This window comes from Lysinibacillus contaminans (assembly GCF_001278945.1).
Taxonomy (GTDB): domain Bacteria; phylum Bacillota; class Bacilli; order Bacillales_A; family Planococcaceae; genus Lysinibacillus; species Lysinibacillus contaminans.
This window is the reverse complement of record NZ_LGRV01000002.1, coordinates 4,515-60,836: the sequence shown is the minus strand read 5'-3', so window position 1 is coordinate 60,836 and position 56,322 is coordinate 4,515. Positions and strand designations below refer to the sequence as shown.

Genomic DNA, 56,322 nt, shown 5'->3' with positions numbered 1-56,322 from the left:
CACATGAAACAGTCAACTATATGTTGGCTGTTTTTTTGCATTATAAGATAATAGATGTACTACAAAAAGATGATGTAGTTGTTGTCCATAAAGATAAATAACAATTGCTCGTACTCGTACTCGTACTTGTAAATTATTGTTCAAATAGTTTTAGTGAAGAAGAACAGGGTTTGATGACAAAGTGCCAATTGTAGGAGTATTTCTGGACACTAATATAAGCTACCGCATACATCAGATACAATGGATTGGAGAAATGTCGAGTATAATGCGTATCTTGTTGTTAATGAGCCAAAAGTGAGTGAAGTACAGCACATGCTCTTGCATATTGAAATCGGAGTAGAAAGTCAGCGCTATCGTGCGTTTGAAATGGGCTTTCAGATGATAAAAATGAACAGGATATTTGGCAAGTTGCTTTTATGCTAATTCAATTTTGTATTAGCTATCCTATTTTATAGGATAGCTTTTTAATCTTGTGATAATCCCTTATAATTAAAGGAGAATATAACGGAAATGGGTGTTTTGTTTTGCAAAAGAAAAAGCCGATTGTGGAAAGTTTAGAGCATTTTCGACAACAACAAAATGTATCTTTTCATGTGCCAGGCCATAAATACGGGGAGCTATCACATTTACCGCAAGCTTTTAAAGATGTGATGCGTTATGATGTGACGGAGCTTTCAGGTCTAGATGATTTTCATCATCCAGAGGAAATGATTTTAGAGGCAGAAAATTTACTGGCCGACACATATGGAACAATGAAAAGTTTCTTTCTAGTAAATGGTTCGACGGTCGGCAATTTAGCGATGATCTATGCAACTTGTAAAAAAGGCGATACGATTATTGTACAACGTAATGCCCATAAATCTATTTTCCATGCGATTGAGCTTGTTGGAGTTAAACCTGTATATGTATCGCCAATGTGGGATGAACGGACATTAACGGCTACTTATATAGCGTACGAACATCTAAAAGAAGCAGTTAACCAATACCCAGAAGCTAAGGCAGTTGTGTTAACGTATCCTACTTATTACGGTATGGCATCTAAAGAAATACAGCAGCAAATTGCGTATTGTCATGAAAAAAATATTCCTGTCTTAGTAGATGAAGCACACGGTGCTCATTTTAGCGCCTGTACATTATTTCAGCCTTCTGCATTAATATTCGGAGCAGATGTAGTTGTGCAATCGGCTCATAAAACATTACCAGCGATGACTATGGCTTCTTTTATGCATGTGAATTCAGAATTAGTGTCTATTGATAAAGTGAATCATTATTTACGTATGTTACAGTCTAGTAGCCCATCATATGTATTGTTAGCATCTTTAGACGATGCACGTTACTATGTACAGACATATATGGAGAGTGACGGCGCATATATAATAGAGAAAAAAGCACAATGGGTGGAAGCATTACGGGCGATTGGATCGCTTGAAGTTATAGAAGTAGATGACCCATTAAAATTACTGCTACGTGTTAATGGTTATAGTGGATTTCAATTACAAGAGGTACTAGAGGCACAAAATATATACGCAGAATTAGCGGATGCACATCAAGTATTGTTTGTATTACCACTTTTAAAACAGGGTCATACGTACCCATTTGCAGATATACGGGTTCGTATTAAGGATGCTGTAACGGACTTATTGGGTACAGAAAAATGTAATATAGTGACTGCTATGCATACTACGTATAACTTTACAGCAGTCACTAAGCCTGAGTTAACATTTGAAGAAATAGAGAGAAAAGATAAGGAATGGCTACCATATATGCGTGCAATGGGACGTATTGCAGCAAGTATGATTATCCCATATCCACCTGGTATTCCTTTACTCGTACCAGGTGAAAAGATTACAGTTGCAAAGCTAAGTCAGCTAGAGGAATTACTAGCAACTCGTGCATCATTCCAAGGAAATCACCGTTTAGAAGAAAAAATGATTGAGGTCATTAAATAGTTGGAGGCAATTACAGTATGAAACGCAATTTATTTATTACATTTGAAGGTCCAGAGGGAGCAGGAAAGACGACAGTTATCCAAAAAATTGCCGAGAGATTGGCGCAAGAAAATATAGATGTATTACCAACTCGAGAACCTGGAGGTATAGAAATTGCGGAAAAAATTCGGGCAGTCATTTTAGATCCAGCGCATACAGCAATGGATGAACGTACAGAAGCTCTATTATATGCGGCAGCTAGAAGTCAGCATTATTTCGAAAAAGTACGACCAGCGCTAGATGCGGGGAAAATGGTGATTTGTGACCGCTTTATCGATTCCTCACTTGCTTATCAAGGGTATGCACGTGGTATAGGTGTTGATGAAGTTCTAGCTATTAATGAATTCGCGATTGGGAAGAAGCTACCGGATGTGACGATTTTATTTGATTTGGCGCCTGAGGTTGGTTTGGCAAGAATTTATGCGCATGGTAATCGAGAAGTGAACCGTCTAGATGTTGAGAGTTTAGCATTCCATGAAAAAGTGCGTGAAGGATATTTACAGCTTGTTGAACGTTACCCAACGCGCATAAAAGTTGTGAATGCAGATCAAAACGTTGAGCAAGTAATAGAAGATGTATGGTCCTTACTTTGTGATACAATGCAGTAAAAGCATGAAGTTGTTTAGTATATTGTGATATAATGGTAACACCTATTTGAATAAAGGGGTGAGTGCGGATGAAGTTAGTCGTAGCTGTGGTTCAAGACCAAGATAGCAGCCGTTTATCGAATGCTTTAACGAAAAATGAGTTTCGCGCAACAAAATTGGCGAGTACAGGAGGGTTTTTACGCTCTGGTAACACGACGTTTCTTATTGGAACGGAGGACTCCCTCATACCCAAAGTTTTAGATATTATCCGTGAGAATTGTCGAGCACGTGAACAAATGGTCGCACCAATATCGCCATTAGGGGGAAATGCAGATTCGTATATTCCTTACCCAGTGGAAGTAGAAGTAGGCGGTGCTACAGTGTTTGTTTTACCAATCGAACAATTTCATCATTTTTAATAGTATTCATTAGGAGTCTCCGTTTTTTCTAAAAGTAGTGAGATGAAAACAACTATTATATTTTATACAGCGAGGTACAAGTGGCGGCTGTATAATATTAAAGTCTCCGGCATATGTCGTGGATTTTGTAAAATAAGGAGGAATTACCCTACGCATGATACAAAATCTGGACGCATTGTTTTTCTGTGCGAAAGCGAAGCGTCAGCAACAGACGTTTTTGGTACCGAAAGCGTTAGCGACAGGTACAATTACGCGGAGGCGTAATTGATCGAAGTGGAGGCGAATACAACTTGAAAATCAATCAAGATATACGTGTCGGATTAAATGCAAATCGCAAAGAGTCACTACAAAATAATAATCAAAACAACCGATTTGGTGATATGGTAGTGAAGCAAGGGTCAAAAATGCAAACAGAACAGCTTACAAGGCTATTAGGGGACATTTCTTCTGCTGGAGACCGTGTTGCAAGATCTCGTAACTTGAGAGAGCTAGCTCGCTTTAAGATGTTAGTAAAAAGATTTTTACAAGAAACCATTGATCATGGTATGGAATTAAAACAGTCTCATACATGGAATCGTTTTGGTGAAGGTAGACGTTTAAAAATTATTGAAACAATTGATGAGCGACTTGTAGAATTGGCACAAGATATTTTAAGTGAAGAGAAGGAAGCTATAGACCTTCTCGATAAAATTGGTGAAATTAAAGGCTTATTAATTAATTTATATATGTAAAACCCGTGTCTTGTTCACTTGTAGGCGCGGGGTTTTTTCAAACAGGAAGGAAATTAAGGGGAAGCCCTTACTTAAAGGTGATTCAGTATGGCCAGGAATGTTGAAGAGCTACTCACACTACAACCAGTCGTAATGAAGCAGCTTCAAACAATTATAAATAAAAATAGATTAGCGCATGCGTATATCTTTGATGGAGAAAAAGGCACTGGAAAAGTGGATATTATGCAGTATTTTGTAAAATTAATGCTGTGCGAAAATCCCAATCAAAATGTTCCATGTGAAACATGTCGAAATTGCAGACGTGTTGATTCGGGGAATCACCCGAATATTCATCAAATCTATCCAGATGGTCAATTTATTAAGATTGATCAAATTCGGGAGCTAGTAGCAGAAATGAAGATGATGGGGATTGAAGAGGGACGTAAAATTTACGTACTACATCATGCAGACCGTCTTAATATAGCTTCTGCTAATATGCTATTGAAGTTTTTAGAAGAGCCAGACGGAGACGTGATGGCCATTCTATTAACAGAGCAAATGCAGTCAATGTTACCGACGATTCGCTCACGCTGCCAGCATATTAAATTTCAAAAAATACCGCACTCGATTTTGTTACAACATTTACAGGAAAATAATGTTTCTTACGCGATGGCTTCAACGGTGAGTATGCTGACGAATGAGCTCGAAACAGCTATTTTTTTAGCAAATGATGAGCAGTTTGCACAGGCTAGAAAAACAGTGTTAAAATTAGTAGAGGCCATTCGAAAAAATGTACATGAAGCAATGCTTGTGGTACACGAAGAATGGTTGCCATTGTTTAAAGAAAAAAGTGAGATGGAGCAAGCATTGGATTTACTGCTATTTGCGTATCGTGATATAGTGGCAATAAAGGCTAATCCCGAAGCAGCTTGTACTTACCCAGACATGTTACTAACATTTAAAGAAGCTGCATTACATTCGACTTACGAGCGCCTTTCTAGTCAAATGCAAGCAATACTACAGGCACGCGTGTCTTTGCAGCGTAACATGAACAGGACGTTAATGATGGAGCAGCTAATGCTAAATCTGCAGGAGGGATATACATTTGTATAATGTAGTGGGAGTCCGCTTTAAAAAGGCGGGTAAAATATATTATTTTGATCCAGCAACATTTCTACTAGAAGACAATCAATATGTCATAGTAGAAACGGCTCGCGGAGTGGAATACGGTAAAGTTGTTGTCCCTCAAAAAGTAGTAGGGGAAAATGATGTTGTATTGCCATTAAAGCAAGTGCTGCGACCTGCGGATGAACGTGACCGCATACAGGTCGAAGAAAATGCAATAGAATCAAAACGTGCATTTGACTTAGCTAGTACAAAAATCATCGAGCATAAGTTAGAGATGAAGCTCGTTGATGTTGAATATACATTTGATCGTAATAAAATTATTTTTTACTTTACAGCAGAGGGCCGTGTAGATTTCCGTGACCTTGTAAAAGACTTAGCCTCTGTTTTTCGTACACGTATTGAGCTCCGCCAAATTGGTGTGCGCGACGAGGCCAAGCTATTGGGTGGTATTGGTCCATGTGGTCGTATGCTTTGCTGTTCTACATTTTTAGGTGATTTTGAACCAGTTTCTATTAAAATGGCAAAAGATCAAAATTTGTCGTTAAATCCTTCGAAAATTTCAGGCCTTTGTGGTCGTTTAATGTGCTGCTTGAAGTACGAAAATGATGAGTATGAAGAAGCAAAAGAAGGCATGCCAGACATTGGTGAAATTACGATGACACCAGATGGGCGAGGGAAAGTGGTCGCTTTAAATGTGTTAGAACGACTAATTCAAGTATATTTGCAAGAGCAAGAACGCACTGTTGAATATACATTAGAAGAACTATTGGCAGGCGAAAAAAATCTTATATAAGATAGAGAATTTAACGAGGTGGCTTGGGTGAAGGACCGTAATTTCTTAGATACTGTTATAGGGTTCGAACAACAGCTAGAATCAATGCAGGAGCAGTTTGGTGCATTGAAACAATTTGTTGCACTGATGATGGAAGAACATAAGGCGCTTGAAACGGAAAATCAACACCTTCGTATCCGTCTAGAAGAATTACTTTCTAAGGAAAGCATTGCGCAAGTAGCTGGCGAAAAGAAAGATAATCCAATAGATATAGGTGAGGGATATGATAATTTAGCACGTCTTTATCAGGAAGGCTTCCATGTTTGTCACGTACATTTTGGAAGCTCACGCAAAGGTGAAGATTGTCTATTTTGTCTATCGTTTTTAAATAAACAAAATGTGTAATAGAAGACTGATTCCCACTCTTTTAGTGGTTGTCAGTCTTTTGTTTTGTATGTGTAGGAGGAAAGACTATGGAAGCTTGGTTGAAGGATGATGAAAGGCTGGATTATTTATTAGCAGAAGATTTACGAATTATTCAAAGTCCGTCTGTCTTTTCATTTTCATTAGACGCTGTACTGTTATCGAAATTTGTTAGTGTACCTCATCATAAAGGGGAAATAGTAGATTTATGCTCCGGCAATGGAGTTATTCCACTTTTTTTAAGTGCGCGTACAAAGGGCAACATTACAGGTGTGGAGTTGCAGCCACGACTTTTTGATATGGCAGAGCGTAGCATTCGCTATAATAAGCTAGAAGAACAAATTCACATGATGCTTGGAGATGTAAAGGAAATTCCAGCGCAATTAGGAATTGAAAAATACGATGTGGTAACATGCAATCCACCATATTTTTTAGCACATGAAGCAAGTGAAAAAAATTTAAGTGAACATCATGCTATTGCACGCCACGAATTATATTTAACATTAGAGGAAGCGGTGCAATCAGCAAGTAAGTTATTAAAGCAGGGCGGAAAGGCTGCATTTGTACATCGACCGGGTCGTCTTTTAGATATTGTCACAGCAATGCGTGCAAATCGCTTAGAGCCAAAACGGTTGCAATTCATTTACCCAAAAGAGGGTAAAGAAGCCAACACCTTATTAATAGAAGGAATTAAAGATGGAAAGCCAGATTTGAAAATACTGCCACCACTTTATGTATACGATGAGAAAAATGAGTATACGCCGCAAGTGAGAGAAATGCTTTATGGAAAAGAACAGTAATCATTTCTTTTATGTGTTGGAATGTGCTGATCATTCGTATTATGCTGGCTATACAAATGATTTAGACAAGCGCGTGGCAACGCATAATGCAGGTAAGGGGGCAAAATATACAAGAGCAAGAGGCCCTGTAAAATGTATTTACGCTGAAACATTTGAGACAAAACAAGAAGCAATGCGCGCAGAGTACGCGTTTAAACAATTAAACAGAGGACAAAAATCGAAGTATATAGGGAGAGATCGGTCGTGAAATCACAAAAAAGTACGATGCACGAACACGGGAGTTGTTTATATTTAGTAGCAACGCCTATTGGCAATCTAGAAGATATGAGTGTGCGTGCACTACGTATTTTAAAAGAAGCGGACGTCATTGCGGCAGAAGATACACGCAATACAAAAAAACTATGCAATTATTTCGAAATTGATACACCATTAGTGAGCTACCATGAGCATAATTTAGAGTATGGTGGTGAGAAACTTCTTGGCTATTTACGTGAGGGGAAGACTGTAGCATTAGTGAGTGATGCGGGGTTACCTTGTATTTCAGATCCAGGTGCAGATATTGTTGTAAAAGCAATTGAAGAAAACTTTGCGGTTGTACCTGTGCCAGGTGCGAATGCCGCCCTTTCAGCGTTAATAGCTTCTGGATTAACACCGCAGCCATTTTTCTTTTATGGTTTTTTAACACGCAATAAAAAAGAACGCCGTCAGCAATTGGAGTTACTAAAGAAACGAGAAGAGACGATTTTGTTTTACGAGGCACCGCATCGATTAAAAGAGACGTTAAAGGATATGGAATTAGTATTGGGTGATCGCCGTATCGTTTTGGCACGGGAGCTTACAAAAAAATTCGAGGAATTTTTGCGTGGCACGCTAACGGAAGCGGTCGAATGGTCACAAACTGAAGAAATTCGTGGAGAGTTTTGTATCGTACTAGAAGGAAATTTGAATGTCGTTGAGGAAGAAGAAGAGGAAACCTACTGGGCAGCTATGTCTGTAGTGGAGCATGTCGATTATGTTATCGCAAATACAACTATGACTTCTAAAGAAGCTATAAAAGAAGTAGCAAAATTGCGCCAAGTCGCAAAGCGTGATGTTTACAACGAGTATCATAGCGAGTAAGAACAGAATAGCGTAATTCTTTGAAAAATACATTTATACAATATAAGAAATCACCTAATCTAGAAGAGAAGGTGATTTTTTTGTTGGAAAAGGTAATTTAATGGAATGTTTAAATTGATTATAATTGTAAAAAAGAGTAATGTTAAATAAATGAAGTCTGACCTATTTAATAGTTAGGGGAATTTTAAAAAGAAAATATTTAATTTAAAGTATAAAATCTCTTATTAAAGGACATTTTAGATTAATACGAAAAAACACCTGAAATCGCTGTTCTCGATTCAGGTGTAAAAATGTGATTATTTTTTTAAGTTCGTTTCAATTTCATTCATTAACATTTCTGCGCCTTCTGGACTTAAAATTAATTTTCCTCCAACAAGACGGAAGTTATCATCTGAAACTTCTCCTGTAACTGCACATGTCATATTAGGCATATATTTTTTTAAGATGATTTTATCGTCATCCACATAAATTTCTAATGCGTCTTTTTCAGCTATGCCTAGTGTACGGCGAAGTTCGATTGGAATTACTACACGACCTAATTCATCGACTTTACGAACGATACCTGTTGATTTCATGATATAGTTCCTCCTAAATTGTTATATTAATAATTCGTCAAATTTCGACATAAATTCTTTGTCTGATAGTTATCATACCAAGTAATGCCATATACGTCAATTAATTAGTACTTCACTAAAATTAATTATACAAAATTATATGAGAAAAATACAGTTTTTTCTCATATTTTATAAGTTTTTTACTATGAAAATTAATATACAGTCCTTAAGGTATAGTTAAAAGTAATTATATGGGTTGTGTATAATTCGACAATTTTCGCATTTAAGAAACTTTCATTGAAACGAATTTCGTACTTCTATAGAATAGATAATATATTGTGAAACAATGGAGGCCGTACTTGTGAACGAACAAAACAAAACATTCTATATAACAACCCCGATTTACTATCCAAGTGGAAAATTTCATATCGGTACAGCGTATACAACTGTAGCATCTGATACGATTGCGCGATATAAGCGTTTACGTGGCTACGATGTACGCTTTTTAACAGGTATGGACGAGCATGGACAAAAAATTCAAGAGAAAGCAGCAGAGTCTGGCAAACATCCACAAGAATATGTAAATGAGATAGCAGATGCTGCGAAAAAATTATGGTCATTAATGGATATTTCATATGACGATTTTATCCAGACGACAGAAAAGCGCCATAAAGCAACTGTTGAAAAGATTTTTCAGAAATTTTTAGATAACGGTGATATTTATAAAGGTGAGTATGAAGGCTGGTATTGTACACCTTGTGAGTCATTCTTTACAGAAACACAATTAGTAGATGGGAACTGTCCAGACTGCGGTCGTCCTGTACACAAAGTAAAAGAAGAGTCGTACTTCTTTAATATGAAGAAATACGCAGATCGTCTATTAGCTTATTATGAAGAGCATCCAGAATTCATCGAACCTGAATCGCGTAAAAACGAAATGATTAATAACTTCATTAAACCGGGGCTCGAAGACTTATCTGTCTCACGTACTTCATTTGATTGGGGCATTAAAGTACCTGGAGATGCAAGACACGTCATTTATGTGTGGGTGGATGCATTAACGAACTATATTACGTCTTTAGGTTATCTTTCAGACGATGAAACGTCATTCAATAAATTCTGGCCAGCAGATGTACAAGTTGTCGGAAAAGATATTGTTCGCTTCCATACAATTTACTGGCCGATCTTCTTAATGGCACTTGATTTACCGTTACCGAAAAAAGTCTTTGCTCATGGCTTTATAATGATGAAAGACGGTAAAATGTCTAAATCTAAAGGTAATGTTGTCTATCCAGAGATGTTAATCGAGCGTTATGGCTTAGATGCGACACGATATTTCTTATTACGAGAACTTCCATTTGGCTCTGACGGCGTATTTTCACCAGAATCATTTGTAGAGCGTACAAACTTCGATTTAGCTAATGATTTAGGGAACTTATTAAATCGTTCAATTTCTATGATTAACAAATATTTCGACGGTATTATTCCTGCTGAAAATCTTCAAGCTACAGAATTCGATGCAGCTTTAAAAGTACAAGCAGAATCTGTGCGTATTAAATATGAAGAAAGTATGGAAAAAATGCAATTTAGTGTCGTATTAGCAGAGCTATGGACATTAGTTTCTCGTACAAATAAATACATTGATGAGACACAACCTTGGGTACTTGCGAAAGATGAAGCTGACAAACCTAAATTAGCCTCTGTTATGCGAAATTTAGCAGAAAGTTTACATCAGATTGCAGTTATGTTACAACCATTTATGACAGTAACACCCAAACGAATTATTGAGCAACTAGGGCTAGATGAGAGATTTTTAGCATGGGAAACAATTGAAACATTCGGAAATACTATTCCACTAAATACGAAAGTGGTAGAAAAAGGTACGCCTATTTTCCCTCGTTTGGATAGCGAAATTGAAATTTCTTATATCCGTGATGAAATGCGTGGCTCAGTAAAAACTTCTCAAGAAGAAGAATTGAAAGAAGAACAAGCGGTTGTTGAAATTCCAAATACACCAGAAATTTCAATTGATGATTTTATGAAAGTTGACCTGCGTGTTGCAACGGTTACAGCATGCGAAGCAATGCCGAAAGCAGACAAATTATTAAAGTTGCAAGTGGACCTTGGATATGAACAGCGCCAAGTAGTTTCAGGTATTGCAAAGTTCTATTCTGCGGAAGAATTAGTAGGCCAAAAAGTTATCGTTGTAACAAACCTAAAACCAGTCAAACTTCGTGGTGAGTTATCACAAGGAATGATTTTAGCTGGTGAAAAAGATGGTATTTTAAAGTTAGCTTCTGTGGATCAGCAACTTGAAAATGGCGCAAAAGTTAAGTAAGAAAAAATAGAGAGAGGCCTGTTGAACATAAAAAGTTCAGCAGGCTTTTCAACTTCTATTGAAAATGAATACAAAATTATATCAATATAATTAATGTGGCAAATTTTTAAGGGTTTTTTAGGTATATTGTACCTGAAAAGTTCATTTTAACTGAGCTTATTCTCACGATGGGAATTTTTTTGTAATGAAAATGTAACATTTACGAAAGATATGTAATAATAATTTCTAATACAATCGACGATAGGGGAATGACTATGTTCATAGATACACACGTACATTTAAATGCAGACCAGTATGAAGAGGATCTACAAGAAGTTATTGATAGAGCACTTCAAGCAAAAGTAGAAACAATGGTAGTTGTAGGATTTGACCGTAAAACAATTGTGAGAACAATGGAGTTAATCGAGGAATATGACTTTATTTATGGTGTTATCGGCTGGCATCCAGTAGATGCAATTGATTGTACGGAAGAAGATTTGAAGTGGATAGAGGGATTAACAGTACATCCGAAAATAGTAGGGATCGGAGAAACTGGACTCGATTATTATTGGGATAAGTCGCCAAAAGATGTTCAGCAGGAGCTATTTCGCAAACAAATTCATTTAGCGCAAAAGGTGAACTTGCCAATAATTATTCATAATCGAGATGCAACAGCTGATGTCGTGCGAATTTTACGTGAAGAAAATGCGGCGACAGTAGGTGGTGTGATGCATTGCTATAGTGGCAGTGTTGAGACAGCACGTGAATGTATTGAGATGAATTTCATGATTAGTTTAGGTGGCCCCGTGACATTTAAAAATGCACGTATGCCGAAAGAGGTTGCCAAGCAGATTCCTTTAGAGCACCTGATGATTGAAACAGATGCCCCATACCTAGCGCCACATCCACATCGAGGAAAGCGGAATGAACCAGGATTAGTGCCATTAGTGGCAGAAGAAATTGCACGTCTAAAAGGACTTTCAACTGAGGAAGTTGCACACGCAACAACAACCAATGCAAAAACTTTTTTTGGGATTGACTTTTAGCTAGTTAAGATGCCTCTAATACTGGGTTTAGGGGAACTTAAAAAAGCTCAGTTAATTTTCCAAAGGATACATTCCGGTTGACAGTGCCAAAACTAGTCCGTATAATCCAACCTTGTATTAAGGAGGCGTTTTTTCATGTCAAATAATTCCATGAAAAACTTGTTCTTAGAATCATTGAGGAGTAAGCAAACGGTGATAAGAATTATTTCACTTGTCCTGTTTGTTTCAGTAATTTCATTCGTTCTTTTTGAAGGAACCAAAAAGACCGTCACGCTTGAGGCGAACGGTGAAGTAACAGAAATATCAACACATGCCAAAACTGTAGAAGAACTTCTAATAGATCATAATATAGACGTAGCAGAGCATGACGTATTAACACCCTCTCTGAGTACCAAAATTGCTAATGGAACAGCAATTACATGGGAACAGGCAAAAGAAGTAACCATTTCAGTTGACGAAAATCAGTCAAAAGTATGGACAACTGAAAATCTAGTGAAGGACATTTTGAAAGAGGCCAATATTGAAGTATCTGAGCATGATAAAGTAGTGCAAAGCTTAGATGCAAAAATAGGAGCCGATAACAAAATCGATATTCAAAAAGCGTTTCAGGTAACGCTTGTCGATGGTAAAGAAAAGAGACAAGTTTGGTCCACTTCGACTACGGTCGCTAACTTTTTAAAACAACAGGGAATTCAATTAAATGAATTTGATCGTGTCGAGAATAACCTGGAGGAAGTTATCACTCCAGAGAGTAAAATCGCAGTCGTTCGCGTAGAAAAGGTTATCGATGTAGTGGAAGAATCGTTAGATTTCGCAATTGAAAAGAAACAAGATTCTTCTTTGCTAAAAGGAAAAGAAAAAGTTATAACAGCGGGCAGCAAGGGTGCTATTTCTCGTACGTATGAAGTCGTAAAAGAAAACGGTGAGATTGTGGCGAAAAATCTACAATCTGAAAAAGTGATTAAAGAGCCTACGAAGCAAGTTGTTGCAGTTGGCACAAAATCTGTCGTTGCGAGTGCACCGACTGTATCACGTGGTTCAGAGCCGACTAGTGGTAAGGAGTTTTATGTAACTGCGACAGCCTACACACCATATTGTGATGGTTGTTCGGGAACTTCAGCTACTGGTATCGATTTGCGTGCAAATTCGGGGCTAAAAGTTATTGCTGTTGATCCATCTGTTATTAAGCTAGGCTCAAAAGTGTGGGTCGAAGGTTATGGCACAGCAATTGCTGGAGATACTGGCGGCGCAATAAAAGGTAATAAAATTGATATACTTGTACAATCAGATGCCCAAGCACGTAATTGGGGTAGAAAAAAAGTGCGCATTAAAGTATTAAATTGAAATTAATGTTAAATATAAACATGCGTTTGTTGTATGTTTATTAATATTGAAGTGTGACTAAACAATTCTTTGCTTTCCCGTATTGACTTGCGGGAAAGCTTTTTCTTGTTAAATAACCAAAGTCAAAAATGCAAGCCGCTTAGTATTTCTGTATAATCATAAATGACAGTTGTAAAATGGTCAGAAGATAGGGAAGAAAAGAGGAGCCTCTTTGCAAATAAAAGAAGTTATCGTGGTTGAAGGAAAAGATGATACAACAGCCATTAAAAGAGCTGTTCATGCAGATACAATTGAAACAAATGGATCAGCCATTTCTGAAGAAACTTTACGCCGAATACAACATGCACAAGATAAAAGAGGCGTTATTGTTTTTACAGATCCTGATTATCCAGGGCGTCGTATTCGTGCAATTATTGAACAACGTATTCAGGGTGTGAAGCATGCATTTTTACCGAAGGAGAAAACTATTGCAAAAAACGGCAAAGGTTTAGGTATTGAGCATGCAGCTGATGAAGATATTCGTGAAGCACTCCGCCAAGTCTATACGCCAAATGAAGCAAAACCAATTGAAGATGACATTACACTAGAAGATTTAATGACAGCACGTTTAATTGGTTATCCACAGTCAAAAGTACGGCGCGATCAGCTAGGCGAGATTTTGAATATTGGTGCTACAAACGGCAAACAGCTTCATAAGAGATTGAAAATGTTTCAAATAACAGAACAGCAATTTGGAGAGGCTGTTGCATTGTTAGATCAGGAGGAAAAGAATGTATAAAGATATAGCAACACCTATTCGTACACAGGAAATCTTAAAGAAGTATGGCTTTTCGTTCAAAAAGAGCTTAGGACAAAACTTTTTAATCGATCCAAATATTTTACGTAATATTGTGAGTCACGCGAACTTAACAGAAAACAGTGGGGCAATTGAGGTTGGTCCAGGGATTGGTGCGTTGACAGAACATTTAGCACGTGGCGCTAAAAAGGTCGTATCATTTGAAATTGACCAACGTTTATTACCAGTGTTAGAGGATACACTAAGTCCATATGATAATGTGAAAGTTGTGCATTCAGATATTTTAAAAGCAGATGTAGAAAAGGTAATCAAAGAAGAAATGCCGGGTATCGAAGATATTATGGTTGTAGCAAACCTCCCATATTATGTAACGACACCGATTTTAATGAAATTATTAAATGATCGGCTCCCAATTCGTGGATTTGTAGTAATGATGCAAAAAGAAGTAGCAGATCGTATTACAGCGAAACCAGGGACAAAGGCATACGGTTCATTATCAATTGCCATTCAATATTATGTAAAGGCTGACATAGCCATGGTTGTCCCGAAAACGGTTTTTATGCCACAACCAAATGTAGATTCGGCAGTGATTCGTCTTATTAAGCACGATGAACCACCAGTGAAGGTCATTGATGAAGATTTCCTATTTGTTGTGACGCGCGCTTCATTTGCTCAGCGTCGTAAAACAATTTTAAATAATTTGCAAACAGGTTTACAAAATGGCAAAGCAAATAAAGATAAAATTTTGGAAGCACTAGAGATGGCTAATATTGAACCGACACGTCGAGGAGAGACCCTTTCTATTCAGGAGTTTGGAAAATTGGCAGATGCCTTACATCCAACCTTCTCAAAGTAACAATTACGTAACTTTAAAAAAAAAAATATTTTTTATGCGAAATAAGTTGACAATATTTATTGTTGGCTGATAAAATATTATATTTTGTTGACTTTTTTGGTCGTGTAGTTTATACTGATATATAGTGAGGTGTAAGCGAAAATGCCAAAAACGTTAGCGGACATTAAAAAGTCGTTGGATTGTCATTTGGGCAAACGTTTGCAGTTAAAAGCAAACGGTGGTCGAAAGAAAACGATTGAGTGTGCAGGGACATTGCGTGAAACATATCGTGCGATATTCGTTGTTGAGCTCGATCAGGAAGATGATACGTGCAAGCGGGTATCATACAGCTACACAGATATTTTAACTGAAGCAGTAGAGATTACTTTTTTAGATGAAGTGCAAGCTGCTATCGCAAAATAGTTTCTAGTACTTATTTTTATATGGTGCAACACTCATGTATGGGAAAAAATACATGAGTGTTTTTAATTTTGCCGGACATACTAATTTCGTCGGTTGTTAAAGGAGGAGTTAACATGGCTAAAAAAAGTATCATGTCACCTCGTTTAAAAGAAGAGATAGCAAAAGAACTTGGATTTTATGATGTTGTGGAAAGAGAAGGCTGGGGCGGCATTAAAGCTAGAGATGCCGGTAATATGGTGAAACGTGCCATACAGATGGCTGAGCAAGCGAATGGTGAACTTGCAAAGCGTAATGAATAGTCCACTCTTTTTGAGAAAGAAGGCTTTTAACTTTTAGTGTACACAACAAACAACCGACATTGGAAAGGAGCCGTCTTACCGAAATAGGTAAACGGTTCTTTTTTTCGGTGGTAGCTTTATCATTATGGTAAAATAAACTGAATGATGATGCGCAAAATGTACGGCTGTTTATGCGTGTAGGTAAAAGGAGGAAGTAAGATGCTTTATGTAAAGGCGCCTGCGAAAATTAATTTAACTTTAGATGTACTTTATAAAAGACCAGATAATTATCATGAGGTAGAGATGGTGATGACGACTGTTGATTTGGCTGATCGAATTGGGTTGGAATCAAGAGAAGATGGTGACATTAAAATTATCTCAGCGGATCGTTTTGTGCCAAATGATCATCGTAACTTTGCTTATCAAGCAGCGCGTCTTATAAAAGATACATATGGCATTGGACAAGGTGTATCCATCTTGATTGAAAAGGAGATTCCTATTGCAGCTGGACTTGCAGGTGGTAGTAGTGATGCAGCTGCTACACTAAAAGGTTTGAATGAACTATGGGATTTGAATTTATCAACGGATGAATTAGCTGAGCTTGGTTCCAAGATTGGTTCAGATGTTTCGTTTTGTGTATACGGTGGAACGGCACTTGCAACCGGACGTGGAGAAAAAATTCAAGAATTACCTGCTCCCCCAAATTGTTGGGTTGTTTTAGCAAAGCCCAAAATTGGCGTCTCAACTGCTGAAGTATATGGAGGCTTAAAGGTAGAAGGTCTAAAGCATCCAGATACCAAACAAATGATTCGTGCGATTGAAACAGAGGACTATGAGCTATTATGTACTTCACTAGGAAATGTTTTAGAAACTGTAACATTTGATTTGCATCCAGAAGTTGTTATGCTGAAGGAACAAATGAGACGCTTTGGTGCAGACGCAACACTAATGAGTGGAAGTGGTCCAACCGTGTTTGGTCTTGTGGATAGCGAAGCTCGTGTCAGTCGTATTTATAATGGATTACGAGGTTTTTGTGAAGAAGTATATGCTGTGCGCATTTTAGGAGAACGTAATCCGCTTGCTTAAAGGCGCATAATTGTGTTAGTTTTACCTATAAATATTCGTGTTTAGGAGAGGGTCGCATGAAATGGAAACGTAGTGAACGCCTAGTGGATATGACGTATTATTTACTAGAACATCCACATCAGCTGATCCCGCTAACTTATTTTTCAGAACTATATCAATCTGCAAAGTCTTCAATTAGTGAAGATTTAACGATTGTAAAAGAAACTTTCGAAGAAAAAGGAATCGGGTTATTGGTGACAGTACCGGGCGCTGCAGGGGGAGTGAAATATATCCCTAAGATGTCCGAGCAAGAAGTTCGATTAGTCATTCAGAATTTAATGACAGAGTTAGGACATTCTGATCGACTATTACCTGGTGGCTATTTATTTATGACAGATTTACTGGGTAATCCAGATTTAATTAACCGTGTAGGAAAAGTATTTGCTTCTGCATTTGCTGGCCAACAAATTGATGTCATTATGACAGTAGCTACAAAAGGTATCTCAATTGCACATGCGATTGCGAGACATTTAAATGTACCTGTTGTCGTTGTGCGTAGAGATAGCAAAGTAACAGAAGGCTCTACAGTCAGCATTAATTATGTATCTGGTTCTTCACGAAGAATTCAGACAATGGTATTATCAAAAAGAAGCATGAAAAGTGGACAACGTGTGTTAATCACTGATGACTTTATGAAAGTTGGCGGTACGATGAACGGCATGAAAAATCTACTAGAAGAATTTGATTGTGAGCTTGCAGGTATTGCAGTACTCGTGGAAGCGGAACATGCAGATGAAACATTAGTAGATGATTATTATTCACTTGTAAAGCTTCGTGAGGTCAACGAAAAAGACCGTACTATTGCATTAAGTGAAGGCAATTATTTTTCAAAAAGGGAGAAATGACAAATGAATGTAGTAGCTACAACGAATGCCCCAGCAGCAATCGGACCCTATTCACAAGGTATAATTGTGAATGGTATGTTTTATAGTTCAGGTCAAATTCCACTAACAGCAACAGGCGAATTAGTAGACGGCGATATCGTCGTACAAACTCACCAAGTATTTGCTAACTTAAAAGCAGTGTTAGAAGCTGCTGGCTCATCATTAGATAATGTTGTGAAAACAACAGTATTTATGAAGGATATGAATGATTTTGTTGCAATGAATGAAGTATATGCTAGTCATTTTAGTCAGCATAAACCTGCTCGATCTGCAGTAGAAGTAGCACGTCTACCAAAAGATGTGAAAATAGAAATTGAAGTACTAGCGGTTGTAAAATAGTAAAAGAAAAGACTACTAAAGGAGTTCAATACTCTTTCAGTAGTCTTTTTTATTGTAAAAGAAACTATTGATTTTTTCTTTAGGTAAAGTAGTAGTCTAAGTCAAAGTGTAACATCCTCTAGGTTGCTTTGATTCCTCGTACGAAAGTGGTGGAACGTTTACTTTCGCGCATTTGTTCGTATGGTAAAGAAGAAGTGACAAATAATTGTCAAATTTTACGTAAAATAGAGAAAATAATCTAGTAAATTAAAAATGAAGTATTCAAATTTTTTAGAAAATTTGATAGACTATAAAAAAGTAAATATTCGGTAATTGTAGAATATTATATTTTCACTAAGGCATCTAAGATGAGAGGTGGTGAGAAAATGGAAGTTACTGATGTAAGATTACGTCGTGTACAAACAGATGGCCGCATGCGTGCTATTGCTTCCATTACACTCGATAATGAATTTGTTGTTCATGATATTCGTGTGATTGATGGGAACACAGGATTGTTTGTAGCGATGCCTAGTAAACGTACTCCAGATGGAGAGTTTAGAGATATTGCACATCCAATCAATTCAACAACTCGTAATAAAATTCAAGACATTATTTTAACGGCTTATCATAATTCACAAGACAATGATGAAGTGATTGAGCTAGAAGAAGTAGGCGTATAGGTTCATTAATGGATATTCCATTAAATGTTTTCAACATAGTTTGAAATGGTAAAAAATAAGAACTCTTCAACAATTTGTAGAGTTCTTTTTATTATGTGAAAAAATCGTGAAAGAGAAAATTTTGTGCATACATAATAAGTTTCAAGTATGAAGCGGATTTATGGTGATTTCATTGTTTTGTCAAGTCTGAATGCCTTGAAAATAGATGGATTTTGCTATATAGTCTAAAGAGAAAATGAGCGTATTGGAGGACTTACAGATGAGCAAAATTTTTGCTGTCATTTTGGCTGCAGGTCAAGGCACACGTATGAAGTCCAAATTATATAAAGTGCTCCATCCGGTATGTGGGAAACCAATGGTACAACATGTTGTCGACCACATTCAAACGTTAGATGTTAATCGTATTGTAACGGTTGTCGGACATGGTGCAGAAACAGTACAAGAGCAACTTGGCAATAAAAGCGAATATGTTTTACAAGCAGAGCAGCTAGGCACGGCACATGCCGTACAACAAGCGGAAGCAATCTTAGGTAGCGAAGATGGTACAACATTAGTTGTATGTGGAGATACGCCCTTAATTCGCCCTGAGACAATGCAAGCCTTGTTTGAGCATCATCAAGCAAAAAATGCGAAAGCTACTATTTTAACAGCTATTGCAGAAAATCCAACTGGCTATGGTCGCATTTTACGCGGTGAAAATGGTCAGGTTGAACAAATTGTTGAGCAAAAAGATGCAACTGCAAAACAGCAATTAGTCACTGAAATTAATACAGGTACGTATTGTTTTGATAACAAAGCGTTATTTGAAACTTTAAAACTTGTGAAAAATGACAATGCACAAGGTGAGTATTACTTGCCAGATGTCATTGAACTTCTTCAAAAACAAGGTGAGATTGTTGAAGCTTATGTAACTGAAGATTTTGAAGAGACACTTGGCGTAAATGATCGTGTTGCTTTATCACAAGCAGAGGCGTTAATGCGCGCGCGTATTAATGAAAGACATATGCGCAATGGTGTCACAATCATAAATCCGAATGCCACGTATATTAGCGCAGATGCAGTTATTGGCCGCGATACTGTTATTCAACCAGGATCTATGATTGAAGGACTTACAGTCATTGGTGAAGATTGCTTCATCGGACCAAGTACACAAATTATAGATAGTCGTATCGGTGATCGTACATCTATACATTCGTCTGTAGTGCGTGAAAGCGCTATTGCGGATGATACAGCAATTGGACCATTTGCAAATATCCGCCCACTTTCAGATATCGGTAGTCACGTAAAAATCGGTAATTTTGTGGAAGTGAAGAAGAGTACGTTAGGTGATGACACGAAAGTATCACATTTAAGCTATATTGGTGACGCTGAAGTAGGAAACAACGTCAATATCGGTTGTGGTTCAATAACTGTGAACTACGATGGTAAAAACAAGTTCCAAACAATTATTGAAGATGATGTTTTTGTAGGATGTAACACCAATCTAGTAGCGCCAGTGAAGGTTGGTAAAGGTTCATTCATTGCAGCAGGTTCTACAATTACAAAAGAAGTTCCTGAAGATGCACTGGCAATTGCACGTGCAAGACAAGAAAACAAGCCAAATTATGTAAGTAAACTGAATTCAAAATAATTAACAACTAAACAGGAGGCCATCATGCCGTATCAATATGCTAACTCACAATTAAAAATATTCTCACTTAACTCTAATAACCCTCTTGCACAAGAAATTGCGCAAGAAATGGGTGTTGAATTAGGTAAATCTTCTGTTAAACACTTCAGCGATGGAGAGGTTCAAATTAGCATTGAAGAAAGTATTCGAGGTTGTGATGTGTTTATCGTGCAGTCTACTTCTGCACCTGTAAACGAACATTTAATGGAACTTTTAATTATGATAGATGCAGTGAAACGTGCATCTGCTCGTACAGTCAATGTTGTAATGCCATATTATGGTTATGCTCGTCAAGACCGTAAAGCGAAAGCACGTGAGCCAATTACAGCTAAACTAGTAGCAAACTTACTTGAAACTGCTGGTGCAACTCGTGTCATCGTACTTGATTTACACGCACCACAAATTCAAGGCTTCTTCGACATTTTAATCGACCACTTAATGGCGGTACCTTTACTTTCAGAGTACTTCCAATCTAAAAACATCCCAACAGAAGATATTGTTGTTGTGTCTCCTGACCATGGTGGTGTAACACGTGCTCGTAAAATGGCTGAACGCTTAAAAGCACCAATTGCAATTATTGACAAACGACGTCCAAAACCAAACGTTGCAGAAGTTATGAACATCGTTGGTAATGTTGATGGTAAAGTGGCAATCTTAATTGATGATATTATTGATACTGCTGGTACAATTACAATCGGCGCTGATGCTCTACGTGCTGCAGGTGCGAAAGAAGTTTACGCTTGCTGTTCTCACCCAGTATTATCAGGGCCAGCAATCGATCGTATTAATAACTCAGCAATTAAGGAATTAGTTGTGACAAATACAATTCAACTTTCAGATGATAAAAAGTCTCCTAAAATAATTGAACTTTCAGTAGCAAAATTAATGGCTGATGCTATTTCTCGCGTATACGAAAACAAATCTGTAAGTACTTTATTCGATTAATATTAGTTAGCTAAATATATGACAAATTAAGGACGAATCTACATTTTCGAGTAGATTCGTCCTTTTAATTGGTCTGTTGTATGTAAAATATTGTATTAAAGGGTATAATAGTAATTGTTACTTATTTTTTCTTGGAAGGGGAAGGTATAGATATGAGTACAGTCTTAAGTGTTAAGAGGCGCGAAGCTGGGCATCGTTCGACATTAACCCAACTTAGAAAAGGGGGAGCCATTCCAGCGGTAATTTACGGCTACAAAATAGATTCAACCCCAATTTCTATTTCAGCAAAAGAATTCAAAAAATACGTTCAAAAAAATGGACGTAATGGTTTGTTACCAATTGAGTTAGATGGTGAAAGGATAAATGTGGTTGTGTCTGAAGTACAGCAATGCTCATTGAAAGATGAAGTAAACCACATTGATTTTTTAACAATTAATATGTCTGAAGAGCTAGAAGTAGATGTGACTGTGTCAATTGTTGGAGAGTCAGTTGGAGTAAGTAAAGGCGGCATATTAATGCAACCGAACTTGGAGATGAAAATAAAGGTAAATCCGACTGAAATCCCAGAAACAATTGAAGTTAATATTACTAAACTAGCAATTGGTGAGTCCATTATAGTAGCTGATATTCGAGAGAGTGTTAATTTTGAAATTATTAGTGAAGATGACCATACCTTAGTAACAATCACGGCACCAATTGTATCTGCAGTTGAAGAAATTGCTAGTAGCATCGAAGCATTAGATTAATAATATATATAATGGCTATCAAAGAAGTCGAAAGTGACTTCTTCGATAGCTTTTTTGTTTAAAGAATTATAAAAAAGGGAAAATAAAATAATGTAATAATTTTCTTGGAAGGGGACATGATAAATGACTACAGGACTAACAGCCACAAAGCGTGAAACCGGGAAGCATTCTAATTTAACCCAACTTAGAAACGGAGGGCAAATCCCGGCCATTATATACGGCTATAATCTAGAGGCTACAGCTATTGCGGTTCCAGAAAGAGAGCTCGCACGTTATCTGCAACAATTTGGTCAAAATGGCGTATTTGAATTGCAGTTAGGTGGCAAAAAAGTAAATGCAATGTTAACAGAGGTCCAAAGATGTGCATTAAAGAACGGTTATAAGCATTTAGACTTTCTCGCAATTGATATGTCAGAAGCATTAGAAACAGAGGTGCCTGTTACATTTAAAGGAGAGTCAGTTGGAGTAAAGGATGGGGGCGTATTAATGCAACCAAACCGAGAATTGAAAATTAAAGTGAATCCATCTGAAATTCCAGAATCAATCGAAGTGGATATTTCCACACTAGCTATTGGTGATTCATTAAGCGTAATAAACATTCGTGATAAGATAGGATTTGAAATTTTAAATGAAGATGACTATACATTAGTTACTGTGACTACACCAATTAGTAAGGCAGACTTAGAAACGACAGCCGAAAGTGTATTAGCGGAAGATACGGATAATGAGGAACAGGATTTAGCATCTAAAAAAACAGAACCTGAAGATAGATAATAAGAGAAGTCATTCCTGATAGGGATGACTTTTCTTTATGTATTAAATCAACGCAATGTATTTCTAAGCCATGCATATGGTAAAATAACTACTATTAGGCTAAAAAGCGAGGTACTTATGAAAATTATCGTTGGTTTGGGAAACCCGGGGAAACCCTATGAACATACACGTCATAATATTGGCTTTGATGTAATTGATGCATTAGCAAAAAAATGGGATGCACCATTAACGAATTCGAAATTTAATGGGATGTACGCAACGGTCCATCGCCCTGAAGGAAAGGTTCTACTTGTTAAACCTTTAACATATATGAATTTATCGGGTGAGTGTGTTGGTCCGTTAATGGATTATTTCGATATTGATGTGGAAGATTTAATTGTCATTTATGATGATTTAGATTTAGAAACAGGTAAATTACGTTTGCGTCAAAAAGGTAGCGCGGGTGGGCATAATGGTATTAAGTCTTTAATTCACCATTTAGGCACACAAGAATTTAATCGTATTCGTGTCGGGGTGAATCGTCCACCCGCTGGTATGAAAGTAGCGGATTATGTACTATCGAAATTTTCAAAAGAAGAACAGGTAGTTATAGGTGATGCAATTGATAAGAGTGTAAATGCTGTAGAAACATCGCTATCAACGCCGTTTCTAGAAGTTATGAATCAATTTAACGGTAGTTAGTAAGTGTTTCGATGCTAACTGATCACCTTTAAGATCTTCTAGAGATGTCCTGTATTTTGGAAGATGATAATTGTGCAAGCACAATTAAAAATCTAGACGCAATGTTTATCTGTGAGAAAGCGAGATGTCAGCTGTAATTACCTATTAGCGTAATTGAAAGGTGCATAATTTTTCAAGCAAATGCCTATACTTTAAGTAGTGAGTTGCTTAAAGGAGGATGATTTGGAGATGTCAGTTCGCTATCGATGTCGTCATTGTGAAGTAGAAATTGGGACGCTACCATTTGATGCAGATGATACAATTCGAAAGTTGCATATTTTCGAAGTGGGTGAGGCAGATGACTATATTGAAAAAGATCAGCATGGCCACACGACAGTACACTGCATTTGTGAGCAGTGTGAAGATTCGCTTAGACAATATCCAGATTATCATGCATTAAATAAATGGCTACAATAATTGAGAAGGATGCTTTGGCGTAGAATGTATGCGTCCAAAGCTTTTTCCGTTTCTAAAATAGGGAAATAAAACTAGCATTATTGTTATAGAGTAGTAGTAATTAGAGAAAAATAAAAAGATTTTTGTGTTTTGAAAGGGGCGTTTAGCGATGGAAGTTTTACGACAATTAGTGTCGCAGGACAAACATATTACATCATTTTTGCAGGAGATTCAGAGCGGACAGACAATGTCTCAGCTTATAACAGGATTAACCGGAAGTGCACGCCCAGTTTTGGTGGATGCGTTATTTGAATACGTGAAAAAACCAATCTATATTGTGTCTTCGAATTTATTACAGGCGCAAAAAATGGTGGATGAGCTTGCTGGTTTATTAGGCGAAGAATATGTACATTATTATCCGGCTGATGAATTTATTGCGGCAGATTTATCTATAGCTTCACCAGAGCTTCGTGCTGAACGTATTGCAACACTTGATAGTTTAGCAAGAGGAGAGCTTGCTGTTTATGTTATTCCTATCGCAGGATTACGTAAAATGATGCCACCAAAAGAACATTGGACGCAATACTTTTTACAGACAGCAGTTGGCGAGGAAATTGAAGTTGAAAAATGGTTGCAAACATTAGTGGCAATGGGGTATGTGCGAAATTCGATGGTGACAACACCAGGTGAATTTGCACTGCGCGGAGGCATTTTAGATATTTATCCGCCGTATTTAGAGGCACCAATTCGTTTGGAGTTATTTGATACAGAAGTAGATTCGATTCGTACGTTTTCTGCAGATGACCAGCGTTCAATCGATAAATTACAAACGGTGCGTATTTTACCTGCATCTGAAGTGATTTTAACAAAGGAAGAGCGGGCTGCGTTAGCTACTCGGTTAGAAGCGGCATTAGCGGAGAGCTTAAAAAAGGTGAAAAAGCAGGAGACAAAGGAGCTTCTTTATCAAAATATTCAGTATGATATTGACATGTTACAGCAGGGTAATGTACCTGATTATGTGAATAAATATGGTTCGCTTTTATATGAAAAAACGGCGTTTTTAGGCGATTATTTTGCAAAAGATGGCCTTGTGTTATTTGATGAGCTTGGGCGTATACAAGAAATTATGGATGCATGGGAACGTGAAGAAGACGAGTGGTTTTTATCGCTTATTGAAGAGGGGAAAATTGTACATGCTGTGAAACCAGCCTTCTCTTTAAAAGAAATTTTGGCGATGATGTCACAACAAAAATTATTCTTCTCACTATTTTCTCGTACATTTTCAGGAGTGACATTTAAAAAAGCGACGAATTTCTCATGTAAACCGATGCAACAATTTCATGGACAGATGGCACTTCTACAAAGTGAAATTGAACGTTGGCAAATGGGGAAATTTACAGTTCTTATTGTTGCAAGAGGCAAAGAACGCATGGCACGTGTGCAACAAATGCTAGAGGACTATGATATACGTGCAACGATCGGCGAGCCGACAGAGCCGGGTATCTTTATTGTAGATGGCGGAATTTCAAATGGCTTTGAGCTACCATTACAACGTATGGCGGTTGTTACGGAGGACGAGCTATTTAAACAGCAAGCGAAGAAAAAAGCACGACCGCAAAAGATGACCAATGCTGAACGCATTAAAAGTTATACGGAGATTAAACCTGGTGATTATGTTGTCCATGTGCATCATGGAATAGGGAAATACATTGGAGTCGAAACTTTAGAAGTAAACGGCACGCATAAGGATTACTTGCATATTCGCTACCGTGCAGACGATAAATTATATGTCCCAGTTGAGCAAATTGATTTAATTCAAAAATATGTAGCATCTGAAGACCGTGAGCCGAAGCTGCATAAGCTCGGGGGTGCAGAGTGGAAAAAGGCAAAGGCGAAGGTATCGTCAGCTGTTCAGGATATTGCAGATGATCTTATTAAACTTTATGCGAAGCGTGAGGCGGAAATAGGACATGCCTTTGCGCCAGATAATGACGACCAACGTACTTTTGAGGCGTCTTTCGCGTATGAGGAGACAGAGGATCAATTACGTTCTATTATTGAAGTCAAGCGTGATATGGAACGAGCGCGTCCAATGGACCGTCTCGTGTGCGGTGACGTAGGTTACGGTAAAACAGAGGTTGCAATACGTGCCGCATTCAAAGCCATTCAAGATGGGAAGCAAGTTGCATTTCTTGTGCCGACAACAATTCTAGCGCAACAACACTATGAAACCATTCGAGAGCGCTTCCAAGACTTTGCGATTAATGTTGGTGTATTATCTCGTTTCCGTTCTAAAAAAGAGCAGACAGCGACGTTAAAAGGTTTAAAAGAAGGTCAAATTGATATTGTTATTGGGACACATCGAATTTTATCTAAAGATTTAATTTTCCAAGACCTTGGGTTACTCATTGTTGATGAAGAGCAACGTTTTGGTGTAACGCATAAAGAAAAAATTAAACAGTTAAAAACAAATGTTGATGTGTTAACGCTGACAGCAACACCGATTCCGAGAACGCTTCATATGTCAATGGTTGGTGTACGCGATTTATCGGTTATTGAAACACCACCTGCAAATCGTTTCCCAGTACAAACTTATGTGATGGAGCATAGCGGGGCATTAGTACGGGAAGCCATTGAGCGTGAGATGGCTCGTGGAGGACAAGTGTTTTACTTATATAACCGCGTAGAAGATATGGCACGTAAAGTGGATGAAATACAGATGTTGGTACCAGAAGCACGTATCGGACATGCGCATGGAAAAATGACTGAATCTGAATTAGAATCAGTGATTTTAGCATTTTTAGAGGGCGATTATGATGTACTTGTTACGACGACAATTATTGAAACGGGCGTGGACATTCCAAATGTCAATACGCTGATTGTGCAAGACGCGGACCGTATGGGACTAGCGCAGCTCTATCAATTACGTGGCCGTGTTGGGCGTTCAAATCGAGTTGCATATGCGTATTTTATGTATCAGCGTGATAAGGTGCTAACGGATGTGGCAGAGCAGCGTTTACAAGCAATTAAAGAATTTACAGAGCTTGGGTCCGGCTTTAAAATTGCAATGCGTGACTTATCGATTCGTGGTGCCGGAAATTTACTTGGTGCACAGCAACATGGGTTTATTGATTCAGTTGGCTTTGATTTATATTCACAAATGCTTGAAGAAGCAATTGCGGAGCGTCAAACAGGTGTGAAAAAAGAGGATAAGCCAGATATTGAAATTTTACTCAATGTTGATGCATATATTCCGGATGCATATATCCCAGACGGATACCAGAAAATTCAAATGTACAAGCGTATTAAGGCCATGGATCAAGTCGATGATTACAATGAAATTATGGAAGAACTACAAGATCGTTTTGGTGATTTGCCGATTGAAACAGAGCGCTTATTACGTATCGCACGCATGAAGGTTTGGGGCTTAGAGATGGGCGTTATTTCGATAAAAGAAAAGCAAAAAGTCATTTCGATTCTGTTGTCCGAAGAGGGTACTGCAAAAGTAGATGGCAGTAAAATTGTAACAGAAACAATGAAATTCGAGCGGGCTGTCGGTTTTGGTATGGACGGTATGCAGTTAATTTTAACAATTGATGAACGTAAATGTGGAAAATACCAAGTTTTTGATGTTTTAGAAGAAATAATGATAATAATTACAAATTCTAAAAAATAATCATGATAAAAGCCTTATTTATTGACAAATTAATTAGGGCAGACTTATTGTATAAATAGACAAATTACTATGTTTTAAAAAAATGTTGGATTCAAAACCCTTTTTTGCATAGATTGTCTTTATAAAAACCATACTATTGTTGAAGAAAAATTTTGATGAATTCGAAAGCGAGGCAGCATACATGAAAGCAACAGGAATTGTTCGTCGTATTGATGATTTAGGACGTGTAGTTATTCCGAAAGAGATTCGCAGGACGCTACGTATTCGAGAAGGCGATCCGTTAGAAATATATACGGCTCGTGAAGGGGAAATTATTCTAAAAAAATATTCACCGATTAATGATCTAGGTGAATTTGCAAAAGAATATGTAGAAACATTGTACGAGACGCTCGGGACACCAGCGATCATTACTGACCGTGATGAAGTAATCGCTATATCTGGGATCGGTAAAAAAGAATACATTGGACGTCGTATTACATCTTTTGCAGAAGGTTTTATGGAAGAACGTGTTACAACTATTGAAAAAACAGAAACGACAATTGAAATCGTGCCAGGGCAATCTGAGCAAGTAAAATCTTATTGTGTGGCGCCGATTATTGCGAACGGCGATCCGATTGGTTGTATTATTGTTCTATCAAAAGTTCATTTTGTTGGTGAAGTAGAGGTTAAGGTTGTCGAAACAGCCGCTAATTTCTTATCAAAACAAATGGAATAACATAGCATAGCATATTGAAAGTTATTGGAATGACCGCAAAGGCCGTACAATAACTTTTTTTATTTGTACATAATGATGATACTTAGAAATGAGTTGGAAACGAGTTCTTCATGTTTTTAAGATATGCTATACTAATGGCATTGTAAATTAAGGAAAGAGGACGATTTATGTCTGAACGTTTTGACATGAAAAGTTATATGAAGGGCGCTGCACTTCTAACAATTGCAGCATTAATTGTAAAAGTATTAAGTGCCATTTATCGTGTACCTTTTCAAAACTTAGTTGGAGATGAAGGCTTTTATATATACCAACAAGTGTATCCATTCATTGCTATTTTTGTTGTATGGACATCAGGTGGCTTTGCAGTAGCTATTTCTAAAATGCTTGCAGATAATGATTTATTGTTGGATAAAGAGAAGCGCGAACAGCAGAGAAGTGCCATTTTACGTATCGTTTTTCGCTATTTGACGGTACTATCGTTACTATTTTTTGCCCTATTATTTGGCGGAGCGGACATGTTTGCACTAATGATGGGAGATGTAAAACTCGCACCACTTTTACGAACAGGGGCGTTTATCGTACTCGTCATGCCAGCATTGGCCGTTTTAAAGGGTGGATTCCAATCTCGAGGTTTAATGGGGCCGATTGCTTATGCACAAGTGCTCGAGCAGGCAGTGAGAGTCTGTGTTATTTTAGCGGGGACATTTATCGTCATGGCAACGACTAAATCGTTGTACGGCGCGGGAAGAATGGCAATTGCAGGTACGGTTATTGGCGAAATTATAGGTTTCTTGTTATTAGCGTATTTATATAAAAAACATTTTGGAATATTTGCTGATAAGCAGAAAAAACAACTTTCTAGTTTGCCGATTTTAAAAGAAGTAACGCTACTGAGCTTAAGTGTTAGTATGAGTAGTTTGTTACTTCTTAGTTATCAGTTGGTCGATTCTTTCACGGTATATTCGTTATTAATAGAAAATGGTATGAATGAAACGTTAGCAAAGGAAACGAAGGGCGTTTATGATCGCGGACAGCCATTAGTACAACTAGGAATCATTATTGCCTCTTCATTATCACTTGCAATTGTGCCGCTTGTTGCACATATGTCAAAGAAAAATAGTGGGCGTAATGCGGTTCCATTCATTCAATTAACGTACAGAACATCCATATTATTTGGTTGGGCCGCATCACTGGGTTTAGTGCTTGTCATGCCGTACATTAATGCAATGCTTTTTAAAACAGACACACTAACGGAAGTACTCATGCTGTATGTTCTACAAATTGTGCCGTTGTCGATTATTTTGACATTTACAGCGATTTTGCAAGGCTACGGAAAATTGAAAAAGCCAGCACTTATTTTATTCATTGGCTTTATCATAAAAGTAATATTAAATGTGGTTATGGTAGGTCCATTTGGTGTGTTGGGAGCCGCGATTGCGAATAACGTCGGTCTATTTATCTCGGCAATGGCACTTGTTTACTATTTGAAAAAAATCACAAATATACAACTAGCTCCTGTTAGTTTTTATAAAAAAGTAGGAATTGCGTCATTTAGTATGACTATTGTCGTAATAGTATGGTTACAATTTATACCTGCGCTACTGAGTGATTTTTTATCTGCTCGCATGGTGGCAGTTATAGCAGGTCTAAGTGCTGTTAGTATTGGTGCTATTGTGATGATTACCACCATCGCAAAACTGCGTGTGCTTGCGGAAAAAGAGTGGTATTTACTACCGCTTGGGCGAAGAATGGCTGTTTATCAATTATGGTTAAATCGAAAGAAGTAGGTGGACATAGTGAATACATTAACAATAATTGGCCTTGGTGCTGGTGATTTCGACCAGTTACAAATGGGTGTATATAAAAAATTAAAAGCTTCAAAAAAATTATATGTTCGTACTGTGGATCACCCAGTACTAAACGAACTAGCAGCTGAAGGCTTACAGTTTGAAAGTTTTGATGCTGTATATGAAAAACACGGAACATTCCAACCTGTGTATGAGGAAATTGCGCATAAGCTTATCGAAGCAGCAGCTACTGAAAATGTGATGTACGCTGTTCCCGGGCATCCTTTAGTTGCGGAGCAAACGGTGCAACTACTTATCGCTGCTTCAGAAGCAGGGAAGATAAACTTAGTCATTGAAGGTGGACAAAGCTTTCTTGATCCAATTTTCGGTGCGTTAAAAATTGATCCAATCGAAGGGTTTCAATTGCTAGATGGAACAAGCTTTAATATGCATGATATAAATATGCGTCAGCACATTTTAATTGCACAAGTATACGATACATTTAGCGCTTCTGAGGTAAAACTTACGTTAATGGAAAAATACGATGATGAATATCCGGTGACGGTCGTAACAGCAGCGGGCTCGTCGCAAGAAAAAATAATAACAGTACCACTTTATGAGTTAGACCAAAGTGTAGAAGTAGATAATTTAACGACTATTTATGTACCGCCGGTGAAATCACAAGAAGAAGCGCTACGTGATTGGGCAACTTTCCGTCAAATTATCGCGACATTACGTGGCCCTAATGGCTGCCCTTGGGATCAAAAGCAAACACATGAGTCATTGAAAAAATATTTACTTGAGGAAGCGCACGAATATCTAGCTGCTGTTGATGCAGAAGATGATTTTGCAATGATTGAAGAGCTTGGTGATGTCTTATTACAAGTGTTCTTAAACGCACAAATTGGTGAGGATCAAGGCTACTTCACCTTAGAGGATGTTCTTGCGTCAATTAGTGAAAAAATGATCCGCCGCCATCCGCATGTATTTAGCGACGTCTCAGTAGAGGATGCAGACGAAGTTGTAGCAAACTGGGAAGCGATTAAAGCAGAGGAAAAAGGAACGATTGATAAGCCTTTATTAGTGGAAGAATATAGAGCGTCTTCTTCTTTACAAACTGCTTATAATTATCAAAAGCGTGCTGCCAAGGTAGGATTTGACTGGCCAGATGTTGCAGGCGCATGGGACAAGTTTGCAGAGGAATGGCAGGAATTCCGAGATGAGGTGACGAAAGGTTCTAATGAGTCGCGTCTCGATGAATTCGGCGATGTCCTATTTACACTTGTGAATCTAGCACGCTTCTATAAACTGTCACCAGAAGAGGCGATGCTACATGCCAACGAAAAATTTGCACGTCGTTTTGGCTATGTAGAAGAGAAAGTTAAGGCGAGCGGCAAGCCGTTTTCAGACTATACATTTGAACAATTAGATGCTTTCTGGGATGAAGCAAAGAAATTGGAGAAGGAGTAATACTATGCGATTAGATAAATTTTTAAAAGTTTCTCGATTAATTAAACGCCGTACATTGGCAAAAGAAGTAGCAGATCAAGGACGTATTACAATTAATGAAAAAGTAGCTAAAGCAAGTAGTGCAGTGAAAGTGGGAGACGAGCTAGCAATTCGTTTCGGGCAAAAAATTGTCACTGCACGTGTGGAAGAATTACGTGATACTGTGAAAAAAGAAGATGCTATAAAGATGTTTACGATTTTAAAGGAAGAACGTCTTGAAAAGATAGAACCTGCATTTATCGATGACGAAGATTAATTTTCTTTCCGATAAAAGTGTGTTGACTTTAAAAAGTTGTCATGCTTTTTAGGTTGTCCGCATAAAGTGAACAGAAGCTAGGACGACTAAAGGAGGAAGAAAATGACGCTACATCAAGAAAGTAATCGTTACACAATTCCATCTGGGGAACATATTCTGACGATTCGTAATCGTAAAAGAATGGACATGACTTCTGTAAAATCAATTGAACGTTTTGATCAAGAAGAGTTTTTTATTAAGACGTCCCAAGGGCATTTGTTAATTCGTGGTGAGTCACTGCATATCGTTCATTTAGATGTGGACAAGGGTTTACTAACGCTCGAAGGAACCGTAAAAACCTTGCAATATGATGAAGAGGAAAATGGCTTCTCGAAAGGTTTCCTTCATAAACTGTTTGGATGATTGTCAGCGAGCAATTTTTTCAGCTGCTGGTCATGATTACGAGCGGTGTTGCAGTCGGATTTATCATTGATAGTGTAAGACTAGTTGTATTTTCTACACCCAAACAATCACGCCTCCGAAAGTGGATGATGTTCGTAGAGTTACTAACATGGATCGCGCTCGGAGGCATGACGTATTATTTATTATTCTGGTTGAAAAATGGTGCATGGCGGGCTTATGACCCGCTAGCACAGATTTTAGGGATATTTTTATATCAACTATTTTTTCAGCGGGTTTTACGTTTCATTGCCCGTTTTTTGGTGAATATAATATGGAAGCCCATTTGGTTTATTGTACGATTAATAATCGCCATTATTCGACGTATTCTACAAATTATTATCTATATAGGGGCTCTTCTCGTAAGACCTTTTGTCAAAATTTATTCGTATTTGGTGTACACTTTTTCTAAAAAAATTCGATATATAAAGTATAATAAAAGACAGGAATAATTTCGGAGGTGCGGACATGACGAAACGTCATTCATCAAAAGATGACCGGCAAAACTACACAAAACTTGATAATGACTATGTCCGTAACGCTGATAAAGCTACGAATCATAAAGTTCAATCACGGAAACGTAAAATGCGCCGTATTGTCTTTTTTGCGGTCGTCCCAGTCATTGTTATCGGTATTCTTTTAAATGTACTTGCTCATCAAAAGGAGACATTAGTAGTAAACGAAAAGAAAAAAGCAGAGGTTGAACAGCAATTAACTGAGTTGAAAGAGCAACAAGAAATGTTAAATCTTCAAATTAAACAATTAGAAGATGACGAATACATCGCAAAGGTATTACGCAAAGAGTATTTCTTATCAGAGGAAGACGAGATTATTTTTGTTATCCCAGAAAAAGAAGATAAAAAAGACGACTGAAAAGCTACGTATTGTTGACACTCTTTTTTTGTTATATATAATGAAAAGAGAAACCTATTGTAACAAACAGTTTCATCAAATTGATTACATGGCCTAGAAAGGTCGCTTAATTTTTAAGGAGGAGCATTTTTTTTATGTCAATTGAAGTAGGCAGCAAGGTACAAGGTAAAGTAACAGGAATCACAAATTTTGGAGCATTCGTTGAGCTTCCAGATGGCAAAACAGGATTGGTGCATATTAGTGAAGTTGCTGACAATTATGTAAAAGACATTAACGAACATCTAAAAGTTGGAGATGTTGTAGAAGTAAAAGTGATGAATGTTGAAGCGGACGGAAAGATTGGTCTTTCAATCCGTAAAGCAAAGCCTCAAGCTGAGAGACCAGAGCGTCCGCAACGACCACGCCGTGATAATCGCTCAAATGATCGTAATGACCGTAATCAACCTAAAGAAAATTTTGAGCAAAAAATGGCACGTTTCTTAAAAGATAGCGATGAACGCCTTACAACGCTAAAACGCGCCACAGAATCAAAACGTGGTGGTCGTGGAGCTAGACGAGGGTAATTTGCTGACTGTTTTAATCGTAGAAAAAGTGTATTAAATAGAGGAAGGGATTAGATTTTGTTCACTACAAAATCTAATCCCTTTTTGTATATCTTATAATGTTGAGGTAGGTCGGTTTTTCTTTTTTTGTGTTGTTACTGATGCCTGCTCTACCAGTATTTCAGATGCCTTGTCTGAGGGATCTGAAATCATTTTTACAAGGAGTAAAACACCATAGACACTGATGGCGAGACCAACAAGAAGTAATAGTATTTGTATGTAAAATTGTAAATTAATTAGTATTGATACGAGAATGATCATGGAACCGCCCCCGCAGATTAAAGAAGCTTTTGTTAATTGACTCAAAGTGAAGGTACCTCCTATTAAAAACCTGTATATATTTTAAGTATGCCACAATCTCTATCAACAAACATACTAAAACATACATACTTGATGTTAATCACTAACGCAATTTTGGAAGTATACTAACTGTCTTTTTCTATTTGAAAACGGAAAGAGCACAAGATAACAGAAATTTTACGTAGAGTGTATTCTAATTGTTAGTAATTATTACTTAACACTTGAAGTAAAACCCTGTTTTTTTAAAAATATCATTAATGATACAAGTCTAATCCGCAAATACATGTTAAAAGAATGAGGGCCATGCTTTACGCTTAATATGGCGCTTACTAAAAAGTATGTCGTGTATCGATTTTGTGGATTTTTATTTTTGAGGTTGTTGGCTGAGGGGAATAAAAAAATAACAAAAAATCTTCTCAGTAGCTTAATTTATTTAAGGTTGAATTTCTTCAAATCAATGACTTTCGATGTCTAGTTCGTTAATTTTGTCCTTGAAAAATCGAAAAGGCTTATTTCGATTAAGTACATTTAATAGATGAAACATAATCGATTCTGGCTGATTGTTTGTAAAGTTAACCATGGCTTCATACATTTCAGGTAATGTAACGCTCGAAATCATTGCTAAATCCGCAGCTATTTTCGCATAATTCCAATTGATCTTAAGCTCACTAGTTAAACATATATGATATTTCATTATTACTAACGTATGAAAATACGTCAACAAATACATCTAGTGATTACAATATTTTCAAATCACTTAAGCGCACATAAAATTCACACATAATAATACATAAAAATGCCCGCAACCATCGATCGTGGCTACGGGCTCTTCGTTATTTTGTATAAGATAATACTGCATTTTTCTTAAAACGTAGAAGTGCTTGTGTTGCTTCACTTTTGTTTGTGTATTCAAAAATACGAACATCCTTTTGTTCAAATACTGTAATAACCCACATTGTAAAATCCCCCATCATTTTTGTAATATAACAACCACGTTAAATGTGATACTTATGTCAAACTGTTTTACAACAACTTCTTGCTTGAAACTTATTCTACTCCAATTTTTTCAAAAGAAAAGCACTATGTGAGGCATTTCACAAAGTGTTCAAATTCAAAACGCTTTCAGTGAACAAATTGTGAAAACATAGGATTTAGGTGTATAACATGTGGAAGTAAGACCGAAACAGCACAAAAAAAGAACCGAAAAGATTCGATTCAGAATTTATTCCTATATTCCTGCATTAAGCTTACTACAAAAAGATTCGATCCTGTCACGTTCTTTCGAAGGTAATGCCTCGTACTCTAATTTATGTTGTATTGAATTTTGTTCAAGCTCCACATAACTGATTTCTCTTGTTAAGACAGTTCCATTGATTTTAATAGATAGTTGGTATGCAATTGCAATATCTATAAAAGTAAAGGCCTGCTCTTCGTCATCAGTAAATGTTTGGAGGTCTATTTGTCCCTGGTAATAACAATCATTTACTTGCACTATGTAATATGTGATTGAGTCCATTATACGCCTCCCTAATTTTTATTTTTATACTTTATTGGGCGCAGAAAAGGCGTCTCAGAAATATTTCTGAGACGCCTTTTCTAAGATGACCCCTACGGGATTCGAACCCGTGTTACCGCCGTGAAAGGGCGGTGTCTTAACCGCTTGACCAAGGGGCCAAATTATATGGTGGCGGCCGAGGGGATCGAACCCCCGACCTTACGGGTATGAACCGTACGCTCTAGCCAGCTGAGCTAGGCNAATATGTGATTGAGTCCATTATACGCCTCCCTAATTTTTATTTTTATACTTTATTGGGCGCAGAAAAGGCGTCTCAGAAATATTTCTGAGACGCCTTTTCTAAGATGACCCCTACGGGATTCGAACCCGTGTTACCGCCGTGAAAGGGCGGTGTCTTAACCGCTTGACCAAGGGGCCAAATTATATGGTGGCGGCCGAGGGGATCGAACCCCCGACCTTACGGGTATGAACCGTACGCTCTAGCCAGCTGAGCTAGGCCGCCATGAAAAGTAATGGAGCGGAAGACGAGGTTCGAACTCGCGACCCCCACCTTGGCAAGGTGGTGTTCTACCACTGAACTACTTCCGCAATTAATTTTTAACGACAATTTACATAATACAAGCGATTGAAAAAAGTGTCAAGAGTATAAGTGAAAAAGTTCATAGAAACCAATTGAAAATAATAAGAATATATTATGTAAGTGAATTTCCGTAGTATTTAATGCAAATAATGGTATTTATGTATACGTATTCGTCGAAATATTTATATTTTTTTCCGCCATCGTCAGACAACCTTTCCATGAATATTTTTTTATAATTACAAAAACACGTAGAAAGGGGATGATGAAATGGCAAACGTTGAATGGTATGAAACAGCAAATTCGGCAGACCAGAAATTCGAAGCGAAAAAAATGAAATTGTTGATGAGTAGCCTCTTTTTTGTGACAGCCTTTTTTTTAGCACAGTCTGTTGTATTTGAAGCTGCAGTACCTTTCTCAGTACCTTTTTGGGCAATTGTTCGAAATAAGTATAAAAAATACGCAACGGTCGTATTCATAGGTAGCTTGATAGGCTGTTTTTTCCTCGGCTTTGGACAAGTTGTTATATTAGCGCTTCAAATCTTATTGTATGAGTGCTTTATACGTTTTCGATATTGGCATATGCCACAAAGTATTGCTGTTTTTTTAGCTGTACTCCTGGTGCAAATTATTTGGCAAGGTTTGGCATATCAAGGATTACCTCCAGTCCTTGTGCAGTTTTATATTGGATGTGAGGCTGCCTTGGCGTTAATCATGACATTATTTATGCAAGTTTTATTCGTCAAAACGTATGAATGGTTTACCGATCATTGGACGTATGAACGAATTGGATCAGGTCTTGTTATTTTTGCAGCGATGTTGACGGGAATGAATGCGGTCATCATCGGTTATTTTTCACTGCCTCTTTTTTTACTGCAAATTATTATTTGTTTTAGTGCATTTGTTGGTAGTGTTCCGTTAGCGACTGTAGTAGGGGTAGTTCTCGGTACATTGATTGGTGTCGCCAAGTTATCGTTTACAGGCATGCTGTCTGTTGCAACATTAACTGGATTGGGTGCTGGGATGGGTGCTCGTGCTGGGAAGATTGGCGTGGCGATTGGCGGTATCGTACCAAGTGTGTTTTTTTTATTTTACGATGCGACATTGCCGTTAGATAGCGTATATTTCACATCAATTGTTTGTGGTAGTATTATGTTTTTATTTATACCAAAAAGTCTTTCAAACACTGTTAAAGAAAAATTATTTCCTCAACGAGAAGAGATTTTATTGGCGCGTCAACACTGGCTAACAGAACATGTCACTCTGAAGCTAGAGCATTTTCAGCATTTTGTACAATTTATGAAAGAACTTGTATTTGATCGATTTATGACGGCCCCTGTGGCGTCAAAAGAAGAAATAGCGCCCATGAATACATGTTTAAGTTGTTTTCGCTATGATCGGTGTTGGGGTGCCTCAAATAACGGGATGGACAGACTTATGACTGAATGGTTTCATATAAAAGGTGTGGGTAAAGAATCTGCTATCCATCGGGTAGAGGAACAAATTCGAAATAAATGTGTGAAATCGGCGAAAATTTTTGAAGAGTTGGATGCTGAATTGTATAGAGAACGCATTAATGGTCAGTATTTTCATGGAAAAAAGATGATTGCCTTACAACTAAGAGATATGAGTAATCATTTAAGTCAACTGATTGCGGAGATGAAGGAAGAAACAATTTCCTTTGTCAGTGTAGAGAAGGAAATCATTCAACGTTTGAAAGATGCAAATATAGAATGTTTTCAGCTAGATGTGCTTAATAATAAAGCAGGGGCGAGAAAAATTGTTTGTGCGATGGCACCAGCACTTGTTGACTGGGAAAAGGATACGACAATAGCTGAGCGACTCATATTGCCAATTTTATATGAAATTTTTGATGAGCCTTTCGAAATTGAAAAAGTAATATCGTGTGATGTTCCATTTCGTCACATTCAAATCGGCTTTAGGTCTGCTATTAGTTTTGAAGTAGAGTATGATATATACAGTAGGTCAAAGGACGATACATTGTATTCTGGCGATTCTCATGCGTTGTTTCAGCTACATCCAGGGTTGTTTACAATTTTGCTGTCAGACGGTATGGGACAATCAAAAGAAGCACAGCATGAAAGTAGAAAGCTCATCCATTTAATGCGGGAATGTTTAAATTACAATATGAATCCTGAAACGGCCATGCATACGCTCCATTATGTCATGTCTTTAAAACAGCAAGATGATATGTATGCGACGCTCGATTTTGCCTTAGTCGATTTACAACATGGTGATCTTTGGTCATGGAAGGCTGGCGGTATGTCCACGTACATTTTACGCGGAAAAGAAGTGATTAAAGTTGAAAGTAATGCCGCGCCTGTTGGGTTTTTATCGATTTCGGCGGTGGAAGCGGAGAAAAGGAAGCTTAAAGCAGGAGATGTTATAATGATGCATTCAGATGGCTTATTTTCAAGCTCAGCAAATTGGGATGAGCAAGAAGAAGCATTTTTGTCCTATACGAAGCAAGTTGCTGGTACAAATATTTCGATTCAGGAAAAATTAACGACAATTATGCAATCCTTCCAACAGTATTACGAGGTGGAAGACGATTGTACAGTTTTGATGTTAGAGATTACGCACGTCGTCCCAACATGGGCTGTTTTTAGGCCAATGGAATATTCCATGAGTAAATCATCATAAGTCATAATATAATAACGAAAAGGGGAGGAGAAGCGTTTGTCATTTGAATTAAAAGTCAAACAATTTATAGAACAAGAGCAGTTAATACAGCAAGACGATCATCTTCTCATCGCCGTTTCGGGTGGTGTAGATTCGATGGCTCTTTTGCATTATTTCGTGAAGACGAAAACGCAGTGGGGAATTGAAATAGCCGCTGTACACGTTGATCATATGCTAAGAGGAGAGGCTTCGGCACAGGACAGAGCGTTTGTTCAACAATACTGCGATGAACATGGCGTTACTTTACATGCAAGAGCTATTCCTATTCCTGAAATCATTGCTGTTGAAAACGGAAATTCACAGCTTATTTGTCGGAGAGAACGCTATCGCTACTTTGAGGAAATAGTACAAAAAACGAATGCTACAAAGCTTGTAACTGCACATCATGCGGATGACCAACTGGAATCAGTATTAATGGCTTTAACAAAAAATGCAACAGTGAATGGTATGCAAGGTATTCGATCGCAGCGCATTTTTAACAAAAAATCATTAATTCGTCCGTTTCTAACGGTTACAAAATCTGAAATATGGGAATATTTACAGAAGCAAGGGCAAAATTACCGTGAAGATGCAAGTAATGAAAAGGATGCCTATATGCGTAATCGATTTAGACATCATGTTGTACCACTACTCAAAGCTGAAAATCCACGTGTAGCTGAACAAGTATGCCATTTTACAAAGCATTTACAAGAGGATGACGCTTTGCTCATGACGCTTGCACAAGACATATTTTCAAAGACGGTAACAAAAAATAGCGAAAATATGTATAGCTTGGAAATTAAGGCGATACAATTGGTACCACTTGCTTTACAAAGAAGGCTTGTTTTAATACTATTAAACTATCTTTACAAAGATTCTAGTACAATACAAAGTTATGCATTATTGACTTCCCTTTTAAAGCTTTGTGATACGACAGCTGGTAATGCTGAAGTTCATATGCCAGAGGGGTTTATAGCAGTTCGCCGTTATGGAAACTTGACGATTCAGAAGAACGTGTCAACACAATTGAATACTTTTACTGATAAGAAACTAATTTTATCTGCAAATGAGTGGACAACGCTGGCAAACGGTGTGCGTTTATACATAGCAGAATTACCGGAATTAGCGTCTGAATTGCTGACGGATACTGCACAACTTTTTTATTTTAACGCTAGCAAACTTACACTTCCTCTCTATGTTAGGGTACGTAAGGAAGGAGACCGAATGCTGTTAAAAGGAATGGATCAGTCAAAACGCTTATCCCGCCTTTTTATAGATGAAAAGATTCCTTTAAATGAGCGAAATAGCTGGCCGTTACTCGTTTCTCAAACTGATGAGGTAGTAGCGGTAATTGGTGTGCGTATGGGTGTTTATTTTTCAACAACTGCACGACCAAACGATGATACAGTGCTCATCGTAGACTAATGGTCTTTGTAAAATGTTTAACCTCTTACAGTAGGTTGAAAATTTTTGATACAACATGAGGAGGAATCGATATGTTACAAAATGACATCGAAAAAATTATGATTACTGAAGAACAACTGCAAGAAAGAATTGCAGAGTTGGGGGCACAGTTAACAGAGGAATATCAAGATTCATTCCCGTTAGCAGTGGGTGTACTTAAAGGTGCAATGCCATTTATGACAGACCTTATGAAACGTTTCGATTCTTTCATCGAGCTAGACTTTATGGATGTTTCAAGTTATGGTAATGCAACAGTTTCATCAGGCGAAGTGAAAATTTTAAAAGATTTAAATACCAGTGTTGAGGGACGTGATGTATTAATCATCGAGGACATCATTGATAGCGGATTAACATTAAGCTACCTAGTAGACCTGTTTAAATACCGTAAAGCAAAATCAATTAAAATTGTGACACTTTTAGACAAGCCATCAGGACGTAAAGTAAATTTAGCGGCTGATTATGTTGGTTTCAAAGTTCCAGATGGTTTCGTAGTTGGTTATGGTTTAGATTACGCGGAAAAATATCGTAATTTACCATACATCGGCATCTTAAAACCGAAAGTCTATTCTTTTTAAATAAGTAAATTTGTTTGGAGTTCGACAAAGAATCGACAAAACTAATTTTACTTAAGGCTTTTCGTTGTATGATGAAATCATGATATGTTAAGATTTTACTTATAATTTTTCTGTTTGTAATGAGGAGGCTGGAGATGAATCGAATATTTCGATATACCATATTTTATTTACTGATTTTCCTAGTGATTATCGGTATTTTTGGTACTTTCAACGGTGGCAATTCACCAACGAAAGAAATAACTTATCATGAGTTTGTGAGTGCTCTCGATAACAATGAAATAACAAGTGCAACAATTCAACCGGATAAAGCCGTGTACATCGTTGAAGGTACGATGAAAGGTTATGAAAAGGGTGAAACCTTTACAGTTAACATTCCACGAGATAACCAATCATTAATGGATCGTATTGATAAAGCTGCCAATGAAAATAGCAAAATAACGTATTTAACGGCACCAGAAACAAGTGGATGGATTCAATTCTTCACTGGAATTATTCCATTCATCATTATCATCTTCTTATTCTTCTTCCTGATGAGCCAGTCTCAAGGCGGCGGAAATAAAGTAATGAGTTTTGGTAAAAGTAAAGCTAAACTCTATGATGATCAAAAGAAAAAAGTGCGCTTTACAGATGTAGCGGGTGCTGACGAAGAGAAAGCGGAACTTGTAGAGGTTGTTGACTTCTTAAAGGATCACCGTAAATTCACTGAAATTGGTGCGCGTATTCCAAAAGGTATCCTACTTGTAGGTCCTCCAGGTACAGGTAAAACTTTACTTGCACGTGCAGTAGCTGGTGAGGCTGGCGTACCATTCTTCTCGATTTCAGGTTCTGACTTCGTAGAAATGTTCGTCGGTGTCGGTGCCTCACGTGTACGTGACTTATTCGAAAACGCAAAGAAAAACGCACCATGTATCATCTTCATTGATGAAATTGATGCGGTAGGTCGTCAACGTGGCGCAGGTCTTGGTGGCGGTCACGATGAGCGTGAACAAACATTAAACCAATTATTAGTTGAAATGGATGGGTTCGGTGCAAATGAAGGTATTATTATCATCGCTGCAACAAACCGCCCAGATATTTTAGATCCAGCTCTACTTCGTCCAGGTCGATTTGACCGTCAAATTACAGTTGGACGTCCAGATGTAAAAGGTCGTGAAGAAGTACTTAAAGTACATGCTCGCAACAAACCTTTAGCAGATCAGGTAGATTTAAAAGCGATTGCACAACGTACACCTGGCTTCTCAGGAGCCGATTTAGAAAATTTACTCAACGAGGCGGCTCTTGTAGCAGCACGTCGTGGTAAAAAGAAAATTGACATGTTCGATATTGACGAAGCAACAGACCGTGTTATCGCAGGTCCTGCAAAAACAAGTAAGGTTATTTCTAAAAAAGAACGCCTAATTGTGGCATACCATGAAGCAGGTCACGTTGTTGTTGGACTGACACTCGACCAAGCTGAAAAAGTGCATAAAGTAACAATTGTCCCACGTGGCCAAGCGGGCGGTTATGCGGTAATGCTTCCAAAAGAAGATCGTTACTTCATGACTAAACCAGAATTACTAGATAAAATTGCGGGCTTACTTGGTGGTCGTGTAGCAGAGGATATCGTTTTTGGCGAAGTATCAACTGGTGCACATAATGACTTCCAGCGTGCGACTAGTATTGCACGTTCAATGGTGACTGAATATGGTATGAGCGATAAACTTGGGCCAATGCAATTCGGTTCAAGCCAAGGTGGTAATGTCTTCTTAGGACGCGACATCAACTCAGACAAAAACTATTCAGAATCAATTGCATATGAAATCGATAAAGAAATGCAAGCTATGATTGTCGAGCAATATGAGCGTACAAAACAAATTCTTACTGAAAAACGAGAGCTTTTAAATTTAATTGCGACAACTTTACTTGACGTTGAAACATTAGATGCACAGCAAATTGAACATTTACGCGATCATGGTACATTACCAGAGCGTGTAGCTGAACCAGCAGTTATTGAAGAAAACAAAACAATTGGTTTAGCGAAAGATGCTGATACAGTCGTGGAAACAGCTGGAACTCCTTCACTTGAAAAAGAGGTAGTGGGTAAAAAAGCAGATCCAACAACTACAGATTTAGCAAAAGAAGGTAGTGTACAACAGGACACACCTCAAGGCATTAAAGAAAAACGCGATTAATCATGTGAAAGGCTGTTTACGAATTTTGTAAACAGCCTTTACTTTTGCATATTTTAGACTCGAAGCGTTAGGATATAGAGGATGCCTTGTGTATCTACATAATGTACTGATTGGAGTGTTGAACATGGGAAGCGTAACGTTGAATAATGGTCTTGAAATGCCGCTAGTTGGCTACGGTGTATTTCGCGTGCCGGATGGGGAAGATTTAGCTGAGGCTGTGAAAATGGCCATTGCGACAGGATATCGTAGTATTGACACGGCGCAAATATATCGGAATGAAGAAGGTGTCGGACGCGGAATTCGTGCAGCTATCGCGGAAGGCTTAGTGACACGTGAAGAATTATTTGTAACATCGAAAGTATGGAACGATGGCCTTTCCTATGAAGAGACTTTGGCTGCTTATGATAGTAGTTTAGAGAAACTTGGATTAGATTATTTAGATTTATATTTAATCCATTGGCCTGGCATAGATACAAATCATGTAGAGGCTTATAAAGCGCTTGAACAAATTTATCAAGACGGCCGAGTGCGTTCAATCGGCGTAAGTAATTTCCATGTACATCATTTAGAAAATCTACTGGCGCAAACGACAGTTGTACCGGCCGTTAACCAAATTGAGTTCCATCCACATTTAACGCAAGAGGAAGTACGTGCGTATTGTCGTGAGCATGGTATTCAAGTAGAGGCGTGGTCACCGCTTATGAATGGTGCTTTGCTCGAAGAAGAGCTAATCCAACAGCTTGCTGTTAAATACGATAAAACACCTGCACAAATCGTGTTGCGCTATGATGTGCAGCATAATGTTGTAACAATCCCTAAAACAATGACACCATCACGTATGAAGGAAAATCTAAGCATCTTTGATTTTGTGTTAACCGATGAGGAAATGGCGCAGCTTGATGCAATGAACGACGGGCTACGTTGTGGTCCGGACCCAGAAAAATTTAATTTCAAATAATATTCAAAGAGCTACCTAAAATAACTTTTAGGCTAGCTCTTTTTTGTAAGTAGGAATGTTATTTATCGCATAAAAATTATGGTATGATTTTCTAAAGTGTTTTATTTTATGTAGAGAATATTCAAATGCTGTCTGAATATAGTTAAAGCCTCCAGCGGGTGTCGTGTGTTTTAAGAGAAGTGGGATTTCAACTGAAGTATTTCGTGTGTATGCGAAAACAGCTAACTGACCTGTATTACGCAAGTCTAAGTACAATTCAAAATATAGACGCATTGTTTTTCTGTACGAAAGCGAAGCATCAGGTACAATTAAGCTGAGGCGTAAATGATTAGTAGAGGTGTCATCCATGATTTTAGTTTTAGATGCAGGAAATTCAAATATTGTTTTAGGTGTGTATGTGGAAGATAAACTTGCTTTTCATTGGCGAATGGTGACAGATCTTCATAAAACGGAAGATGAATATGCAATGCAAGTGCAAGCTTTTTTCAATCACGCAGGCATTTCATTTGAACATATTAATGGCATTATTATATCCTCTGTTGTACCACCAATTATGTTTTCACTCGAGGCAATGTGTCAAAAGTATTTTCATAAAAAACCACTTGTCGTTGGTCCAGGTGTAAAAACCGGCTTAAATATTAAGTATGAAAATCCTCGTGAGGTTGGCTCTGATCGTATTGTCAATGCCATTGCAGCACTTGATACTTACAAATCACCACTCATTATTGTGGATTTTGGGACAGCAACGACTTACTGTTACTTGAACGAAAAAGGTGACTATATGGGTGGAGCGATTGCGCCTGGCATCACAATTTCAACTGAAGCACTTTATACGCAAGCGGCCAGACTGCCACGTATTGAAATTACGCGTCCAAACAACGTCGTTGGCAAAACAACTGTTTCCGCGATGCAGGCAGGTATTTTTTATGGCTTTGTCGGGCAAGTGGAGGGCATTGTCAACCGTATGAAGGCGCAAAGTAAGGAAGAACCACTCGTTATTGCAACAGGTGGCTTAGCTAATTTAATTGCAGGAGAGACACAGGCAATCGATGTTGTTGATCCGTTTTTAACATTAAAAGGTTTATATAAGCTATATAAACGCAATCAATAAGAAATGAGGGATTTTTCGTATATGAAAGATTATTTAGTAAGAGGTTTAGGTTTTAATGGGCAAGTGCGTGTATTTGCGGCCTGTACAACAGCAACAGTTGGAGAAGCGCAAAAGCGACATAACACGTGGCCGGTTGTATCAGCAGCACTAGGTCGTTCGATGACAGCAGCTGTTATGATGGGTGCGATGCTTAAAGGTGAAGAAAAGATCACGATTAAAATTGAAGGCAACGGTCCAATTGGTCCAATGGTTATTGATAGCAATGCAAAAGGTGAAGTGCGTGGCTTTGTCACAAATCCACATGTACACTTTGATTTAAATGAACAAGGCAAGTTAGATGTACGTGCAGGTGTAGGTACGGAAGGAGCATTAACAGTCGTAAAAGATTTAGGCTTACGTGATATGTTCTCAGGTCAAACACCAATCGTTTCAGGTGAAATTGCAGAGGACTTCACATACTACTTTGCTACATCTGAACAGGTACCTTCATCAGTGGGATTAGGTGTATTAGTCAACCCAGACAATACGATATTAGCAGCGGGTGGCTTCATTCTACAATTAATGCCAGGGTGTGAAGAAGAAACAATTGATGCAATTGAACAACATTTAGCAAACTTAGAACCAGTGTCGAAAATGATTGAAAAAGGCTTTACACCAGAACAAATTTTAGAGGCCGTTTTAGGCGAAGGGCATGTCCAAATTTTAGATTCGATGCCGGTTGAATTTAAATGTCAATGTTCGAAAGAGCGATTTGGCGCAGCAATCATAGGATTAGGTGAACAAGAAATTCGAGAAATGGTTGAGGAAGATGGTAAAGCCGAAGCGCAATGTCATTTCTGTTTAGAGACATACCAATTCTCTAAAGAAGAATTAGAAGGTTTCATCGATGAGCTCAACGCGTAAACCAAGACACAATTCAACAACACCAAATCCAACGCCCTTATCGCAACGCCGTTTAAAAACAAAACCGGTTTTAGCAGTACTTGCTATTTTGTTATTAGGAAATGTTTTATGGTTTATAACTTGGTTAATCCCGAACAAAGGGGAAGAGGTTGGCAGCGACGAGCAAGTCGCTGTCATTGATGGTGATGTCATTACGCGCCAACAGTGGATGGTTGCGATGGAAGACCGTTATGGGAAAGAAACACTACAAAATTTAGTGAATGAGTCCGTGATGGAAAAATCGGCGGAAAAATTTAAAATTAAAGTAACTGATAAAGAAATTGATCTTGAGCTTGCTTTAATGCGCTCTGCTCAGGATAAAATTGATACGGCGATGCAAAATCTTTCAGACGAGCAATTGCGACAAACGCTTCGTTCACAGCTCATCTTAGATAAAGTGCTTACAAAAGACTTGGTCATTGAAGAAGCTAGTATTGAAAAGTATTATGAAGAGAATAAGGCCTTATACAATATCGAAACAAGCTATCGCACGAGTATTATCGAAGTCGACTCGAAAAAAGGTGCTGAAGAGGCATTAAGTGAATTGAAAAACAGCTCTGATTTTTCAGTGCTAGCACGTGAGATTTCTATTGATAGTGCATCCGCTAGCCTTGGTGGGGATATTGGTTTTATTACAGAAAAGCAGGGAAATGTAGATCCAGCGATTATGAAAGCGGCTAAAGGACTGTCAGCTGGTGAAGTAAGCAAGGTCATTAAGTTAGATAACGGTCATTTTGCGATTGTGCAAGTTCAAGAAGTTGCTAAAGGTCAATCCTTTACATATGACGATGTGAAAGAACATATAGAGCGTGAACTCGCGTTAGAGCAGTTACCGCAACACGTAACGCCTGAATCATTTTGGTCAGAATTTAAAGCGACTTGGTATTACGGGGAAGAAAAGAAATGATGTAAAGCTGGAAAGCGCTCGACTTTCTAGCTTTTTTCAACATATCATAAATATTCTGAAAATATAGCTTTTATTGATTGACAACTGACTGGAAAAATTGATAAAATACAAATTAAGTAAAACCTATAAAAATAGTAGGGATTGGGAGTGGAATGATTTATGAGTAAATTAGCAAACTCGGTGGCAGAATTAGTTGGTAAAACACCAATTGTAAAATTAAACAACGCAACAGGCGAAAATGAAGGTACTGTATATGTAAAATTAGAATACTTCAACCCAGGTAGTTCAGTGAAAGACCGTTTAGCTTTAGCAATGATTGAAGCGGCTGAAAAAGATGGTACATTAAAGCCAGGTGGTACAATTATTGAACCAACTTCAGGAAACACAGGTATCGGTCTTGCGATGATTGCTGCAGCAAAAGGCTATAATGCTATTTTAGTAATGCCAGAAACAATGAGTTTAGAGCGTCGCAATTTATTGCGTGCATACGGTGCGGATTTAGTATTAACTCCAGGACCAGGTGGAATGAAAGGTGCAATTGCAAAAGCAGAGGAATTATCTGCTGAGCATGGCTACTTCTTACCACAACAATTCACGAATGCAGCGAATGCAGAAGTTCACCGTTTAACGACAGGTCCTGAAATTGTAGAGGCATTCGAAGGCTTAAAATTAGACGCGTTTGTGGCTGGTGTTGGTACTGGTGGTACAATCACAGGTGCTGGTAGCGTATTGAAAGAGGCATTTCCAGGTATTGAAATCATTGCAGTTGAACCTAAGGATTCTCCAGTACTTGCAGGTGGTAACCCAGGGCCACATAAAATTCAAGGGATCGGTGCTGGTTTCATTCCAGCGGTATTAGATACAGAAATTTATGGCTCGATTTTCCCTGTAGAAAACGAAACTGCTTTCGAAGTAGCTCGTAAAGTAGCACGTGAAGAAGGGATTTTATGTGGTATTTCTTCAGGAGCAGCTATTCATGCGGCAATCGAAACGGCTAAACGTTTAGGTAAAGGTTCAAACGTTTTAGCGGTGGTTCCATCAAACGGAGAACGTTACCTATCTACACCGTTATATCAATTTGAAGACTAATTTTTCATTTTATACGGCGAGACTCTCATTACATGGGGGTCTCGCTTTTTTTTCGAAAATAATTAGCATCTCTGCATGGTTCACGTTAAGATGGAATCAAATAACATGATTCAAAGGAGATTTTTGCGGGTGAATACATTATCTACTACGACATTTACCATGAATGCAGACGCATTTTTTTATAGTTATAAGAAACAAACTGAGGATGAAAAGGCCCACGTATTTTTAGAAAGTGGGCGCGGTGGGTACTTTACGATTGCGGCGTGGAAACCTTTAGCAACAGCACAATCAATTGGGGACGGCTTGCAGGTAACATGGCGAGACGGAAAAAGTGAAATTTTTCACGGTGAGCCTCTCGCTTTGCTCGAGGACTTAGTAAAAAAATACGAAATACCTTACAACGCTGCTTTACCTGTTTTTCAGGGAGGGGCGGTCGGTTTCGTGTCATACGATTACGCGCGCAAAATTGAAGTGCTACCAGAACTTGCGGTAGATGATTTAGCTGTACCAGATGTTTATTTTTATCTTTTTGACTGTTGGGCGGTGCATGATGTGCATACAAATTGTGTGACACTCATGAAGTTACCGGGATGTGATACAGATTTAGAAGAGCTCTCTGACGCATGGCAAGCAGCAGCAAAAGAGGGCTTAGATGCACGCAAATTTGAAAAGACAGGTGCAGTGGAAGTGTTGAACGATGAAAATGAGCTTCATGTGTCGTTTGCAAGTACAGATTTCGAAACAGCTGTGCGTAAAATTCAAACGTATATTGCGCAAGGTGATGTGTTCCAGGTGAATTTGTCTGTACGCCAATCGAAAAAATTGAACGCAACTGCAATGGATGTCTATGAGGCGTTACGTGCGTTTAATCCATCGCCGTATATGGCATATATTGAGGCGCCCGACTTTGCGGTGGTATCTGGTTCACCAGAGCTTTTAGTGAAGCGCCAAGGCAATGACTTATCGACAAGACCAATTGCGGGTACACGCCCTCGTGGTAAATCAGAAGAGGAAGATTTAGCACTCGCACAAGAATTAATTGACAACGAAAAAGAACGAGCCGAGCATGTGATGCTCGTCGATTTAGAACGTAATGATCTAGGGCGAGTATCGGCATATGGCACTGTTGAAGTCGATGAATTTATGGTCATTGAGCGCTATTCGCATGTGATGCATATTGTTTCGAATGTGCGCGGCGAAATTGCTGAGGGGAAAACGAATGCAGATGTTGTGCGAGCGATGTTCCCAGGAGGTACGATAACGGGGGCACCGAAAATTCGCACGATGGAAATTATTGAGCAGCTAGAGCCGGTTCGTAGAGGTTTATATACAGGGTCGATCGGCTGGATGGGCTATACCGGCGATATGGAATTTAATATTGTCATTCGAACGGCGTTTGTCAAAGATGGTGTGGCACATATTCAAGCTGGGGCAGGTATTGTCATTGATTCCATTCCGGAGAAGGAATATCAGGAGTCTCTCAATAAGGCGAAAGCAATGTGGCAAGCGAAAGCAATGGCGGAGGAGCGTTCAAAATGATTTTAATGATTGATAACTATGATTCTTTTACGTATAACCTTGTACAGTATTTCGGTGAATTTAGGCATGAACTCATTGTGAAGCGAAATGATGCGCTGACTGTTAAGGATATTGAACAACTTTCGCCTGATATGATTGTGATTTCACCAGGGCCGTGTAGTCCAAATGAGGCGGGTGAGAGTTTAAACATTATTAAATATTTCGCGGGAAATATTCCTATTTTAGGCGTGTGTCTTGGACACCAAGCCATTGCACAAGTATTCGGTGGCAATGTTATTCGCGCAGAACGTTTAATGCACGGTAAAACTTCACCAGTCATTCATGCAGAGATTGGCCTGCATGCGGAAATGCCAAATCCATTTCAAGCAACACGCTATCACTCACTTATCGTTGAGAAAGAGACTTTACCCGAATGTTTCGATGTGACAGCGTGGACAGCAGAGGGTGAAATTATGGGCATTCGCCATAAAGATTATGCAATTGAAGGTGTACAGTATCATCCTGAATCGATCATGACAGAGGAAGGTAAAAAGCTACTGCATCACTTTATCGAATTGTACGTAGAGGGGGCGATGTAAATGCAATGCTGGATGAACGGCGAGTATGTAGCAGCATCGGATTTACGTATTTCGCCCTTTGATCATGGCTTTTTATACGGACTTGGTTTTTTTGAGACGTTTCGTACGTATGAGGGAAAGGTACTGTTTTTTGAGGCGCATATGGAAAGATTACTAGCTGCGCTCACGCAGTATCGTATTCATATGCCTTATACAGCAGGTGAGCTAATAGCGGTTATTGAACATCTGAATGAGCAGGCTGGAGGACACGATGGTTATTTTCGCTTAAATGTGTCGGCCGGCGAGCATGGAATTGGCTTGCAACCGACTGAATACACGAAGCCAAATGTTATACTATTTCGCAAAGAACTACATGTGATACCGAATGGACAGGAAAAAACAGCGCAGTGGCTAGAAACACCGAGAAATTCACCGGAGCATGGCGTTCGTGTAAAATCTCATCATTACGGAAATAACGTGCTTGGCCGTTTTGAAATGCCCTCTTTAGCAACGCAGGAAGGCTTCTTTTTAACAGAAGCAGGATATGTGGCGGAAGGCGTAACGTCAAATGTTTTTTGGGTGAAAAATGATATACTATATACGCCTTCTTTGGAGACAGGTATTTTACCCGGTATTACGCGAGAATGGGTTATACAAAAGGCAAATCAAATTGGCATTCAAGTAGAAGAGGGCTTGTTTACTCAAAGTGATGTTGAGCAGGCATCGGAATGTTTTATTACAAACTCGGTGCAAGAGCTTGTACCGATTAGTCAGCTTGGAGATATTCAACTACTTGGAAACAAAGGTCTTATTTATGCGCGTTTACACGAAGCATATGTTGAAGAAATAAAGCAGTGATATAAGGAGCGTTATTAATGCTAGAAAAATATACAACGCCGTTAACTCTAAACGGTATAGCTTTGGATTTTACGAAGGAAACATTTATTATGGGTATTTTAAACGTCACGCCGGACTCATTTTCGGATGGTGGCAAATACTATCGTGTTGAAGCGGCTGTCGCGCAGGCGAAAAAGATGGTGGCAGAAGGTGCGAAAATTATTGATGTTGGCGGCGAGTCCACACGTCCTGGCTACGAACGCATTTCCGATGAAGAGGAGATTGCGCGTATCGTGCCTGTTATAGAAGCATTACTGGCTGAAGTACCAGCTGTGATTTCGGTTGATACTTATAAAGCTAGTGTGGCGCGCGCGGCGATTGAAGCTGGTGCACATATTATTAATGATATTTGGGGCGCAAAAAGTGAGCCTGAAATTGCGCAAGTAGCGGCAGATTTAAACGTACCGATTATTTTAATGCATAACCGAAAAAACACAGAGTACGGTGCTGATTTTTGGGTTACTGCAAAAGCAGACTTAGAAGAAAGTATTTCAATTGCCCATAAGGCTGGTGTACCAGATACGCATATTATTTTAGATCCAGGCATTGGTTTTGCAAAAACAACAGCGCAAAACATTACAATGATGCAGCATTTAGAGGATTTAGTGGCAATGGGCTATCCTGTGCTCTTGGCAACTTCTCGTAAATCAATGATTGGCAATGTCTTAAAGCTTCCAGTAGAAGAACGTTTAGAAGGTACTAGTGCAACTGTTGTTTATGGCATTGAAAGAGGTTGTCATATGATTCGTGTACATGACGTGAAGGAAATGGCTCGTGCAAGCTATATGGCTGACGTATTAGTCGGCAAACGTACATATGAGGAGGAAGCCTAGTGGATTATATTCATTTAAAAGATATGCAGTTTTACGGTTATCATGGTGTATTAGCAGCGGAAACAACGCTGGGTCAACGATTTCGTGCCAATGTTTCGCTTGCAGTCGATATGCAGGAAGCTGGTGAAACAGATGACTTAGCCTACACTGTGAACTACGCAGAAGTGTACGCGTTATGTCGTGACATCGTAGAAGGTGAACCGTTTAAGCTCATCGAGGCACTTGTATCAAAAGTGGCGAATAGCATTTTAACGGCTTATCCCGATAAAGTGAAAGGTGTTCGCGTGGAACTCATTAAACCAGATCCGCCGATTCATGGTTATTACAAAGAGGTATCTGTCGAAGTAACGCGAGGCATATTCCAATGAATGATGTGTATTTATCAATCGGTACCAATATCGGCAAGCGCTATGAAAACCTACAGCATGCCGTTCAACTATTAATGGACACAGATGGCGTTGAGGTAGTACGCATTTCCTCTGTCTATGAAACAGCCGCAGTGGGCTTCACAGATCAAGCTGATTTTTTAAATATTGCTGTCTATGTACAAACGATACATTCATCCTCAGAGATGTTGGGAGTTTGCCAGTCGATTGAAAATGAATTGGGACGTGTACGTGAATTTCGTTGGGGTCCTCGAATCATTGACCTTGACATTTTACTCTACAATCAAGAAAATATTGAAACAGAGAGCTTAATTGTTCCGCATCTAAGAATGTTTGAACGAGCTTTCGTGTTAGTACCGCTGATTGACATTACGCCTACAATAGAGAATGAGCAATTGCAACTGGCACATGGAACGCTGGAACGGTTGGATTGTGAGAAGGAAGGCGTAACATTATGGAAAACGATCGATGGGGTAGACGAATTCGTGCGTTCCGAAAATTAAAACGCATGCAACAAGTTGAATTTTCTAGAAAAATAGGCATTTCAACGACTACCTTAAGTAAAATCGAGCGTGGAGAAAGAATACCATCAGTGGAATTGTTGATGATAATTGCACAAGCATTAGCGATAGATATTCAGGAGTTAAAGGGCAATGGCCCATAAGTAGGAGGAAACAACGTTGAATCAAACAACTGAGAAGCCGTTCCAAATTGGTGATATTGTCATGGATAACCGTGTCGTATTAGCACCAATGGCTGGCATTTGTAACTCTGCTTTCCGTCTAACGGTCAAGGAGTTCGGAGTAGGGCTTGTTTATGCTGAAATGATTAGTGATAAAGGAATTGTCCAAAAAAACGAAAAAACATTAGGTATGTTATATATCGATGAACGTGAAAATCCCTTATCATTACAAATTTTCGGTGGCGATAAAGATACGTTGGTACAAGCAGCTAAATATGTAGATGAAAATACGACTGCAGACATTATTGATATTAATATGGGATGTCCTGTCAATAAAATCATTAAATGCGAAGCAGGCGCACGTTTATTACTTGATCCGAACAAATTATACGACATGGTAGCGGCAGTAGTCGATGCAGTGAAAAAACCAGTCAGCGTAAAAATGCGAATCGGCTGGGATGATGAACACATATTTGCTGTTGAAAACGCACAAGCGGCAGAACGTGCTGGTGCATCAGCGGTAGCCGTTCATGGTCGTACACGTGTACAAATGTATGAAGGTAAAGCAAACTGGGATATTATTCGTCAAGTAAAAGAGAATGTCAATATTCCGATACTGGGTAATGGTGATGTCGAAACACCACAAGATGCAAAACGCATGCTTGAAACAACAGGCGTAGATGCTGTCATGATTGGCCGTGCAGCACTGGGTAACCCATGGATGATGTATCGCACCGTGCAATATTTAGAAACAGGTATTTTACATGAAGAACCAGGCGTACGTGAAAAAATCGACGTATGTTTACTTCATTTTGAACGTTTAATGCAGTTAAAAGGTGAAGGAGTAGCGGTTCGCGAAATGCGTAAGCACGCTTCTTGGTATTTAAAAGGAATTCGTGGTAACGGTAAAGCGCGTAATGCCATTAACCAAACAGAAACGGCAGCAGAACTGCGTGCATTATTAAATGCATTGGCAGATGAGTATGAGGAACATGAAGCAACATATTTTGCGCAAGCGTCAAATGAAATCATTTTATAATTTACAGAGGCCCTTTTTAGCGTAATGCTATAAAGGGATTCTTTTTGCGCGCAATAACTTTTAGAATAATTAGTTATTTACGTTCGTATGGAAATTAAAACGAAACAGATGAATACAGCTTTGAAATTGTGTACAATAGAAATATTATGGACGTAAACGCGGACAATTTAATGAGGAGTGAAACAAGTGTCAAACATTGAAGAATTAAATGATCAGCTTTTGGTGAGACGCCAAAAAATGTCGACTATCCGTGAAAACGGTCAAGATCCATTTGGTAGCCGTTTTGAACGAACACATCTATCTACAGAAGTACGCGAACAATTTAACGATCAATCAAAAGAACAACTAGAAGAAAACCTACAAGAAGTTATAATTGCAGGTCGAATTATGACAAAACGCGGAAAAGGTAAAGCTGGCTTTGCGCATATTCAAGATTTAGGTGGCCAAATTCAAATTTACGTACGTCAAGATCATATTGGCGATGAATCTTATGAATTATTCAAGCAAGCTGACTTAGGTGATATCGTAGGGATTCGTGGTAACGTATTCCGAACACAAGTAGGTGAACTTTCAGTAAAAGCTGAAGAGTTTACGTTCCTAACAAAAGCACTACGTCCGATGCCAGAGAAATTCCATGGTTTACAAGATGTAGAGCAACGCTACCGTCAACGCTATTTAGATTTAATGACGAATGAAGATAGTAAGGCGACATTTATCACGCGTTCTAAAATTATCCGTGCTATCCGTAATTACCTTGATAACATAGGTTACTTAGAAGTAGAAACACCGATGCTTCATACAATTGCAGGTGGTGCTGCGGCTCGTCCGTTCATTACACACCACAACGCACTTGATATGGAATTATATATGCGCATTGCCATCGAGCTTCACTTAAAACGTTTAATCGTTGGTGGGCTTGAGAAAGTATACGAAATCGGTCGTGTATTCCGTAACGAAGGGATTTCGACACGCCATAATCCTGAATTCACAATGATCGAATTGTATGAAGCATATGCGGATTACAAAGATATCATGTCTTTAACAGAAAATTTAATTGCACATGTTGCACAAGAAGTACTAGGCACAACAACAGTTCAGTACGGCGAAGACGAAATCAATCTAGCGGTAGGCTGGAAACGTATCCACATGGTAGATGCAGTTAAAGAAGCAACGGGTGTAGACTTCTGGCAGCCAATGACTAAAGAGCAAGCGCAAGCATTGGCAAAAGAGCACGGCGTAGAAGTAAAACCAACACATGAAGTAGGCCATATTATTAATGAATTCTTTGAACAAAAAATTGAAGAAACGTTAGTTCAACCTACATTTGTTTATGGTCATCCGGTAGAAATCTCTCCGCTAGCGAAGAAAAACCCTGAAGACGAGCGTTTCACAGACCGTTTTGAGTTATTTATTGTTCGTCGTGAGCATGCGAATGCTTTCACAGAACTAAATGACCCAATCGACCAACGCGAGCGCTTCGTAGCACAGTTAGCCGAAAAAGAAGCGGGTAACGATGAAGCGCACGAAATGGATAATGATTTCGTAGAAGCACTAGAATATGGTATGCCTCCAACGGGTGGTCTAGGTATTGGTATTGACCGTTTAATTATGCTCCTTACAAATTCACCATCGATCCGCGATGTATTATTATTCCCAACTATGCGTCATACTACAAAATAGTTATATAGAAGGAGACTCTTAACAAAGGAGTCTCCTTTGATTTTTGATCAGATTTAAATTAATTAGAAGTTATAATAGGTGAAACTTATAAAGATACGGAATAATGAGTGGTAGGTTAAATTACCTGCTCAGAAAAACACTAAATATCACGGCAACGTCATTTTGATAAAAATATGTTATCTTTCTTTAAAAAAGTACTTGCGCAAAGTACAAGAACGTGATAAATTATTAATTGTCCTTAACAAGACGTGAAAAACATAAAGCTTTTAAATTGAATCCAAAAATTAGTTGTTGACAAAAACAACTGAGAAGGGTAAAGTTAAAAAGTTGCTTATCTCGAAAAAACATTTTTAAAAAACATGTTGACAACGAGTATGAGGAAATGTTATTATATGAAAGTTGCTGAAATAAAGCGACAACATGAACCTTGAAAACTGAACATGCAAAACGTAATCAATAACGTTTTTAGTAGCTAACTTCGTTAGTGAACAAAACACAATTAATAAATAGATATCAACTTTTAGTTGATACGCTAGCAAAGCTAATGAGCTTTCAAACTACTTTTATGGAGAGTTTGATCCTGGCTCAGGACGAACGCTGGCGGCGTGCCTAATACATGCAAGTCGAGCGAATTGATGAAGAAGCTTGCTTCTTCTGATGTTAGCGGCGGACGGGTGAGTAACACGTGGGCAACCTACCTTATAGTTTGGGATAACTCCGGGAAACCGGGGCTAATACCGAATAATCTATTTCCTCTCATGGGGA

At 38.4% G+C, this 56,322-nt stretch carries 58 protein-coding genes and 5 tRNA genes; 54 read left to right on the top strand and 9 right to left on the bottom strand.

What is annotated here, in order from left to right; all coding sequences use genetic code 11:
• The first annotated feature begins 524 nt into the window (after positions 1 to 524).
• From AEA09_RS02455 to rsmI, 10 genes are all read left to right on the top strand, one after another.
• Positions 525 to 1,949, top strand: coding sequence for an aminotransferase class I/II-fold pyridoxal phosphate-dependent enzyme (locus AEA09_RS02455; RefSeq protein WP_053582354.1), 1,425 nt, complete (start codon positions 525 to 527; stop codon positions 1,947 to 1,949).
• 17 nt (positions 1,950 to 1,966) lie between these two features.
• Positions 1,967 to 2,596 carry a dTMP kinase gene (tmk, locus tag AEA09_RS02450; RefSeq protein WP_053582353.1) on the top strand — a complete coding sequence of 210 codons (630 nt, stop codon included), beginning with the start codon at positions 1,967 to 1,969 and terminating at the stop codon, positions 2,594 to 2,596.
• Between the two features lie 68 nt (positions 2,597 to 2,664).
• Positions 2,665 to 2,994, top strand: a complete 330-nt coding sequence (locus tag AEA09_RS02445; RefSeq protein WP_053582352.1) for a cyclic-di-AMP receptor — start codon at positions 2,665 to 2,667, stop codon at positions 2,992 to 2,994.
• Between the two features lie 290 nt (positions 2,995 to 3,284).
• Complete coding sequence (locus tag AEA09_RS02440) at positions 3,285 to 3,725, top strand: YaaR family protein (protein ID WP_053582351.1); 441 nt, start codon at positions 3,285 to 3,287, stop codon at positions 3,723 to 3,725.
• A gap of 87 nt (positions 3,726 to 3,812) precedes the next feature.
• Positions 3,813 to 4,817, top strand: a complete 1,005-nt coding sequence (gene holB / locus AEA09_RS02435; protein WP_053582350.1) for a DNA polymerase III subunit delta' — start codon at positions 3,813 to 3,815, stop codon at positions 4,815 to 4,817.
• Positions 4,810 to 5,625, top strand: a complete 816-nt coding sequence (locus tag AEA09_RS02430) for a PSP1 domain-containing protein (RefSeq protein WP_053582349.1) — start codon at positions 4,810 to 4,812, stop codon at positions 5,623 to 5,625. The genes holB and AEA09_RS02430 overlap by 8 nt, the downstream gene beginning before the upstream one ends.
• Positions 5,626 to 5,652: 27 nt before the next feature.
• Complete coding sequence (gene yabA, locus AEA09_RS02425) at positions 5,653 to 6,009, top strand: DNA replication initiation control protein YabA (RefSeq protein WP_053582348.1); 357 nt, start codon at positions 5,653 to 5,655, stop codon at positions 6,007 to 6,009.
• A gap of 68 nt (positions 6,010 to 6,077) precedes the next feature.
• Positions 6,078 to 6,827, top strand: a complete 750-nt coding sequence (locus tag AEA09_RS02420; RefSeq protein ID WP_053582347.1) for a tRNA1(Val) (adenine(37)-N6)-methyltransferase — start codon at positions 6,078 to 6,080, stop codon at positions 6,825 to 6,827.
• Positions 6,811 to 7,074 (top strand): GIY-YIG nuclease family protein, encoded by a 264-nt coding sequence (locus AEA09_RS02415; protein ID WP_053582346.1) that lies wholly within the window; start codon positions 6,811 to 6,813, stop codon positions 7,072 to 7,074. The genes AEA09_RS02420 and AEA09_RS02415 overlap by 17 nt, the downstream gene beginning before the upstream one ends.
• The gene (rsmI, locus tag AEA09_RS02410; protein ID WP_053582345.1) at positions 7,071 to 7,946 is read left to right on the top strand and encodes a 16S rRNA (cytidine(1402)-2'-O)-methyltransferase; all 876 of its coding nucleotides are present in this window, start codon (positions 7,071 to 7,073) and stop codon (positions 7,944 to 7,946) included. The genes AEA09_RS02415 and rsmI overlap by 4 nt, the downstream gene beginning before the upstream one ends.
• A gap of 296 nt (positions 7,947 to 8,242) precedes the next feature.
• Here the strand turns inward: rsmI and AEA09_RS02405 are convergent, their stop codons facing one another.
• Positions 8,243 to 8,521 carry a transition state genes transcriptional regulator AbrB gene (locus tag AEA09_RS02405; RefSeq protein ID WP_053582344.1) on the bottom strand — a complete coding sequence of 93 codons (279 nt, stop codon included), beginning with the start codon at positions 8,519 to 8,521 and terminating at the stop codon, positions 8,243 to 8,245.
• Between the two features lie 325 nt (positions 8,522 to 8,846).
• Here AEA09_RS02405 and metG point away from each other — a divergent pair, with 325 nt between their 5' ends.
• The 26 genes from metG to AEA09_RS02275 all read left to right on the top strand — a co-directional run bounded on the left by metG (position 8,847) and on the right by AEA09_RS02275 (position 33,613).
• The gene (gene metG / locus AEA09_RS02400) at positions 8,847 to 10,838 is read left to right on the top strand and encodes a methionine--tRNA ligase (RefSeq protein WP_425411968.1); all 1,992 of its coding nucleotides are present in this window, start codon (positions 8,847 to 8,849) and stop codon (positions 10,836 to 10,838) included.
• Positions 10,839 to 11,092: 254 nt separating this feature from the next.
• Positions 11,093 to 11,863, top strand: coding sequence for a TatD family hydrolase (locus AEA09_RS02395; RefSeq protein ID WP_053582342.1), 771 nt, complete (start codon positions 11,093 to 11,095; stop codon positions 11,861 to 11,863).
• A gap of 135 nt (positions 11,864 to 11,998) precedes the next feature.
• The gene (locus AEA09_RS02390) at positions 11,999 to 13,207 is read left to right on the top strand and encodes a resuscitation-promoting factor (protein ID WP_053582341.1); all 1,209 of its coding nucleotides are present in this window, start codon (positions 11,999 to 12,001) and stop codon (positions 13,205 to 13,207) included.
• A 211-nt stretch (positions 13,208 to 13,418) separates the two neighbouring features.
• Entirely contained in the window at positions 13,419 to 13,985 is a 567-nt protein-coding gene (rnmV, locus tag AEA09_RS02385) for a ribonuclease M5 (protein ID WP_053582340.1), read from the top strand.
• Entirely contained in the window at positions 13,978 to 14,859 is an 882-nt protein-coding gene (rsmA, locus tag AEA09_RS02380; protein ID WP_053582339.1) for a 16S rRNA (adenine(1518)-N(6)/adenine(1519)-N(6))-dimethyltransferase RsmA, read from the top strand. The genes rnmV and rsmA overlap by 8 nt, the downstream gene beginning before the upstream one ends.
• Positions 14,860 to 15,000: 141 nt before the next feature.
• Positions 15,001 to 15,261 (top strand): biofilm formation stimulator Veg, encoded by a 261-nt coding sequence (veg, locus tag AEA09_RS02375; protein WP_053582338.1) that lies wholly within the window; start codon positions 15,001 to 15,003, stop codon positions 15,259 to 15,261.
• A gap of 113 nt (positions 15,262 to 15,374) precedes the next feature.
• Positions 15,375 to 15,560: a small, acid-soluble spore protein, alpha/beta type gene (locus AEA09_RS02370; protein ID WP_053582337.1), complete on the top strand. Its 186-nt coding sequence runs from the start codon at positions 15,375 to 15,377 to the stop codon at positions 15,558 to 15,560.
• A gap of 198 nt (positions 15,561 to 15,758) precedes the next feature.
• Entirely contained in the window at positions 15,759 to 16,625 is an 867-nt protein-coding gene (gene ispE / locus AEA09_RS02365; protein WP_053582336.1) for a 4-(cytidine 5'-diphospho)-2-C-methyl-D-erythritol kinase, read from the top strand.
• A gap of 56 nt (positions 16,626 to 16,681) precedes the next feature.
• Positions 16,682 to 17,509: a pur operon repressor gene (gene purR, locus AEA09_RS02360; RefSeq protein ID WP_053582335.1), complete on the top strand. Its 828-nt coding sequence runs from the start codon at positions 16,682 to 16,684 to the stop codon at positions 17,507 to 17,509.
• Between the two features lie 3 nt (positions 17,510 to 17,512).
• Complete coding sequence (locus AEA09_RS02355) at positions 17,513 to 17,887, top strand: RidA family protein (protein ID WP_053582334.1); 375 nt, start codon at positions 17,513 to 17,515, stop codon at positions 17,885 to 17,887.
• Between the two features lie 365 nt (positions 17,888 to 18,252).
• On the top strand, positions 18,253 to 18,546 hold the full coding sequence (gene spoVG, locus AEA09_RS02350; RefSeq protein WP_053582333.1) for a septation regulator SpoVG: 294 nt from the start codon (positions 18,253 to 18,255) through the stop codon (positions 18,544 to 18,546).
• Between the two features lie 259 nt (positions 18,547 to 18,805).
• Positions 18,806 to 20,176, top strand: a complete 1,371-nt coding sequence (gene glmU / locus AEA09_RS02345) for a bifunctional UDP-N-acetylglucosamine diphosphorylase/glucosamine-1-phosphate N-acetyltransferase GlmU (protein WP_053582332.1) — start codon at positions 18,806 to 18,808, stop codon at positions 20,174 to 20,176.
• A gap of 24 nt (positions 20,177 to 20,200) precedes the next feature.
• Positions 20,201 to 21,160: a ribose-phosphate diphosphokinase gene (locus AEA09_RS02340; protein WP_053582331.1), complete on the top strand. Its 960-nt coding sequence runs from the start codon at positions 20,201 to 20,203 to the stop codon at positions 21,158 to 21,160.
• A gap of 152 nt (positions 21,161 to 21,312) precedes the next feature.
• A complete protein-coding gene (locus AEA09_RS02335; RefSeq protein ID WP_053582330.1) occupies positions 21,313 to 21,906 on the top strand; it encodes a 50S ribosomal protein L25/general stress protein Ctc in 594 nt (197 codons plus the stop codon).
• A gap of 123 nt (positions 21,907 to 22,029) precedes the next feature.
• A complete protein-coding gene (locus AEA09_RS02330; RefSeq protein WP_053582329.1) occupies positions 22,030 to 22,680 on the top strand; it encodes a 50S ribosomal protein L25/general stress protein Ctc in 651 nt (216 codons plus the stop codon).
• A gap of 117 nt (positions 22,681 to 22,797) precedes the next feature.
• Positions 22,798 to 23,361 carry an aminoacyl-tRNA hydrolase gene (gene pth / locus AEA09_RS02325; RefSeq protein WP_053582328.1) on the top strand — a complete coding sequence of 188 codons (564 nt, stop codon included), beginning with the start codon at positions 22,798 to 22,800 and terminating at the stop codon, positions 23,359 to 23,361.
• A gap of 228 nt (positions 23,362 to 23,589) precedes the next feature.
• Positions 23,590 to 23,817 (top strand): anti-sigma-F factor Fin, encoded by a 228-nt coding sequence (locus AEA09_RS02320; protein ID WP_053582327.1) that lies wholly within the window; start codon positions 23,590 to 23,592, stop codon positions 23,815 to 23,817.
• Positions 23,818 to 23,965: 148 nt separating this feature from the next.
• Positions 23,966 to 27,472, top strand: coding sequence for a transcription-repair coupling factor (mfd, locus tag AEA09_RS02315; protein WP_053582326.1), 3,507 nt, complete (start codon positions 23,966 to 23,968; stop codon positions 27,470 to 27,472).
• Positions 27,473 to 27,653: 181 nt separating this feature from the next.
• On the top strand, positions 27,654 to 28,187 hold the full coding sequence (gene spoVT, locus AEA09_RS02310; RefSeq protein WP_053582325.1) for a stage V sporulation protein T: 534 nt from the start codon (positions 27,654 to 27,656) through the stop codon (positions 28,185 to 28,187).
• A gap of 167 nt (positions 28,188 to 28,354) precedes the next feature.
• Positions 28,355 to 29,974, top strand: a complete 1,620-nt coding sequence (locus tag AEA09_RS02305) for a putative polysaccharide biosynthesis protein (RefSeq protein ID WP_053582324.1) — start codon at positions 28,355 to 28,357, stop codon at positions 29,972 to 29,974.
• Positions 29,975 to 29,983: 9 nt separating this feature from the next.
• Positions 29,984 to 31,444 carry a bifunctional methyltransferase/pyrophosphohydrolase YabN gene (yabN, locus tag AEA09_RS02300; protein WP_053582323.1) on the top strand — a complete coding sequence of 487 codons (1,461 nt, stop codon included), beginning with the start codon at positions 29,984 to 29,986 and terminating at the stop codon, positions 31,442 to 31,444.
• A 4-nt stretch (positions 31,445 to 31,448) separates the two neighbouring features.
• Complete coding sequence (locus AEA09_RS02295) at positions 31,449 to 31,739, top strand: RNA-binding S4 domain-containing protein (RefSeq protein ID WP_053582322.1); 291 nt, start codon at positions 31,449 to 31,451, stop codon at positions 31,737 to 31,739.
• A gap of 102 nt (positions 31,740 to 31,841) precedes the next feature.
• Positions 31,842 to 32,141, top strand: a complete 300-nt coding sequence (yabP, locus tag AEA09_RS02290) for a sporulation protein YabP (RefSeq protein ID WP_053582321.1) — start codon at positions 31,842 to 31,844, stop codon at positions 32,139 to 32,141.
• Positions 32,138 to 32,629, top strand: a complete 492-nt coding sequence (yabQ, locus tag AEA09_RS02285; protein ID WP_053582320.1) for a spore cortex biosynthesis protein YabQ — start codon at positions 32,138 to 32,140, stop codon at positions 32,627 to 32,629. Before yabP ends, yabQ begins: the two co-directional genes overlap by 4 nt.
• A 16-nt stretch (positions 32,630 to 32,645) precedes the next feature.
• Positions 32,646 to 33,050, top strand: a complete 405-nt coding sequence (locus AEA09_RS02280) for an FtsB family cell division protein (protein ID WP_053582319.1) — start codon at positions 32,646 to 32,648, stop codon at positions 33,048 to 33,050.
• Between the two features lie 134 nt (positions 33,051 to 33,184).
• Positions 33,185 to 33,613 (top strand): S1 domain-containing RNA-binding protein, encoded by a 429-nt coding sequence (locus tag AEA09_RS02275; protein ID WP_053582318.1) that lies wholly within the window; start codon positions 33,185 to 33,187, stop codon positions 33,611 to 33,613.
• Between the two features lie 93 nt (positions 33,614 to 33,706).
• On the opposite strand, the gene AEA09_RS02270 is transcribed toward AEA09_RS02275, so the two are convergent.
• The 8 genes from AEA09_RS02270 to AEA09_RS02235 form a co-directional block, all read right to left on the bottom strand.
• Positions 33,707 to 33,958: a hypothetical protein gene (locus AEA09_RS02270; RefSeq protein ID WP_053582317.1), complete on the bottom strand. Its 252-nt coding sequence runs from the start codon at positions 33,956 to 33,958 to the stop codon at positions 33,707 to 33,709.
• Between the two features lie 827 nt (positions 33,959 to 34,785).
• Complete coding sequence (locus tag AEA09_RS20420; protein WP_281176690.1) at positions 34,786 to 34,908, bottom strand: hypothetical protein; 123 nt, start codon at positions 34,906 to 34,908, stop codon at positions 34,786 to 34,788.
• A gap of 272 nt (positions 34,909 to 35,180) precedes the next feature.
• The gene (locus AEA09_RS02260) at positions 35,181 to 35,468 is read right to left on the bottom strand and encodes a hypothetical protein (protein ID WP_053582315.1); all 288 of its coding nucleotides are present in this window, start codon (positions 35,466 to 35,468) and stop codon (positions 35,181 to 35,183) included.
• Positions 35,469 to 35,554: 86 nt separating this feature from the next.
• Positions 35,555 to 35,626: transfer RNA gene (locus AEA09_RS02255), tRNA-Glu, on the bottom strand.
• Between the two features lie 8 nt (positions 35,627 to 35,634).
• A tRNA-Met gene (locus tag AEA09_RS02250) sits at positions 35,635 to 35,707 on the bottom strand.
• Between the two features lie 106 nt (positions 35,708 to 35,813).
• Positions 35,814 to 35,885, bottom strand: a tRNA-Glu gene (locus tag AEA09_RS02245).
• A gap of 8 nt (positions 35,886 to 35,893) precedes the next feature.
• A tRNA-Met gene (locus AEA09_RS02240) sits at positions 35,894 to 35,970 on the bottom strand.
• An 11-nt stretch (positions 35,971 to 35,981) separates the two neighbouring features.
• Positions 35,982 to 36,056, bottom strand: a tRNA-Gly gene (locus AEA09_RS02235).
• A 259-nt stretch (positions 36,057 to 36,315) separates the two neighbouring features.
• Between AEA09_RS02235 and AEA09_RS02230 the strand changes: the two genes are divergently transcribed.
• The 18 genes from AEA09_RS02230 (at position 36,316) to lysS (ending at position 55,557) form a co-directional block, all read left to right on the top strand.
• Complete coding sequence (locus AEA09_RS02230) at positions 36,316 to 38,709, top strand: SpoIIE family protein phosphatase (protein ID WP_053582314.1); 2,394 nt, start codon at positions 36,316 to 36,318, stop codon at positions 38,707 to 38,709.
• Between the two features lie 36 nt (positions 38,710 to 38,745).
• The gene (tilS, locus tag AEA09_RS02225) at positions 38,746 to 40,152 is read left to right on the top strand and encodes a tRNA lysidine(34) synthetase TilS (protein ID WP_053582313.1); all 1,407 of its coding nucleotides are present in this window, start codon (positions 38,746 to 38,748) and stop codon (positions 40,150 to 40,152) included.
• A 71-nt stretch (positions 40,153 to 40,223) separates the two neighbouring features.
• Entirely contained in the window at positions 40,224 to 40,766 is a 543-nt protein-coding gene (gene hpt, locus AEA09_RS02220) for a hypoxanthine phosphoribosyltransferase (RefSeq protein ID WP_053582312.1), read from the top strand.
• A gap of 134 nt (positions 40,767 to 40,900) precedes the next feature.
• Positions 40,901 to 42,937: an ATP-dependent zinc metalloprotease FtsH gene (gene ftsH, locus AEA09_RS02215; RefSeq protein ID WP_053582311.1), complete on the top strand. Its 2,037-nt coding sequence runs from the start codon at positions 40,901 to 40,903 to the stop codon at positions 42,935 to 42,937.
• A gap of 124 nt (positions 42,938 to 43,061) precedes the next feature.
• Positions 43,062 to 43,895 carry an aldo/keto reductase gene (locus AEA09_RS02210; RefSeq protein ID WP_053582310.1) on the top strand — a complete coding sequence of 278 codons (834 nt, stop codon included), beginning with the start codon at positions 43,062 to 43,064 and terminating at the stop codon, positions 43,893 to 43,895.
• Between the two features lie 346 nt (positions 43,896 to 44,241).
• Positions 44,242 to 45,006 (top strand): type III pantothenate kinase, encoded by a 765-nt coding sequence (locus tag AEA09_RS02205; protein ID WP_053582309.1) that lies wholly within the window; start codon positions 44,242 to 44,244, stop codon positions 45,004 to 45,006.
• 21 nt (positions 45,007 to 45,027) lie between these two features.
• A complete protein-coding gene (gene hslO / locus AEA09_RS02200; RefSeq protein WP_053582308.1) occupies positions 45,028 to 45,909 on the top strand; it encodes an Hsp33 family molecular chaperone HslO in 882 nt (293 codons plus the stop codon).
• Positions 45,893 to 46,855, top strand: coding sequence for a peptidyl-prolyl cis-trans isomerase (locus AEA09_RS02195; RefSeq protein WP_053582307.1), 963 nt, complete (start codon positions 45,893 to 45,895; stop codon positions 46,853 to 46,855). Before hslO ends, AEA09_RS02195 begins: the two co-directional genes overlap by 17 nt.
• Before the next feature lie 159 nt (positions 46,856 to 47,014).
• Positions 47,015 to 47,944 carry a cysteine synthase A gene (cysK, locus tag AEA09_RS02190; RefSeq protein ID WP_053582306.1) on the top strand — a complete coding sequence of 310 codons (930 nt, stop codon included), beginning with the start codon at positions 47,015 to 47,017 and terminating at the stop codon, positions 47,942 to 47,944.
• Positions 47,945 to 48,103: 159 nt separating this feature from the next.
• Positions 48,104 to 49,483 carry an aminodeoxychorismate synthase, component I gene (gene pabB / locus AEA09_RS02185; protein WP_211263226.1) on the top strand — a complete coding sequence of 460 codons (1,380 nt, stop codon included), beginning with the start codon at positions 48,104 to 48,106 and terminating at the stop codon, positions 49,481 to 49,483.
• A complete protein-coding gene (gene pabA, locus AEA09_RS02180; RefSeq protein ID WP_053582304.1) occupies positions 49,480 to 50,061 on the top strand; it encodes an aminodeoxychorismate/anthranilate synthase component II in 582 nt (193 codons plus the stop codon). The genes pabB and pabA overlap by 4 nt, the downstream gene beginning before the upstream one ends.
• Positions 50,062 to 50,898, top strand: coding sequence for an aminodeoxychorismate lyase (gene pabC / locus AEA09_RS02175; RefSeq protein ID WP_053582303.1), 837 nt, complete (start codon positions 50,062 to 50,064; stop codon positions 50,896 to 50,898).
• A 17-nt stretch (positions 50,899 to 50,915) separates the two neighbouring features.
• Positions 50,916 to 51,770 (top strand): dihydropteroate synthase, encoded by an 855-nt coding sequence (folP, locus tag AEA09_RS02170; protein ID WP_053582302.1) that lies wholly within the window; start codon positions 50,916 to 50,918, stop codon positions 51,768 to 51,770.
• Complete coding sequence (folB, locus tag AEA09_RS02165) at positions 51,770 to 52,138, top strand: dihydroneopterin aldolase (RefSeq protein ID WP_053582301.1); 369 nt, start codon at positions 51,770 to 51,772, stop codon at positions 52,136 to 52,138. The genes folP and folB overlap by 1 nt, the downstream gene beginning before the upstream one ends.
• Positions 52,135 to 52,659, top strand: a complete 525-nt coding sequence (gene folK / locus AEA09_RS02160; protein WP_053582300.1) for a 2-amino-4-hydroxy-6-hydroxymethyldihydropteridine diphosphokinase — start codon at positions 52,135 to 52,137, stop codon at positions 52,657 to 52,659. The genes folB and folK overlap by 4 nt, the downstream gene beginning before the upstream one ends.
• Complete coding sequence (locus tag AEA09_RS02155) at positions 52,611 to 52,820, top strand: helix-turn-helix domain-containing protein (RefSeq protein WP_053582299.1); 210 nt, start codon at positions 52,611 to 52,613, stop codon at positions 52,818 to 52,820. Before folK ends, AEA09_RS02155 begins: the two co-directional genes overlap by 49 nt.
• Before the next feature lie 16 nt (positions 52,821 to 52,836).
• On the top strand, positions 52,837 to 53,877 hold the full coding sequence (gene dusB / locus AEA09_RS02150) for a tRNA dihydrouridine synthase DusB (protein WP_053582298.1): 1,041 nt from the start codon (positions 52,837 to 52,839) through the stop codon (positions 53,875 to 53,877).
• A gap of 177 nt (positions 53,878 to 54,054) precedes the next feature.
• Positions 54,055 to 55,557: a lysine--tRNA ligase gene (gene lysS / locus AEA09_RS02145; protein ID WP_211263225.1), complete on the top strand. Its 1,503-nt coding sequence runs from the start codon at positions 54,055 to 54,057 to the stop codon at positions 55,555 to 55,557.
• The last annotated feature ends 765 nt before the right edge of the window (positions 55,558 to 56,322 follow it).

What these genes read in the sequence shown, in the direction of transcription:
- tmk (WP_053582353.1), top strand. Translation starts at nt 1,967, where the DNA reads ATGAAACGCAATTTATTTATTACATTTGAAGGTCCAGAGGGAGCAGGA.
- AEA09_RS02445 (WP_053582352.1), top strand. Translation starts at nt 2,665, where the DNA reads ATGAAGTTAGTCGTAGCTGTGGTTCAAGACCAAGATAGCAGCCGTTTA.
- holB (WP_053582350.1), top strand. Translation starts at nt 3,813, where the DNA reads ATGGCCAGGAATGTTGAAGAGCTACTCACACTACAACCAGTCGTAATG.
- AEA09_RS02420 (WP_053582347.1), top strand. Translation starts at nt 6,078, where the DNA reads ATGGAAGCTTGGTTGAAGGATGATGAAAGGCTGGATTATTTATTAGCA.
- AEA09_RS02415 (WP_053582346.1), top strand. Translation starts at nt 6,811, where the DNA reads ATGGAAAAGAACAGTAATCATTTCTTTTATGTGTTGGAATGTGCTGAT.
- AEA09_RS02405 (WP_053582344.1), bottom strand. Translation starts at nt 8,521, where the DNA reads ATGAAATCAACAGGTATCGTTCGTAAAGTCGATGAATTAGGTCGTGTA.
- metG (WP_425411968.1), top strand. Translation starts at nt 8,847, where the DNA reads ATGGAGGCCGTACTTGTGAACGAACAAAACAAAACATTCTATATAACA.
- AEA09_RS02395 (WP_053582342.1), top strand. Translation starts at nt 11,093, where the DNA reads ATGTTCATAGATACACACGTACATTTAAATGCAGACCAGTATGAAGAG.
- AEA09_RS02390 (WP_053582341.1), top strand. Translation starts at nt 11,999, where the DNA reads ATGTCAAATAATTCCATGAAAAACTTGTTCTTAGAATCATTGAGGAGT.
- rsmA (WP_053582339.1), top strand. Translation starts at nt 13,978, where the DNA reads ATGTATAAAGATATAGCAACACCTATTCGTACACAGGAAATCTTAAAG.
- veg (WP_053582338.1), top strand. Translation starts at nt 15,001, where the DNA reads ATGCCAAAAACGTTAGCGGACATTAAAAAGTCGTTGGATTGTCATTTG.
- AEA09_RS02370 (WP_053582337.1), top strand. Translation starts at nt 15,375, where the DNA reads ATGGCTAAAAAAAGTATCATGTCACCTCGTTTAAAAGAAGAGATAGCA.
- ispE (WP_053582336.1), top strand. Translation starts at nt 15,759, where the DNA reads ATGCTTTATGTAAAGGCGCCTGCGAAAATTAATTTAACTTTAGATGTA.
- purR (WP_053582335.1), top strand. Translation starts at nt 16,682, where the DNA reads ATGAAATGGAAACGTAGTGAACGCCTAGTGGATATGACGTATTATTTA.
- AEA09_RS02355 (WP_053582334.1), top strand. Translation starts at nt 17,513, where the DNA reads ATGAATGTAGTAGCTACAACGAATGCCCCAGCAGCAATCGGACCCTAT.
- spoVG (WP_053582333.1), top strand. Translation starts at nt 18,253, where the DNA reads ATGGAAGTTACTGATGTAAGATTACGTCGTGTACAAACAGATGGCCGC.
- glmU (WP_053582332.1), top strand. Translation starts at nt 18,806, where the DNA reads ATGAGCAAAATTTTTGCTGTCATTTTGGCTGCAGGTCAAGGCACACGT.
- AEA09_RS02340 (WP_053582331.1), top strand. Translation starts at nt 20,201, where the DNA reads ATGCCGTATCAATATGCTAACTCACAATTAAAAATATTCTCACTTAAC.
- AEA09_RS02335 (WP_053582330.1), top strand. Translation starts at nt 21,313, where the DNA reads ATGAGTACAGTCTTAAGTGTTAAGAGGCGCGAAGCTGGGCATCGTTCG.
- AEA09_RS02330 (WP_053582329.1), top strand. Translation starts at nt 22,030, where the DNA reads ATGACTACAGGACTAACAGCCACAAAGCGTGAAACCGGGAAGCATTCT.
- pth (WP_053582328.1), top strand. Translation starts at nt 22,798, where the DNA reads ATGAAAATTATCGTTGGTTTGGGAAACCCGGGGAAACCCTATGAACAT.
- AEA09_RS02320 (WP_053582327.1), top strand. Translation starts at nt 23,590, where the DNA reads ATGTCAGTTCGCTATCGATGTCGTCATTGTGAAGTAGAAATTGGGACG.
- mfd (WP_053582326.1), top strand. Translation starts at nt 23,966, where the DNA reads ATGGAAGTTTTACGACAATTAGTGTCGCAGGACAAACATATTACATCA.
- spoVT (WP_053582325.1), top strand. Translation starts at nt 27,654, where the DNA reads ATGAAAGCAACAGGAATTGTTCGTCGTATTGATGATTTAGGACGTGTA.
- AEA09_RS02305 (WP_053582324.1), top strand. Translation starts at nt 28,355, where the DNA reads ATGTCTGAACGTTTTGACATGAAAAGTTATATGAAGGGCGCTGCACTT.
- AEA09_RS02295 (WP_053582322.1), top strand. Translation starts at nt 31,449, where the DNA reads ATGCGATTAGATAAATTTTTAAAAGTTTCTCGATTAATTAAACGCCGT.
- yabP (WP_053582321.1), top strand. Translation starts at nt 31,842, where the DNA reads ATGACGCTACATCAAGAAAGTAATCGTTACACAATTCCATCTGGGGAA.
- yabQ (WP_053582320.1), top strand. Translation starts at nt 32,138, where the DNA reads ATGATTGTCAGCGAGCAATTTTTTCAGCTGCTGGTCATGATTACGAGC.
- AEA09_RS02280 (WP_053582319.1), top strand. Translation starts at nt 32,646, where the DNA reads ATGACGAAACGTCATTCATCAAAAGATGACCGGCAAAACTACACAAAA.
- AEA09_RS02275 (WP_053582318.1), top strand. Translation starts at nt 33,185, where the DNA reads ATGTCAATTGAAGTAGGCAGCAAGGTACAAGGTAAAGTAACAGGAATC.
- AEA09_RS20420 (WP_281176690.1), bottom strand. Translation starts at nt 34,908, where the DNA reads ATGTGGGTTATTACAGTATTTGAACAAAAGGATGTTCGTATTTTTGAA.
- AEA09_RS02260 (WP_053582315.1), bottom strand. Translation starts at nt 35,468, where the DNA reads ATGGACTCAATCACATATTACATAGTGCAAGTAAATGATTGTTATTAC.
- AEA09_RS02230 (WP_053582314.1), top strand. Translation starts at nt 36,316, where the DNA reads ATGGCAAACGTTGAATGGTATGAAACAGCAAATTCGGCAGACCAGAAA.
- hpt (WP_053582312.1), top strand. Translation starts at nt 40,224, where the DNA reads ATGTTACAAAATGACATCGAAAAAATTATGATTACTGAAGAACAACTG.
- ftsH (WP_053582311.1), top strand. Translation starts at nt 40,901, where the DNA reads ATGAATCGAATATTTCGATATACCATATTTTATTTACTGATTTTCCTA.
- AEA09_RS02210 (WP_053582310.1), top strand. Translation starts at nt 43,062, where the DNA reads ATGGGAAGCGTAACGTTGAATAATGGTCTTGAAATGCCGCTAGTTGGC.
- AEA09_RS02205 (WP_053582309.1), top strand. Translation starts at nt 44,242, where the DNA reads ATGATTTTAGTTTTAGATGCAGGAAATTCAAATATTGTTTTAGGTGTG.
- hslO (WP_053582308.1), top strand. Translation starts at nt 45,028, where the DNA reads ATGAAAGATTATTTAGTAAGAGGTTTAGGTTTTAATGGGCAAGTGCGT.
- AEA09_RS02195 (WP_053582307.1), top strand. Translation starts at nt 45,893, where the DNA reads ATGAGCTCAACGCGTAAACCAAGACACAATTCAACAACACCAAATCCA.
- cysK (WP_053582306.1), top strand. Translation starts at nt 47,015, where the DNA reads ATGAGTAAATTAGCAAACTCGGTGGCAGAATTAGTTGGTAAAACACCA.
- pabB (WP_211263226.1), top strand. Translation starts at nt 48,104, where the DNA reads ATGAATGCAGACGCATTTTTTTATAGTTATAAGAAACAAACTGAGGAT.
- pabA (WP_053582304.1), top strand. Translation starts at nt 49,480, where the DNA reads ATGATTTTAATGATTGATAACTATGATTCTTTTACGTATAACCTTGTA.
- pabC (WP_053582303.1), top strand. Translation starts at nt 50,062, where the DNA reads ATGCAATGCTGGATGAACGGCGAGTATGTAGCAGCATCGGATTTACGT.
- folP (WP_053582302.1), top strand. Translation starts at nt 50,916, where the DNA reads ATGCTAGAAAAATATACAACGCCGTTAACTCTAAACGGTATAGCTTTG.
- folK (WP_053582300.1), top strand. Translation starts at nt 52,135, where the DNA reads ATGAATGATGTGTATTTATCAATCGGTACCAATATCGGCAAGCGCTAT.
- AEA09_RS02155 (WP_053582299.1), top strand. Translation starts at nt 52,611, where the DNA reads ATGGAAAACGATCGATGGGGTAGACGAATTCGTGCGTTCCGAAAATTA.